The 53942-nt window shown below is 72.4% G+C and carries 55 protein-coding genes and 3 pseudogenes (1 of these 58 running past the window's edge); 29 read left to right on the forward strand and 29 right to left on the reverse strand.

The window, feature by feature from the left end; translation table 11 throughout:
- Positions 1-143: 143 nt before the first annotated feature.
- From ACFO6V_RS00005 to ACFO6V_RS00020, 4 genes are all read right to left on the reverse strand, one after another.
- The gene (locus ACFO6V_RS00005) at positions 144-1307 is read right to left on the reverse strand and encodes a Cmx/CmrA family chloramphenicol efflux MFS transporter (RefSeq protein WP_377130847.1); all 1164 of its coding nucleotides are present in this window, start codon (positions 1305-1307) and stop codon (positions 144-146) included.
- Between the two features lie 171 nt (positions 1308-1478).
- A complete protein-coding gene (locus ACFO6V_RS00010; protein ID WP_377130849.1) occupies positions 1479-1964 on the reverse strand; it encodes a GNAT family N-acetyltransferase in 486 nt (161 codons plus the stop codon).
- 9 nt (positions 1965-1973) lie between these two features.
- Positions 1974-2924, reverse strand: a complete 951-nt coding sequence (locus tag ACFO6V_RS00015; RefSeq protein WP_377130851.1) for a hypothetical protein — start codon at positions 2922-2924, stop codon at positions 1974-1976.
- A gap of 1 nt (position 2925) precedes the next feature.
- Positions 2926-3486: an RNA polymerase sigma factor gene (locus tag ACFO6V_RS00020; protein ID WP_377130854.1), complete on the reverse strand. Its 561-nt coding sequence runs from the start codon at positions 3484-3486 to the stop codon at positions 2926-2928.
- A 75-nt stretch (positions 3487-3561) separates the two neighbouring features.
- Between ACFO6V_RS00020 and ACFO6V_RS00025 the strand changes: the two genes are divergently transcribed.
- Together ACFO6V_RS00025 and ACFO6V_RS00030 are read left to right on the forward strand one after the other, a co-directional pair.
- The gene (locus tag ACFO6V_RS00025) at positions 3562-4539 is read left to right on the forward strand and encodes a M15 family metallopeptidase (protein ID WP_377130857.1); all 978 of its coding nucleotides are present in this window, start codon (positions 3562-3564) and stop codon (positions 4537-4539) included.
- Between the two features lie 111 nt (positions 4540-4650).
- Positions 4651-5412: a MerR family transcriptional regulator gene (locus ACFO6V_RS00030; RefSeq protein WP_377130859.1), complete on the forward strand. Its 762-nt coding sequence runs from the start codon at positions 4651-4653 to the stop codon at positions 5410-5412.
- A gap of 16 nt (positions 5413-5428) precedes the next feature.
- Here ACFO6V_RS00030 and ACFO6V_RS00035 read toward each other — a convergent pair whose 3' ends face one another.
- Positions 5429-5884 (reverse strand): DoxX family membrane protein, encoded by a 456-nt coding sequence (locus tag ACFO6V_RS00035; protein WP_377130861.1) that lies wholly within the window; start codon positions 5882-5884, stop codon positions 5429-5431.
- 96 nt (positions 5885-5980) lie between these two features.
- Between ACFO6V_RS00035 and ACFO6V_RS00040 the strand changes: the two genes are divergently transcribed.
- The 4 genes from ACFO6V_RS00040 (at position 5981) to ACFO6V_RS00055 (ending at position 9371) form a co-directional block, all read left to right on the forward strand.
- Positions 5981-6511 carry a TetR/AcrR family transcriptional regulator gene (locus ACFO6V_RS00040; protein ID WP_377130863.1) on the forward strand — a complete coding sequence of 177 codons (531 nt, stop codon included), beginning with the start codon at positions 5981-5983 and terminating at the stop codon, positions 6509-6511.
- A gap of 10 nt (positions 6512-6521) precedes the next feature.
- Positions 6522-7112 carry a putative glycolipid-binding domain-containing protein gene (locus ACFO6V_RS00045; protein ID WP_377130865.1) on the forward strand — a complete coding sequence of 197 codons (591 nt, stop codon included), beginning with the start codon at positions 6522-6524 and terminating at the stop codon, positions 7110-7112.
- Positions 7113-7254: 142 nt separating this feature from the next.
- Positions 7255-8088 carry an HAD family hydrolase gene (locus ACFO6V_RS00050; protein ID WP_377130867.1) on the forward strand — a complete coding sequence of 278 codons (834 nt, stop codon included), beginning with the start codon at positions 7255-7257 and terminating at the stop codon, positions 8086-8088.
- A gap of 56 nt (positions 8089-8144) precedes the next feature.
- Positions 8145-9371, forward strand: a complete 1227-nt coding sequence (locus ACFO6V_RS00055) for a YibE/F family protein (protein ID WP_377130869.1) — start codon at positions 8145-8147, stop codon at positions 9369-9371.
- A gap of 157 nt (positions 9372-9528) precedes the next feature.
- Here ACFO6V_RS00055 and ACFO6V_RS00060 read toward each other — a convergent pair.
- Positions 9529-9843: pseudogene (locus ACFO6V_RS00060) on the reverse strand (MarR family transcriptional regulator); the annotation flags it as partial.
- Between the two features lie 138 nt (positions 9844-9981).
- On the opposite strand from ACFO6V_RS00060, the gene ACFO6V_RS00065 reads away from it, so the two are divergent.
- On the forward strand, positions 9982-10878 hold the full coding sequence (locus tag ACFO6V_RS00065; RefSeq protein ID WP_377130871.1) for an NADP-dependent oxidoreductase: 897 nt from the start codon (positions 9982-9984) through the stop codon (positions 10876-10878).
- 52 nt (positions 10879-10930) lie between these two features.
- Here ACFO6V_RS00065 and ACFO6V_RS00070 read toward each other — a convergent pair whose 3' ends face one another.
- Both ACFO6V_RS00070 and ACFO6V_RS00075 read right to left on the reverse strand, forming a co-directional pair.
- Positions 10931-12178: an MFS transporter gene (locus tag ACFO6V_RS00070; protein ID WP_377130873.1), complete on the reverse strand. Its 1248-nt coding sequence runs from the start codon at positions 12176-12178 to the stop codon at positions 10931-10933.
- Positions 12175-12864 carry an ArsR/SmtB family transcription factor gene (locus tag ACFO6V_RS00075; protein WP_377130875.1) on the reverse strand — a complete coding sequence of 230 codons (690 nt, stop codon included), beginning with the start codon at positions 12862-12864 and terminating at the stop codon, positions 12175-12177. The genes ACFO6V_RS00070 and ACFO6V_RS00075 overlap by 4 nt, the downstream gene beginning before the upstream one ends.
- 35 nt (positions 12865-12899) lie before the next feature.
- Between ACFO6V_RS00075 and ACFO6V_RS00080 the strand changes: the two are divergent.
- Positions 12900-13217: pseudogene (locus tag ACFO6V_RS00080) on the forward strand (aminoglycoside phosphotransferase family protein); the annotation flags it as partial.
- A gap of 66 nt (positions 13218-13283) precedes the next feature.
- Here ACFO6V_RS00080 and ACFO6V_RS00085 read toward each other — a convergent pair.
- Positions 13284-14009, reverse strand: coding sequence for a TetR/AcrR family transcriptional regulator (locus ACFO6V_RS00085; RefSeq protein WP_377130877.1), 726 nt, complete (start codon positions 14007-14009; stop codon positions 13284-13286).
- A 61-nt stretch (positions 14010-14070) separates the two neighbouring features.
- On the opposite strand from ACFO6V_RS00085, the gene ACFO6V_RS00090 reads away from it, so the two are divergent.
- A complete protein-coding gene (locus ACFO6V_RS00090; RefSeq protein WP_377130879.1) occupies positions 14071-15264 on the forward strand; it encodes a DUF418 domain-containing protein in 1194 nt (397 codons plus the stop codon).
- Positions 15261-16064, forward strand: a complete 804-nt coding sequence (locus tag ACFO6V_RS00095) for an SDR family NAD(P)-dependent oxidoreductase (RefSeq protein WP_377130881.1) — start codon at positions 15261-15263, stop codon at positions 16062-16064. The genes ACFO6V_RS00090 and ACFO6V_RS00095 overlap by 4 nt, the downstream gene beginning before the upstream one ends.
- A gap of 30 nt (positions 16065-16094) precedes the next feature.
- Here the strand turns inward: ACFO6V_RS00095 and ACFO6V_RS00100 are convergent, their stop codons facing one another.
- Entirely contained in the window at positions 16095-16526 is a 432-nt protein-coding gene (locus ACFO6V_RS00100) for a hypothetical protein (RefSeq protein WP_377130883.1), read from the reverse strand.
- A gap of 28 nt (positions 16527-16554) precedes the next feature.
- Positions 16555-17583 carry an MBL fold metallo-hydrolase gene (locus ACFO6V_RS00105; RefSeq protein ID WP_377130885.1) on the reverse strand — a complete coding sequence of 343 codons (1029 nt, stop codon included), beginning with the start codon at positions 17581-17583 and terminating at the stop codon, positions 16555-16557.
- 97 nt (positions 17584-17680) lie between these two features.
- Between ACFO6V_RS00105 and ACFO6V_RS00110 the strand changes: the two genes are divergently transcribed.
- From ACFO6V_RS00110 to ACFO6V_RS00120, 3 genes are all read left to right on the forward strand, one after another.
- Entirely contained in the window at positions 17681-18667 is a 987-nt protein-coding gene (locus ACFO6V_RS00110) for a LysR family transcriptional regulator (protein WP_377130887.1), read from the forward strand.
- On the forward strand, positions 18664-19569 hold the full coding sequence (locus ACFO6V_RS00115) for a serine hydrolase (RefSeq protein WP_377130889.1): 906 nt from the start codon (positions 18664-18666) through the stop codon (positions 19567-19569). Before ACFO6V_RS00110 ends, ACFO6V_RS00115 begins: the two co-directional genes overlap by 4 nt.
- 83 nt (positions 19570-19652) lie before the next feature.
- Positions 19653-20108: a hypothetical protein gene (locus tag ACFO6V_RS00120; RefSeq protein ID WP_377130891.1), complete on the forward strand. Its 456-nt coding sequence runs from the start codon at positions 19653-19655 to the stop codon at positions 20106-20108.
- A 37-nt stretch (positions 20109-20145) separates the two neighbouring features.
- Here the strand turns inward: ACFO6V_RS00120 and ACFO6V_RS00125 are convergent, their stop codons facing one another.
- The 3 genes from ACFO6V_RS00125 to ACFO6V_RS00135 all read right to left on the reverse strand — a co-directional run bounded on the left by ACFO6V_RS00125 (position 20146) and on the right by ACFO6V_RS00135 (position 22266).
- Positions 20146-20874, reverse strand: coding sequence for an alpha/beta fold hydrolase (locus tag ACFO6V_RS00125; RefSeq protein ID WP_377130893.1), 729 nt, complete (start codon positions 20872-20874; stop codon positions 20146-20148).
- Between the two features lie 100 nt (positions 20875-20974).
- Positions 20975-21763 carry a DUF899 family protein gene (locus ACFO6V_RS00130; RefSeq protein ID WP_377130895.1) on the reverse strand — a complete coding sequence of 263 codons (789 nt, stop codon included), beginning with the start codon at positions 21761-21763 and terminating at the stop codon, positions 20975-20977.
- Between the two features lie 152 nt (positions 21764-21915).
- A complete protein-coding gene (locus tag ACFO6V_RS00135; protein WP_377130897.1) occupies positions 21916-22266 on the reverse strand; it encodes a GntR family transcriptional regulator in 351 nt (116 codons plus the stop codon).
- 61 nt (positions 22267-22327) lie between these two features.
- Between ACFO6V_RS00135 and ACFO6V_RS00140 the strand changes: the two genes are divergently transcribed.
- Positions 22328-23242 carry a hypothetical protein gene (locus ACFO6V_RS00140; protein ID WP_377130899.1) on the forward strand — a complete coding sequence of 305 codons (915 nt, stop codon included), beginning with the start codon at positions 22328-22330 and terminating at the stop codon, positions 23240-23242.
- 85 nt (positions 23243-23327) lie between these two features.
- Here the strand turns inward: ACFO6V_RS00140 and ACFO6V_RS00145 are convergent, their stop codons facing one another.
- Both ACFO6V_RS00145 and ACFO6V_RS00150 read right to left on the reverse strand, forming a co-directional pair.
- Positions 23328-23975, reverse strand: a complete 648-nt coding sequence (locus tag ACFO6V_RS00145) for a C39 family peptidase (RefSeq protein WP_377130901.1) — start codon at positions 23973-23975, stop codon at positions 23328-23330.
- Positions 23976-24049: 74 nt separating this feature from the next.
- Positions 24050-25072 carry a hypothetical protein gene (locus ACFO6V_RS00150; protein WP_377130903.1) on the reverse strand — a complete coding sequence of 341 codons (1023 nt, stop codon included), beginning with the start codon at positions 25070-25072 and terminating at the stop codon, positions 24050-24052.
- A gap of 212 nt (positions 25073-25284) precedes the next feature.
- Here ACFO6V_RS00150 and ACFO6V_RS00155 point away from each other — a divergent pair, with 212 nt between their 5' ends.
- A complete protein-coding gene (locus tag ACFO6V_RS00155) occupies positions 25285-26526 on the forward strand; it encodes a cytochrome P450 family protein (RefSeq protein WP_377130905.1) in 1242 nt (413 codons plus the stop codon).
- Here ACFO6V_RS00155 and ACFO6V_RS00160 read toward each other — a convergent pair.
- Positions 26523-27632: a pectinesterase family protein gene (locus tag ACFO6V_RS00160; protein WP_377130907.1), complete on the reverse strand. Its 1110-nt coding sequence runs from the start codon at positions 27630-27632 to the stop codon at positions 26523-26525. The two genes, ACFO6V_RS00155 and ACFO6V_RS00160, sit on opposite strands and share 4 nt — an antisense overlap.
- Before the next feature lie 172 nt (positions 27633-27804).
- Here ACFO6V_RS00160 and ACFO6V_RS00165 point away from each other — a divergent pair, with 172 nt between their 5' ends.
- Together ACFO6V_RS00165 and ACFO6V_RS00170 are read left to right on the forward strand one after the other, a co-directional pair.
- Complete coding sequence (locus tag ACFO6V_RS00165; RefSeq protein WP_377130909.1) at positions 27805-29052, forward strand: cytochrome P450 family protein; 1248 nt, start codon at positions 27805-27807, stop codon at positions 29050-29052.
- 67 nt (positions 29053-29119) lie between these two features.
- Positions 29120-29671: a DUF1990 family protein gene (locus ACFO6V_RS00170; RefSeq protein ID WP_377130911.1), complete on the forward strand. Its 552-nt coding sequence runs from the start codon at positions 29120-29122 to the stop codon at positions 29669-29671.
- On the opposite strand, the gene ACFO6V_RS00175 is transcribed toward ACFO6V_RS00170, so the two are convergent.
- Positions 29640-30395, reverse strand: a complete 756-nt coding sequence (locus tag ACFO6V_RS00175; protein ID WP_377130913.1) for an alpha/beta fold hydrolase — start codon at positions 30393-30395, stop codon at positions 29640-29642. The two genes, ACFO6V_RS00170 and ACFO6V_RS00175, sit on opposite strands and share 32 nt — an antisense overlap.
- Positions 30396-30477: 82 nt before the next feature.
- Between ACFO6V_RS00175 and ACFO6V_RS00180 the strand changes: the two genes are divergently transcribed.
- Complete coding sequence (locus ACFO6V_RS00180; RefSeq protein ID WP_377130915.1) at positions 30478-30720, forward strand: hypothetical protein; 243 nt, start codon at positions 30478-30480, stop codon at positions 30718-30720.
- A 1-nt stretch (position 30721) separates the two neighbouring features.
- Here ACFO6V_RS00180 and ACFO6V_RS00185 read toward each other — a convergent pair whose 3' ends face one another.
- Positions 30722-31525, reverse strand: a complete 804-nt coding sequence (locus ACFO6V_RS00185; protein WP_377130917.1) for a hypothetical protein — start codon at positions 31523-31525, stop codon at positions 30722-30724.
- Positions 31526-32026: 501 nt separating this feature from the next.
- On the opposite strand from ACFO6V_RS00185, the gene ACFO6V_RS00190 reads away from it, so the two are divergent.
- Positions 32027-32461, forward strand: coding sequence for a hypothetical protein (locus ACFO6V_RS00190; protein ID WP_377130919.1), 435 nt, complete (start codon positions 32027-32029; stop codon positions 32459-32461).
- 87 nt (positions 32462-32548) lie between these two features.
- Here the strand turns inward: ACFO6V_RS00190 and ACFO6V_RS00195 are convergent, their stop codons facing one another.
- A complete protein-coding gene (locus tag ACFO6V_RS00195; protein WP_377130921.1) occupies positions 32549-35425 on the reverse strand; it encodes a glycosyl hydrolase in 2877 nt (958 codons plus the stop codon).
- Positions 35426-35744: 319 nt separating this feature from the next.
- The gene (locus tag ACFO6V_RS00200) at positions 35745-36515 is read right to left on the reverse strand and encodes an SDR family NAD(P)-dependent oxidoreductase (RefSeq protein ID WP_377130924.1); all 771 of its coding nucleotides are present in this window, start codon (positions 36513-36515) and stop codon (positions 35745-35747) included.
- Positions 36516-36657: 142 nt separating this feature from the next.
- On the opposite strand from ACFO6V_RS00200, the gene ACFO6V_RS00205 reads away from it, so the two are divergent.
- The 3 genes from ACFO6V_RS00205 to ACFO6V_RS00215 all read left to right on the forward strand — a co-directional run bounded on the left by ACFO6V_RS00205 (position 36658) and on the right by ACFO6V_RS00215 (position 39020).
- Complete coding sequence (locus ACFO6V_RS00205) at positions 36658-37521, forward strand: helix-turn-helix domain-containing protein (RefSeq protein ID WP_377130926.1); 864 nt, start codon at positions 36658-36660, stop codon at positions 37519-37521.
- Positions 37522-37673: 152 nt separating this feature from the next.
- The gene (locus ACFO6V_RS00210; RefSeq protein WP_377130929.1) at positions 37674-38291 is read left to right on the forward strand and encodes a hypothetical protein; all 618 of its coding nucleotides are present in this window, start codon (positions 37674-37676) and stop codon (positions 38289-38291) included.
- 78 nt (positions 38292-38369) lie between these two features.
- The gene (locus tag ACFO6V_RS00215; RefSeq protein WP_377130931.1) at positions 38370-39020 is read left to right on the forward strand and encodes a hypothetical protein; all 651 of its coding nucleotides are present in this window, start codon (positions 38370-38372) and stop codon (positions 39018-39020) included.
- Positions 39021-39042: 22 nt separating this feature from the next.
- Here the strand turns inward: ACFO6V_RS00215 and ACFO6V_RS00220 are convergent, their stop codons facing one another.
- The 3 genes from ACFO6V_RS00220 to ACFO6V_RS00230 all read right to left on the reverse strand — a co-directional run bounded on the left by ACFO6V_RS00220 (position 39043) and on the right by ACFO6V_RS00230 (position 41959).
- Complete coding sequence (locus tag ACFO6V_RS00220) at positions 39043-39771, reverse strand: SDR family NAD(P)-dependent oxidoreductase (protein ID WP_377130933.1); 729 nt, start codon at positions 39769-39771, stop codon at positions 39043-39045.
- A gap of 81 nt (positions 39772-39852) precedes the next feature.
- The gene (locus ACFO6V_RS00225; RefSeq protein ID WP_377130935.1) at positions 39853-41055 is read right to left on the reverse strand and encodes an NAD(P)/FAD-dependent oxidoreductase; all 1203 of its coding nucleotides are present in this window, start codon (positions 41053-41055) and stop codon (positions 39853-39855) included.
- 52 nt (positions 41056-41107) lie between these two features.
- Positions 41108-41959 carry an SDR family NAD(P)-dependent oxidoreductase gene (locus ACFO6V_RS00230; RefSeq protein WP_377130937.1) on the reverse strand — a complete coding sequence of 284 codons (852 nt, stop codon included), beginning with the start codon at positions 41957-41959 and terminating at the stop codon, positions 41108-41110.
- 196 nt (positions 41960-42155) lie between these two features.
- Here ACFO6V_RS00230 and ACFO6V_RS00235 point away from each other — a divergent pair, with 196 nt between their 5' ends.
- On the forward strand, positions 42156-43091 hold the full coding sequence (locus ACFO6V_RS00235) for an RNA polymerase sigma-70 factor (RefSeq protein ID WP_377130939.1): 936 nt from the start codon (positions 42156-42158) through the stop codon (positions 43089-43091).
- Positions 43092-43162: 71 nt separating this feature from the next.
- Entirely contained in the window at positions 43163-43519 is a 357-nt protein-coding gene (locus tag ACFO6V_RS00240; protein WP_377130941.1) for a VOC family protein, read from the forward strand.
- A gap of 201 nt (positions 43520-43720) precedes the next feature.
- On the opposite strand, the gene ACFO6V_RS00245 is transcribed toward ACFO6V_RS00240, so the two are convergent.
- Together ACFO6V_RS00245 and ACFO6V_RS00250 are read right to left on the reverse strand one after the other, a co-directional pair.
- Positions 43721-45112: a hypothetical protein gene (locus ACFO6V_RS00245; protein WP_377130943.1), complete on the reverse strand. Its 1392-nt coding sequence runs from the start codon at positions 45110-45112 to the stop codon at positions 43721-43723.
- A 130-nt stretch (positions 45113-45242) separates the two neighbouring features.
- The gene (locus ACFO6V_RS00250) at positions 45243-46283 is read right to left on the reverse strand and encodes a LacI family DNA-binding transcriptional regulator (protein WP_377130945.1); all 1041 of its coding nucleotides are present in this window, start codon (positions 46281-46283) and stop codon (positions 45243-45245) included.
- Between the two features lie 196 nt (positions 46284-46479).
- Here ACFO6V_RS00250 and ACFO6V_RS00255 point away from each other — a divergent pair, with 196 nt between their 5' ends.
- The 4 genes and pseudogenes from ACFO6V_RS00255 (at position 46480) to ACFO6V_RS00270 (ending at position 50791) form a co-directional block, all read left to right on the forward strand.
- Positions 46480-47751, forward strand: a complete 1272-nt coding sequence (locus tag ACFO6V_RS00255; RefSeq protein WP_377130947.1) for an ABC transporter substrate-binding protein — start codon at positions 46480-46482, stop codon at positions 47749-47751.
- Positions 47748-48686, forward strand: coding sequence for a carbohydrate ABC transporter permease (locus ACFO6V_RS00260; RefSeq protein WP_377130949.1), 939 nt, complete (start codon positions 47748-47750; stop codon positions 48684-48686). Before ACFO6V_RS00255 ends, ACFO6V_RS00260 begins: the two co-directional genes overlap by 4 nt.
- Positions 48679-49548 carry a carbohydrate ABC transporter permease gene (locus ACFO6V_RS00265; RefSeq protein ID WP_377130952.1) on the forward strand — a complete coding sequence of 290 codons (870 nt, stop codon included), beginning with the start codon at positions 48679-48681 and terminating at the stop codon, positions 49546-49548. The genes ACFO6V_RS00260 and ACFO6V_RS00265 overlap by 8 nt, the downstream gene beginning before the upstream one ends.
- A 98-nt stretch (positions 49549-49646) precedes the next feature.
- A pseudogene (locus ACFO6V_RS00270) lies at positions 49647-50791 on the forward strand (alpha-L-fucosidase).
- On the opposite strand, the gene ACFO6V_RS00275 reads toward ACFO6V_RS00270, so the two are convergent.
- From ACFO6V_RS00275 to ACFO6V_RS00285, 3 genes are all read right to left on the reverse strand, one after another.
- Positions 50694-51332 carry a TetR/AcrR family transcriptional regulator C-terminal domain-containing protein gene (locus ACFO6V_RS00275; protein ID WP_377130954.1) on the reverse strand — a complete coding sequence of 213 codons (639 nt, stop codon included), beginning with the start codon at positions 51330-51332 and terminating at the stop codon, positions 50694-50696. The pseudogene ACFO6V_RS00270 and the gene ACFO6V_RS00275 sit on opposite strands and share 98 nt — an antisense overlap.
- A gap of 59 nt (positions 51333-51391) precedes the next feature.
- Positions 51392-52309: an FAD-dependent monooxygenase gene (locus ACFO6V_RS00280; RefSeq protein ID WP_377130957.1), complete on the reverse strand. Its 918-nt coding sequence runs from the start codon at positions 52307-52309 to the stop codon at positions 51392-51394.
- Positions 52310-52544: 235 nt separating this feature from the next.
- Positions 52545-53498 (reverse strand): zinc-binding dehydrogenase, encoded by a 954-nt coding sequence (locus ACFO6V_RS00285; protein WP_377130960.1) that lies wholly within the window; start codon positions 53496-53498, stop codon positions 52545-52547.
- A 153-nt stretch (positions 53499-53651) separates the two neighbouring features.
- Here ACFO6V_RS00285 and ACFO6V_RS00290 point away from each other — a divergent pair, with 153 nt between their 5' ends.
- Positions 53652-53942: the 5' end (the start) of a response regulator gene (locus ACFO6V_RS00290; protein WP_377130962.1), read on the forward strand. Its footprint extends 375 nt past the window's final position; the window shows 291 of its 666 coding nt (coding positions 1-291); it begins with the start codon at positions 53652-53654; the stop codon falls past the right edge of the window.

Consider the following 53942-nt stretch of genomic DNA (forward strand, 5'->3'; position numbering starts at 1 on the left):
GCCCAACGCCTCAAGCAACTCTTCGAACAAGCCGCATAACTTGCACTGACCGCTTGACAACGCCGCGCGATCCTGGCAGCAAGTGCATGGTCAGAAAAGTGTGCCAAGCGCTGTCGCCTCCGGTCAGGCCGGGGAGCGCCAGGTCAGCTCGGGGGAGCGGTGGCCCGACGTCGGCTCGTCGCGAACCAGAGCACTACGGCGGCTGCCGCGAGCGTCGCGCTGACCACGAGCGGGCCCACGAGCCCGAGCGGGCCGATCGCCAGGCCGCCGAACACAGGACCCACCAGGGCGCCCAGGTTCAGCGCGACCGTCGAGTACGCCCCGCCCATGGTCGGTGCGCCGTGGGCGGCCGCCATGCTGCGGGCGATCAGCGTGCCGCCGACGGCGAACGAGAGCGCGCCCAGCACCGGGGCGAGCACCCACACCGCCGACGGGCGCTCGGCGAGCAGGGCCCACAGGATCCAGCCCGCGAGGAGCGCCGGCGCGGCGACCCGGAGCACGAGGCGCCCGTGCGCGTCGGCGAGCCGGCCCGCCGTCGTGACACCGGCGAACGCACCGAGCCCGAACAGGGCGAGGATCACGGGCACCAGCGACGAGCCGAGCCCGGCGCCGTCCGTCACGAGCGGCGCCAGGTAGGTGAACGCGCAGAACGTCGCGCCGTTCACCAGCACCCCGAGCATGAGGTAGCGCAACAGCTCGGGGGACCGGAGCGTGCCGAGCTCGGCGCGCAGGTCCGTCCGCACGCCGGGCTCGCGCGGTTCGAGCCTGGCCGGCGTCAGGATCGCGACGGTGGCCAGCGCGAGCGCCGAGACCCCGGCGATCGCCCACAGGGCCGACCGCCAGCCCCAGATCTCGCCGAGGAAGGCTCCGGCGGGGACCCCGGCGATGAGGGCGAGCGTCGTACCGCTGAGGATCGCGGCGAGCGCCCGGGCCTGCTTGCCGGCCGGGACGACCGCCGTCACCGTCGAGAGCGCGACGGCGAGGAACCCCGCGTTGGCCAGCGCGGCCACGAACCGGCTCACCAGCAGCACGGCGAACTGGTCGGTGAGCGCGCCCGCCGCGTGGGCCGCGACGAAGACCAGCAGGCAGCCGGTCAGGGTCCACCGTGGTGGCAGACGGCGGCCGAGCGCCGCCGTCAGCGGTGCGCCGACCACCATCCCGACCGCGAAGCCGGAGGTCAGGTAGCCGGCCTGGGCGATGGTGATGCCGAGGTCGGCGGAGATGCCGGGCACGAGCCCGGCGAGGACGAATTCCGACGTGCCTTGCGCGAAGACCGCGACGGCGAGCACGTAGAGCAGGACAGGCATGGATGCCTCCGAAGGAAGGGGGAACGGGTAGGCCTGGGCGGCACTACGGGCCCTTCGGATGCGCGGGAAAGCGGCCGGGCGACGGCTCGGCGGTCTCTACAGGGGCATCTCGGGCTACCGGAGTACCGGCAGCCCGAACCTGGATGCTTCTGGAGACCTCATGTACCGAGCCTATCCGGCCGCGAGCGGTGCGCCGGAATCGGCGCGCGCGGGCAGCGGCCGGTGCCAGGCGACCTCGCGGTCCAGCTGCCCGGTCGAGCGGAACAGGCGCACCTGGTGGGCGTCGGGGAGCGCGGCGGCGAGGTCGTCGGTGGTCGTGGCCGTGAAGCCGAGCTTCTGCCAGAAGCCGCCGGAGCGGCGGGAGAACAGCCAGGCCTGGCGCGCCCCGGCGTCGGCGGCCCTGTCCAGGGCGAAGCGCGCCAGTCGCAGCCCGTCCCCGGCGCCCCGCAGGTCCGGCCGGACGGCGACGCTGCGCACCAGGGCGTGCTCGCCGCTCGACCCGAGCTCGAAGCCGGTGGTCGCGCACACGGCGCCGGCGTCGTCCCGGTCGAGCCACAGCCGCACCGCCGGTTCCGCGAGGGCGGCGACCGTCAGGTCGGCCGAGCGCAGGAAGGCGGCCAGGTCGTCGAGGTCGTCGGGGGCCGCGGGGCTGAGCACGCCGGAATGCTACCGGGAGCGGCTCCCCGTGTCGGCGGGCGCCAGGTCGTCGTCGGTGGCCGCAGGGCTCGGGCTGCTGCTGGGGGCGGCGCACGACGTCCAGCTGAACTCGCTGTGCACCTGGTAGCCCTTGCCGTCGTCGGACCTCGCCCAGGTCTCCGCGGTGTACGGGAGCCACGTGGCCGTGTCGATGACGACGTCGAGCCGCGTCAGCTCGCCGCCGAGCACGAGCTCGCCAGGGGGATCGAATTGGATCCGGACCAGGGTCCGGCCGTCCTTCTCCTCCAGCAGGTACTCGTCGTTCAGGCGGTGGTCCCTGCCCTCGAGGCCGGACAGGTCGAGGGCCGCGGTGACGGTCGCCACCTGCAGCACGTCCAGCGGCTGCGTGCTCAGCGGGATCGGCTTCGGCGTCCCGGTGTCCGTCGCGAGGGAGCCGTCGACGCGGGTCGCCGACTCCGCGCCGAGCGTGGAGTGGGTCTTGACCTTGCATCCCGCGTCGGCCACCGCGGGCGCGGCGCGGTCGACCACCTCGGACGGCGTCAGCGCGAGGGTCGGCGACGGTCGCGGCTCAGGATCGTCCGTCGGCGAGAGGCTGGTGCCGGCCGACGTGCCGGGCGACGAGCCGGGCTGCACGCCGGGCGCCGGCAGGTTCACCACGGTCACCACGACGGCGGCCGCTGCCGCCGCCGCGACGCCCCACACCAGTGCCCGCCCGCGGTGCGCGCTGGACCGGCCGCGCCGAGGCTTCGCGTCGAGGTCGTGCAGGAGGACCACTACGCGCTCGTCCGTCGCCCAGTGCTCGGGTTCATGCTGCTGCGCGTACCGGTGCTCGTCGCCGTCCAGATGCTCGTCGACGCCGTGCGCGCGTGCCCGCGACTCGGCGTACACGCGCGCCAGGTCGAGCTCCGGGTCGACCCCCCGCAGGGCGCGCCGGGCGCGGGCCAGCTCTTCGTCTTCCACGTCAGGAACCTTCCTCGGTGAGCTGTTCATAGGCCGCACGCAGACGGCGCCGTGCGCGGTGCACCCGGGTGGCCGCCGTCGCCGTCGTACAGCCGAGGACCTGGGCGACCTCCGGGGTGGACAGCTCCGCGGCCGCGAGCAGGGCAATCACCTCGCGGTCCGCGGGGCGCAGCAGGGCAAGTGCCCGGCGGAGCGCGTCCAGCTCGCCGACCAGCCGCGCGCCGTCCTGGCCCGCCGGGACCGGGTGTGCGCGGACCCGCTCGACCAGCGCGATGCGCCGCTGCTGGGCGCGCACCTGGTTCGCCATGACGCGGCGGGCCACGCCGAGGAGCCAGGCGCGCGGGTTGTCCGGCAGCTCGCCCTTGCGCCACGCGACGGCGAACACCTCGGCCACCACGTCCTCCGCCTCGGCGGCGGGGAGCCGCGAGCGCGCGTACCGGTACACGGCACTCGCGTGCGCCACGAACAGCGCCTCCGTGTGGGCAGGCGTGAGGTGGGCAGGCGTGTGCCTGCCCGGTTCGAGACGCTGTGGCTCGGTGTTCGTGGCCAGGGTGTACTCCACAGACGAAGAGACAGACGAAGAGACGTGCTTCCGACTCAGTGTGTCCGGCAGGAGCGTCCCCATGACACCTCGCGGATGTTGTCCACGTCACAGCCCGCCGCTGACATCGCGGTCCGGGCCGTGCACACCAACGCTGATGTGACCCTCTCCTTCGTCCGTACCCGTGCCCGGTTCCGCCCGGCGGGCCCCGCCTCCGTCGTCGTCGCCGTGAGCCTGCTCCTCGCGGGCTGTGCTGCCGCGGACCTGGGCACCGAGGGGGGCGGCGAGACCGGGGCGGAGCCGCAGGTCACCGCCTCCGCCCCGGCAGAGAAGAACCCGGCAAAGAAGAACCCGGCAGAGGAGCCGGCAGAGAAGCCGGTAGAGAGCTCGGACGAGTCCCAGGCACCCCAGACGGAGCCGAGCCCGGTCGCGGCCCCCGCGGAGGGCCCCGTCGATGCCCCGGGCGCGCCACCCGCTACCGGCCTCGACCTGACGGAGCACTCGGCCACCGATCCCGGGAGTCCCTGGGTGGTCGTCAACAAGCGCAGGCCGCTCGACCCGATCGACTACGAGCCCGACCTCACCGTCGTGCGCGGGTACCTCGTCCGGACGGATGCCGCCCGCGACGTCGCCGCGCTGCTCGACGCCGCCGCCGCCGACGGCGTGCGCCTCACCCTGCGCAGCGCCTACCGGGGCTACCCCAAGCAGGCGGCGGTCTACGAGGGCTGGGTGGCGCAGCTCGGCGCCGAGCAGGCGGACGAGGTGTCGGCTCGTCCGGGGCACAGCGAGCACCAGACGGGTCTCGGGGTGGACGTCGGCGGCACCACCCGGCCGGAGTGCGACTTCGAGGCCTGCTTCGGCGAGACCGTGGAGGGCCGCTGGGTCGCCGAGCACGCCGCCGAGTTCGGCATGCTGGTGCGGTACACGCGCCAGAACAGCGCGGTCACCGGCTATGCGCCCGAACCCTGGCACCTGCGCTGGGTCGGCCGGGAGCTGGCGGCGCACATGCGGGCCACCGGCGTCACGACCCTGGAGGAGGTCCTCGACGTGCCGGGCGGGGACTACGCGGACTGAGCCGGTTCGGCGAAGTAGAGCGCTTGTCCGAGTCTCCCCGGCGCACGTAAGGGAGACTCGGACAGGCGCTCTACTTCGCCGAAGCGCACGCAGCAGGAGGAGACTGGCCACATGCTGACGATCAGCCAGCTCGCGTCGTACGCCGGGGTGACCACGCGCGCCGTCCGGCACTACCACGCCAGGGGCCTGCTGCCGGAGCCTGGGCGCGACCACTCGGGCTACCGGCGGTACGACGCCCAGGCCGCCGTGGACCTGATCCGGATCAGGGTCCTGGCGGAAGCCGGTGTTCCGCTCGCGCGGGTCAGGGAGCTGCTGCGCGCCGACGCGGCGGAGCTCGCGGCGGCCGTCGCCGAGATCGACGCGCGGCTCCGTGCGGAGATCGACGAGCGGGAGCGGCACCGGGAGCGGATCGCCAGGCTCGCCGCGGGTGACAGCCTGGCGCTGCCCCCCGAGGGCGCGGCCTACCTGGACCGGTGGCGCGAGCTCGGCCTCCCCGAGCGCGTGGTCGAGATCGAGCGCGACAGCTGGATCCTCACCCTCGCGGTGCTCTCCCCGGAGCAGGTCGCCGAGGCGATGGCGCTGAAGGGTGCGCTGCTGGACGACGAGCAGTTCGTCGAGACCCTGCGGCGGCTCAGCGCGGCGGTCGACTGGGCGCCCGGCGACCCACGGCTGCCCGCCCTGGCAGACCAGGTGGCCGCGATGCTCGACGAGCACGCCGGCTGGTCCGCCGGCTCGGCGAGCGAGATGGAGGCGGGGCTCGTCGACCTCTTCGACTCGCTCGCCCTCGACTCCTTCCCCGCCGGCCGCCGCCTGGAGTCGCTGCTGGAGGAGCGCGGCTGGTCGGGCTGGACCCGCCAGGAACGCACGGGTTGAAGCGCGTCCGCGGCGTTCAGAAGGGCAGCCAGACGACGGCCGCGAGGGCGGCCAGGTAGAGGGCCTGCTCCGCCAGGCGGCGGCCGACCGGGGTGGCCGGCCTGCCGCCGAACAGGAGGCCCCGCCGGGCCGCGGAGATGTTGGCCGGCGTCATGGCGATCGTGAGGAGCCCGAGGCAGATCGCGGCCGCGGGCGCCGTCGCGGGGACGAGCAGGCCCACCGCTCCGGCCAGCTCGAGGGCCCCCGTGCCGGCGACGAGCAGGTCGGGGCGGGGGAGCCCGGGCGGCACCATACGTTCGAGGTCCTGGCGTACCCGGGGGATCAGCCTGCCGGACGCCGCCAGGAGGTAGATCGCCGCGGCGCCGACGCGGGCGGCGTCGTGCCAGGAGTCGAGGGCGGGTACCGCGACGAGGCCGAGCAGGCGCGCCAGGGCGGCGACGCCGAGCAGGAGGACGGGGAGCGGGACCGGCATGAGAGTCCAATCTTGACGGCGACAAGTTCGAGCGTCACTCCACCACCCGCGGTGCTATCTTGTCAATGGATAGATTGGTCGAGGATCGGGAGCGGGATGAGCTACCACCACGGAGACCTGCGGCGGACGATGACCGCCGCGGCCGCGACGGCCGTTGCCGAACGGGGACCGGCCGCGCTCAGCCTGCGCGAGCTGGCCAGGATCGCCGGCGTCTCCCACGCCGCGCCGGCCCACCACTTCGGCGACAAGGCCGGCGTGCTCACCGCGGTGGCCACCGAGGGGTACACCCTGCTCGCGGCCGCCCTGAAGGAGGCCGGCGACGACCTGCTCGCGGCAGGCATCGCCTACGTGCGGTTCGCCGTCGACCACCCTGGACACTTCGCCGTCATGTTCGACCGCAGCCTCCTGCACGCCGACGACGCCGGCCTGCGCGCGGCCGAGCAGGCGTCCGCGGCGGCGCTCGCGGGTCTGGCGCCCGACGCCGACGCCTCCCGTGCCGCCTGGTCCGTGGCGCACGGCTTCGCGAGCCTGTGGCTCTCGGGCGCGATCTCCGGGCCGGACGTCGTCGCGGCCGCCGAGCCCGTCCTCCGCCGCATGGCGCCCCCGCGCGGATCGAGTCGCGGATAGAGTTCGGACCGTGCGGCTGGATCCGTTGCCCGACGTGTCCGCCTGGACCCACAGCGGGGTCCGGGCAGGCTTCGAGGTGCTCTTCGCGGAGCCGACGGCGGACGGGTACCTGCTCCGCGGGCACACCACCGCCGTCGAGGGGCCGCAGGCGTGGTCCGTCGGGTACCGGATAGAGGTCGACCGGCAGTGGTGCACCCGCCGGGCTGAGGTGCGGGCGGTGTCGGCCGTCGGGACCGTCCGGACGACCCTCGACCGGACCGGGCAGGGTGACGACGCCCGGTGGCTCGTCGACGGCGTCCCGCGCCGCGACCTCGACGGCTGCCTCGACGTGGACCTCGAGTCGTCGGCGGTGACGAACACGCTGCCGGTCCACCGGCTGGATCCCGCCCCTGGGGAGCCGCACGAGGTGCCCGCGGTCTTCGTCCGAGCGGGTGACCTGGGGGTCGAGCGGCTCGAGCAGGAGTACCGCCTCCGGAGCCGGACGCCGACGGCGATCAGGTTCGACTACGCGTCGTCGACCTTCGACTTCGAGTGCGTGCTCACCTATGACGCCTCGGGGCTCGTCCTGAAGTACCCGGGGATCGCCGTCCGGGAGCGGTGAACCCGAGGCTCGACCGGGCCTCAACCGAGCGCCGACCAGCGGTCTGACCTGCGCGAGCGGGTCTCCAGCCGCTGAGATGCGAGTTCCAAAATGTCCCAGTATGAGTCATGATGTTCCCACCACCTATCACCAGGGGAATATCGTGACCGCGATCACCTCCGGGGCCGCAGCACTCTCGGACGTGCCCACGTCCACACCCGCTCTCGTCGCCTGCGACGTCGAGGGCACGCTCGTGCGCGCCGGACGGCGGCCGACCGGCGCGGTGCTCGATGCGATAGCGGCGGTCCGCGCCGCCGGACACCACCTCGTCGTCGCCACGGGCAGGTCGCTCTCGGGCGCCGTGCAGGCGGCCCGCCAGCTCGGGATCAGCGACGGCTGGGTGGTCGCGGCGAACGGCGCGGTGACCGCGCGGCTGCGGCCGGACGGGTATTCCGTCGTCGACGTGACCGCCCTGGACGCGGGGCCCGTGTGCCGGCTCGTCGCCAGGACGCGGCCCGACCTGCGGATCGCCGCCGAGGTGGTCGGCACCGGGTACCGCGTGACCAGGCGGTTCCCCGACCGTCTGCTCAACGGGCACCAGGAGGTGCTGGGCACGCTGGAGGAGATCTGGGCACGCCCGACGCCGCGAGTGGTGGTGTACGGGCAGTGGGCGCTGCGGCTCGCGCCGGCGCTGCGCGACTCGGGCGTCACCGCGGTCGCGGCCCGTGTCGACTGGGTGGACGTCACCGCACCCGAGGTCACCAAGGCGACGGCGCTCGAGCGCATCCGTGTCGAGCTGGGGGTCGCATCCTCCCGGACGGTCGCCCTCGGCGACGGCGAAAACGATCTCGAAATGCTTCGGTGGGCGGCCCTGTCGATCGCGATGGGGCATGCGCCGGCGACGGTCCGCGCGGTCGCCGGCCGGATCACGGGCACGGTGGACGAGGACGGCGCCGCGGCCGCGCTCGTCGACGCGCTCCGGCTGCCGACCGCCTGATCCCGGACCGCCCCGCTCGCCGCGCCCACGGCGCGGCCCTGGGTGAGGATGTGCGCATGGCGCACGCTCACTCGCACGACGCGGCCGGCCCAGCCGCGCCACGCACGACGTTCCTGCTGGTCGTGACCCTGGTGTCCGCCCTTCTGGTGACCCTCGCCGGGCTCTGGCTGCTGTGGCCGAACGCCGGGGACGTGCCCGACCGGGTGCCCGCACGGGCCGAGGGCACCTCGTTCGTCGACGTCACCGTCACCGGGCCCGCCGACCCCACCACCGGGAGCATCCCGGTGGAGCTCCCCGGCGGGGAGCCGTCCCGGATGCAGTCGCCCGGTCCGTCGATCCCGCTCGCCGACGGGGACCGGATCATCGCCGTCGACATCTCCGCGGTCGCGCAGCCCGGCGTCGACCCGCTGGTGTTCATGGACTTCCAGCGCGAGCTGCCGATCGCGCTGCTGGCGATCGTCTACGCCCTCGTCGTGCTGCTGGTCGCGCGCTGGCGCGGGCTGGCCGCCATGGCAGGGCTGGGGCTCGCGTTCGTGGTGCTCCTCGGCTTCACCATGCCCGCGCTGCTGGCGGGGGAGTCCGCCATCGGCGTCGCGCTCGTGACGTCGTCCCTGGTGATGTTCGTGACGCTGTACCTGGCGCACGGCCTGTCGGCCCGCACGTCGACGGCGCTGCTCGGCACGCTGGTCGGCCTCGCGCTGACGGCGGGGCTCGCCGCCTGGGCGTCGGGGGCCGCGCAGATCACCGGGACGAACGACGAGATGTCGGCGTTCCTGCCGTCCAGCGCGCCGGGCGCCGACCTGCGGGGGATCGCGCTGTGCGGCATCGTCCTGGCCGGGATGGGCGTGCTGAACGACGTGACGATCACCCAGGCGTCCGCGGTCTGGGAGCTGCGGGCCGTCGCGCCCGCGGCGTCGCGTGCCGAGCTGTTCACCAGCGCGATGCGGATCGGCCGCGACCACATCGCGTCGACCGTCTACACCATCGCGTTCGCCTACGTCGGGGCCGCGCTGCCGCTGCTGATGATGGTCTGGCTCGTCGACCAGTCGCCGACCACCGCGCTGACCTCCGGCGAGATCGCCGAAGAGGTCGTGCGGACGCTCGTCGGCTCGATCGGGCTGGTGCTCGCCATCCCGATCACCACGGCGATCGCGACGCTCACCGTCCCCGGGCCGGCGGCGGAGGGTTCGACGATGCCCGAGCCGGCCTCCGACCCGGAGCTGATGGCGCCCGTGTCCGAGGCGTGGGCCGCGGGGCCAGGTCCCGGGACGACGGCGACCTGACGGTCACGGCGGTGCTGCCCACGTTCTGCTCCAGCGCGCGCAGGAGCGACGCCGCCTCGTCGCGGCGCGCCGGGTCGAGGTCGCCCGCCGTCGCCCGCTCCAGCCGGTCCCAGATCTCGGCGACGCGCGGCCTCAGCGCCAGGCTCGCCGGCGTCGGCTCCACCAGGGTGACGCGCCGGTCGTCGGGCCCGGGGCGACGGCGCACGAACCCCGCACGCTCCAGCCGCTGGACCGTCCGCGTCATCGACGCCGAGTCCGTCGCGACGTGCTCGGCGAGGTCCGTCTGCCGCTGGGGCCCGTGCTCCCACAGGAACATGAGCAGCAGCTCCTGGCCGGGATGGAGACCGAGCGGGCGCAGCAGGTCCGCGGCGAGGGCCCGGTGCGCCCGCGCGAGCGAGAAGATCGCGAGGCTGAGCGGTCCGGCGGCTGAAGCGTTCGACTCACTGTCCGGGGCAGGTGCCATGCGCTCCATCGTAGGACTCGGTGCGCGGACGGTCGCGGGAGCGAGGTCCGGCGGAATAGTGGAGACGGTTCCCGCGGTTACCTGTCCGGAACAGCGAAGTCGGCGGGCGTCCGGTTCGGATGCCCGCCGAAGACGAAGGAGAACGTGATGCGCGCAGTGGTCTATGACGAGTTCGGCGGCCCCGAGGTCCTGCACCTGGGGGAGGTGCCGGAACCGGAGGCGGGTCCCGGCCAGGTCCGGGTCCGGGTGGAGGCCGTCGGCGTCAACACGTTCGACGGGAAGGTCAGGTCAGGCGCCATGGAGGCGGCGTTCCGCACGCGGCTCCCGGCGGTCCCCGGCCTCGAGGTGGCGGGCATCGTCGACCAGGTGGGGGCCGACGTCGCCGGGGTCGCCGTCGGGGACCGGGTCGCCGGCCCGGCCGGCCGGGGCGCCGCCGAGCTCGCGGTCCTGCGCGTCTGGGCGCCGGTGTCCGACGGGCTGGACGCCACCCAGGCGGCAGCGCTCCCCGTGGTCGCCGAGACCTCCCGGCGCGCGCTGCGGATCCTCGACGTGAGGCCAGGGGAGACGCTGCTGGTGCACGGCGCGAGCGGCGGTGTCGGCGGGCTGGCGACGCAGCTCGCGGTCGCGGCGGGCGTGCGCGTGATCGGCACGGCGTCGGAGGCCGGCCAGGAGCGCGTCGCGATGTACGGCGCCACGCCCATCGTCTACGGCGAGAGCATCGTCGACTGGGTCCGGGCGCTCGCGCCCACCGTCGACGCGGTGCTCGACGCCGCGGGCAAGGGCGTCCTGCCGGACAGCATCGAGCTGCGAGGCGGCACCGACAGGGTGCTGACCCTTGCCGACCCGGCGGCCCACGAGCTGGGCGTCGAGTTCTCGGAGCGGTCCGAGCACTCGACGGAGGTCCTCGCGGAGGTCATGGGGCTGGTCGCCCGCGGCGAGCTCTCCGTGCCGGTCGCGAAGGTGCTGCCCTTCGCGGAGGCGGCGCGGGCGCAGAGCCTGGTCGACGGCGGTCACGCGGGTGGCAAGGTCGTCCTCGTGCCGTGACGGATCCCGGTCCACTGAGGTTGGCGCGGGCCGGAGGCCATGTCTTCGTGGTTCAACGGCGATTCATCTGGCGGAACGCCGGGACCACGAACGGCGCGAGCGTGAGCAGGAGCATGGTCGCCCCCACGCAGACGAGCGCCGGGCGAACGCCGGCCTGGTCGGTGACCAGGCCGGTGAGCACCGGGCCGAGCGGGAGCCCGACCCAGGCCGACGCCTTCACGGCGCCGAGCACCCGCGGCAGCATGGGGCGGGGGATCTGCTCGTACTGCACCGCGCCCACCACCGGGTTGACGCACCCCATGGCCAGACCGCAGCCCGCGGCCAGGACGGTCGCGGGCACGACCGTGTCCAGCATCGCGAGGCCGAGGTAGAGCGGCGCCCCGCCGACGAGAAACGCGACCGAGTACAGCAGCCATCGGTTGGCCCGTGGCGCGAACCAGGCCCCGGCCAGGCTCCCCGCCAGCGCGCCGACGCCGAACCCGGCGGCCACGGTACCGACGGCGGCCACGGGGAGTCGTTCGGCCAGCGCCCACGAGGGAAGCAGCACGCTCACGAGGCTGGAGCCGACGAGGTTGGTCAGGGCGATCATCACGACGAGTGCGCGCAGCACGGGATTGCGCGCGAGGAACACGAGCCCGGCGGCGAGCCGGCGCAGGTACGGCTCGGGGCGCTTCTGGTCCCGCTGCGGCGTGCCGACGTCGTCCGGGACCAGGAGGCCGACCAGCGCGGCCGCGAGGAGGAAGCCGCCGCTGCCCACCGCCACCACGAGGGGCGCCGGGCTGAACGTGAGCAGCACCGCTGCGACGGGCGCACCCAGGAGATGTCCCGCCTGCGTGGCCGACGCGTGCAGGCCGGCGGCCCGCTCCAGCGGTGTCCCAGCCAGCTCGGCGGCGCCGGGGACGAGCGGTGCGCTGCCGCAGTCGGCGACACCGCGCAGCAGCCCGACGACCGCCACCACCGCGATGAGCGGGCCGTGCGCGAGGTATCCGGCGAGATGGAGTCCCGGGACCGCGAGCAGGGCGACGCCGGCCAGCAGGTTGGCGGCCCAGCTCGCCCTGCGCGGGCCGAACCGCTCGACCCACGGCCCGGCTGTCGCCTGCATGGCCACATAGGGCGCCAGCTCGGCGAACACGACGATCCCCGTCATGGCGGCGCTCCCGGTGGTGCTCAGCACCAACCACGGGATGGCGACGGCGGAGACCGCGGTGCATGCCACCGATGCCAGGTAGGCGACCAGCACCGCCGCGAGCGGGGCGCGGCGGCGCACCGCCGTTTCCGTGCGCTGGTCGACGGCGGTCACCGCTCGTCCGCCTGTGCGGGGTCGGACGGCGCGCGCCCCGTCGGCGCGGGGCCGTGCGGGTCCGGCATGAGCTGGAACTGGAACACCGCGCGCTCCCGCCCGTCGCCGTGCTCGTCCGGCCCGCCGGCGCCGCGGGCCTCGCCGACCAGGTCGCGGCGGTACTTCGAGACGAGGTCCTGGACCTGACCGGCCAGCTCTCTGGCCTCGTCGTGGGTCAGGCTCACCGCCTGCTCGCCCAGCTGCCACGGAAGGTCCGGGAGCTCGTCGCGGCGGTCCGGCAGGGAGTCGACGTAGGACAGGACCCGCTCGTACGCCACCTGCATGACCATGCGGACGTAGCGCTGCGCCGCCTCGAGCTGCTCGTGGTCACCCGCCTGGTCCGGGACGCGGAACGAGAACACCGTGCCCTCCCGTACGGCCTTCCACCACCGGTCGCGCCGGTTGCCGCGCTCCGTGTCCTCGACGACGAGGCCGGCCTCGGCCAGGGTGCGCAGGTGATAGCTGGTCACCCCGCTGGAGTGGCCGACCCGGACGGCGAGCCCGCTGGCGGTGGCCGGGCCGTCCTCCCGGAGCAGGCGCAGCAGCGACATCCGGATCGGGTGCGCCAGCGCGGAGACGTTGACCGGCGTGAGCAGGTCGTAGCGCTCCGGATCGAACCACGGCGGCGGCCAGGAGGAGTTCGGCATGACCCGACCCTACGACTGCAAAAGCAGTTTGCAAAGGCGTTTTGCTCGCGGGCGAGCGCGAACCGTGGCTCGCGATCGACCCGGAGCCCCTCGCCGGAGACCTCGGCTTCGACCTGTGGCCTGCCCTGGACAGCCGGTGGGCCGACGTCGTCGTCGCGAGCGGCGACCCCCGACGCGTGGTGCGGCGACGCTTCGACCTGCTCACCGAGGTCCTCGGGCTCGACCGGTTCCGGGCGACGGGCTGGACGCTGGGGCGGCTGCTGCAGAACTCGCTGTGGGACGTCGAGGACGGCGCGACCGCCCTGGCGCCCGGCGCCGTCGTCATGGCGGACGCCCTGCTCGACCGCGACTGATCCCGCGGCATGGCGGCGGTGCGGCGGTGCGGTGGACCGATGCGTGCGGCTTCCGCCGGACCAGGGTCAGGCGCGCGCCGCCTCGCGGACCAGGCCCTCCAGCTCGGCGGCCAGCAGGCGCTCGCCGTCGAGCCCCATGGTGCCGAACGCGCCGACGATCTCCAGGGACACGAGCCCGTGCACGCGGTACCAGGTGGACAGGGCCAGCCGGAGCGCGGCCGGAGCCGCCTCCGCCGGCGTGCCGAGGGTCCTGCCCCAGCGGGCCAGGTCCTGGTCGAGCACTGATCCCTCGGCGGTGCTGCCCGCCTCGGCGGCGTCGCCCGCGTCCGTGTCGGCTGCGACCTCCTGGATGGTCGTGACCAGGGCGAGCATGCTCTGGCCGATCGCGCCGACGCTCTCCAAGGGGTCCACCGCCTCGCGCCGGCTGCCCGTGAAGAGCATCGAGTACCGGCGCGGATGGTCCAGGGCCCAGCGGCGCCACGCGCCGGTGATGGCGGCCAGCCGGTCCGCAGGGGACCGGTCCTGCGCCTGCCGGACGGCGGTCTCGACGGCGGTGCCCAAGTCGGCGTACCCGGCCAGGACCAGGGCGTCGAGCAGCGCCTCGCGGGACGCGAAGTAGTGGTAGAGCGCGGGCGGCGTCATGCCTACCGCCTTGCCGACCGAGGCGAGCGACAGGCCGTGCGCGCCGCCGTCGTCGACGAGCCCCAGTGCCGCCTCGACGATCTCGTCGACGGTCTGCCGCCGGAGCCGTTCGCGCCGTGTCAGGGGCCGGGTGTCGTCGTCCTCGGGCATGTCGCGAGCGTAACGCCAAAGGCGGGTGCCGACGCGGCGCCCACCTGGCACGATGTCGCCCATGACGGCTGAAAGTGCGCGTATGGACGCGGCACCCACCGGGCTCTCCGAACGCGCGCTCGGCCCCGACCTCGCGCGCGGCGTGATGCTGCTGTTCATCGCCCTGGCGAACTCGCACTACTTCCTGGTCGGCCAGCGGTACGTGGGCGGGTTCCCGGTCGACGGCTCCCGCGTGGACGACGCCGTGGCGTGGCTCGTCTCGACCTTCGTGGACGGCCGGGCCTTCCCGATGTTCGGGCTGCTGTTCGGCTACGGAGTCGCGCACATCGTGCGGCGTAACAGCGAGCTCGGGCCTCGTGCGGTCAACCGGATCCTGCGCCGGCGGTCCCTCGTGCTGATCGTCATCGGCGTGCTCGACGCGCTCCTGTTCTACGCGGGCGACATCCTCGCGATGTACGGCGTGCTGCTCTTCGTCGGCATCCTCCTCGTGCGGCGGTCGGACGCCTGGGTCCTCGCCGTGGCCGCCGTGTTCTTCGTGCTCAACGCCCTGCCCGGCGTCGACTCCATGTCGATCAGCACCGCGGGGCCGGACCTCGCGGCGCTGCCGCCGGACCTTGCGACGATGTTCACCGCACGGGCACCGGTCGCCGCGATCGTCGCGCTCGGCGGGCCGATCGGGTTCGCCTGCCCGTTCGCCATCGGTCTGTGGGCGGGGCGTCGGCGGATCCTGGAGCGGCCCGCGGAGTACCGCACCCTGCTGCGCGTCGTCGCCGCCGTCGGGATCTCGGCGGCGGTGCTCGGCGCCCAGCCGGCGGCGCTCCTGGTCGCGGGGGTCTACGGCCGGCCCGGCGACGGGCTGCTGCAGTGGTTCGGCCCGCTGCACGACGCGACGGGCGTGCTCGGCGGCTTTGGGTACGCGGCGCTGATCTGCCTGGTCTCCGTACGCCTGCGCAACGGCGGTCTCGTCGCCGCGGTCGCCGCCGTCGGGCAGCGGTCCATGACGTGCTACCTGCTGCAGTCGCTCGTGTGGTTCGTGGTCTTCACGCCGTTCCTGCTCGGCCTCGCCGGCACGCTGACGGTCGCCGGCACCGCGCTGCTTGCGTTCGGCGTCTGGGCGGCGTCCGTCGCCCTGGCCGAGTGGATGCGCCGGACCGGGCGGCGCGGCCCGTTCGAGACGCTCACCCGCCGGGTCACGTACTCGGCGATCGGCGGGCGTGGCGCCGGCGCGGTCGCCCCTGCGGGCGGTGCCCGGTGAGCCGGGCCTGGTTCGTGACGGGCGCGAGCCGCGGGCTCGGCCGGGCCATCGCCACGGCGGCGCTGGAGCGCGGCGACCGGGTGGCGGCGACGGCGCGCGACGTCGCAGCGCTGGACGACCTGGTGACCGCGCACGGCGACGCCGTCGTGCCGCTGCGGCTGGACGTGACCGACCCCGCCCAGGCGACTGCCGCGGTGCGGGCGGCCGCCGAACGGCTCGGCCGCATCGACGTGGTCGTGAACAACGCGGGCCACGGGTTGTTCGGGTACGTCGAGGAGATCACGCCCGAGCAGCTGCGCGAGCAGCTGGAGGTCAACCTCTTCGGCGTGCTGCACGTGACCCAGGCGGCGCTCCCGCTGCTGCGCGCGCAGGGGTCGGGGCACGTGGTGCAGGTGTCCAGCTCCAGCGGCGTCGCCGCCTGGCCGGGGCTCGGGGGCTACAGCGCGTCGAAGTGGGCGCTCGAAGGGCTGTCCGAGGCGCTCGCCCAGGAGGTGGCCGGGTTCGGGATCCGGGTCACGCTCGTCGAGCCCGGACCCGTGGACACCGCCTGGCGTGGGGAGTCGGCGGTGCGGGCCGAGCCGCGGCCCGCGTACGACGCGCTGCGGGCATCCGCGTGGCACCCGCCCGGCTCGTCGTCCCCTGCGGACGTCGCCCGGGTGGTCCTCGCGGTGGTCGACGCGGACGAGCCGCCGCTGCGGATACTGGTGGGCGACCTGGCGGCGGACGCCGTCCTGCCCCTGACCGAGGAGCGGCTGGCGGGCTGGCGACGCTGGGAGGACCTGGGCCGCTCCGCCGGCTGACGGCCGACCGGATCCTGGATCCTGACCGGATCAGCCGGCTGAGAGAGCCCGCCAGCCCGGCAGGAGGCGTTCCAGGGCGTCGGCCAGCGAGATGGAGTCGCCGTCCTTGCCTCCCGCGCCGAGCAGCAGCGGCGGACGGCGCGGCTCCGGCCGCACCCCGCGCACCCGGTCGAGCAGCCCGATGGGCGCGGTGAGCACGTAGAAGTCGCCGTCGGCGCTGATGCCGGACGTACGGTCCACACGCAGGTACCAGCCCCGCAGCGGGGTGCGGGCGGTGCCGCGGCCGCCGTACCCCTGCACCTGCAGGGGCTCGTCCGGGAGCCCGGCGTCCCGGGCAGCGGCCACGAACTCGCGCAGCAGGGCCTCGGCGCGGGTGTGCTCGGCGTCCTGCCGCGCCTGCAGGCGTTCGGCCTGCAGGCGGACCGCTTCCGCTCGCTGCTGGGACCACTCGTCGTCGCGCATGGCAGGAGTGTGTCAGAGCAGGAAGGCGTCAGAGCAGCTGCAGCGGCGTGCGGTACTCCGGGACGACCACCTCCGTGCCCGGCGACAGCCGCCGGATCTGCTCCGTGAGGCGGGTCATCCGGTCGCGCGTGCCCGCGCTCGCCAGGGGCGGGTTGATCAGCGGCGACTCGAAGTCGTCCCAGTGCACGAGGACCACCCGGCCGGGGCCGTCCAGCGCGACTAGGAGACGGCCCGCGTAGTCGGCGGTGACGTCGGTGCTCGGCACCGGCAGCGCCACCGTGTCGACGCGCAGCCCGCGCAGCGCCTGGTCGTCGTAGTCGCTGCCCCCGAGCAGCAGCACCGACCGGCCCTGCGGTGAGCGCAGCAGGTAGGACAGGGTGTCGCCCTCCGGCAGGTCCGCGATCGTCCGGGGCCTCGTAGGCACCGTCGTGCGCATGCCGGGAAAGAGGAGAGCGCCGGACGCGGTGCGGCTGTGCAGGGCCGGCACCACGCGCATGACCAGGTCCCCGAGGTGCATCTCCTCACCGCCGCGCACCACCGCGAGCTGCTTCTGCGGCACGCCCATGGCGAGCGCGAGGTGGTACCCGGTGAGGGTGGTGAACACGGTGGCCCCGCGGGTGCGGGCCAGGTGCGGCACGTCGGCGAAGTGGTCCCAGTGCGTGTGCGTCACCAGTATCGAGTCGACGGCGCCCTCCTGCGTCCCGGGCGAACCGAGAGCCGCGTCCAGCGCTGCCGGGTCGACGCGCAGGCGCGTGGTCGCACTGAACTTTCCGGCGGCGAGCCCGGTGCCGAACCGTGTCACGTACGGGTCGAGCAGGACGGTCGTGGTGGGTGTGCGGATCCGCCAGCCCGAGGTGCCGAGCCAGGCGAACGAGGCGAAGCCGGCCGGGGCGGTCGAGGGCTGCGTGGGTGTCGCGGCTGCGGCCGGGCCGGCTGTCTGACCGGTACCGAGGGCCCTGGCGCCGGTCACACCGCCGAGCGCGCCGAGGGCCGCTCCGGCGCCGGTCAGCAGGGTGCGGCGGCTGAGCGCGCGCTTCGAGGTCGTGGGATTCGTCATGCGGCACACCCTCGCGGGAGCCCGCGACGAGAGTCAAAGAGTCTTGTGGACGTGACCCGAGACGTTTTTGATATGGGTCGCGGCTAGGCTCCCGGGCGTGGACCTCCTGAAGCACCTCGGCTTCTTCAAGGCTGTCGCCGACGTCCGGCACTTCGGCAACGCGGCCGCCGACCTGGGCATGACGCAGCCCCCGCTGTCGCAGGGCATCCGCCGGCTGGAACGTCACCTCGGGGTGCGGCTCTTCGACCGGGACGCGCGCAGCGTGCGGATCACCGCGGCCGGGCGCCGGCTCCTGCCCGCCGCGCGCGACCTGCTCGATGCCGCCGACGACCTCGTGTCCACCGCCCGTGACCTCGCGCTGCCCGAGCAGGTTCGCCTCGGCATCGCCGCCGACCTGGAGGACGGCGTCCCGCACCTGCTCCGCGCGCTCACGGCGCCACCGCCACCGTTGGTCGAGCCTGTCGAGACCGCGCCACCGTTGGTCGAGCCTGTCGAGACCTCCCGCACCGCCGGGACCTCGATCGCGCCCACCGTCGCGGGCAGCGTCGAGCTGGTCGACCTCCTGCGTGACGGCCTGCTCGACGTCGGCCTAGTGCGGCATCCGGGTGTTCTCGACGGGTTGACGGCAGGCCCCGTGCTCGTGGTGCCGACCCGGCTGGTCCAGGCGCCGTCGGTGCAGACCCAGGACGACAGCCCGGATCGCGGCGCCCGCAGGCTGACGCCTGGCGACGTGCGCCTGCCCGTCGCCGTCTCGCCCCGGCACCATCAGCCGCCCGCACACGACCAGCTCGTCGATGCGTTGCGGCGTGCGGGGCACAGCGGCGAGGTGGTCGAGGCGCGAGACGCGGCCCAGCGTCGGGCACTGGTCGCGGCCGGCCTGGCGGCGGGCATCGTGCCGGTGCTCCAGGACGGAGCGACGGCAGTAGGCCCCGTGGGACCGCCGCTCCGGCTGCGGGTGGCCCTGCCGCCGGCGGCGCAGCGGCGGCCGGAGATCGGCCACGAGGCGGTTGCCGAGGTGGTCCGCGCGGCGCTGAGCCCGACGCCCGGCCCGGCACCTCGCACACCGCACGGCGTCGCCGGATGAGCACCCCCGACGTGGCAGTGACCGCCGCGCTCCGGGCGGTGGCGCGCGACGCCGGCGTCACGGCCCGCGTCCACGCGACGCGCCTGGCGGGCCCGCCCGGAACCGTCGCGCTCGACGACGCCGAGCCGGTCGCGATCGCCTCGCTCTACAAGCTGCCGCTCGCTCTCGTCTGGGCGGACCTCGTGACAGCCCGGCGCCTCGCCGCGGACGCGCCGGTGCGACTGCCGGCGTCGTCCCGCATGCCCGGGCCGACGGGTGTGGCGATGCTGCTCGACGACGTGGTGCTGACCGCGCGCGACGTCGTGCGCCTCATGCTCGCCGTGTCCGACAACGCCTGCGGCGACGCGCTGCTGTCGCTCGTGGGGCGCGAGCGCGCGCACGAGCGGCTGGCGGAGCTGGGCCTGCCGACGACCCTGGTGCGGCAGGGGTCCGCCGGTGAGACGCGCGCGCTCCTGCGGGACACCGGCACCGCTACGTGGGCCGGCGCGCAGCGGGCCCTCGCCGACCCGGACCACGCGGCCGAGACGAGTCAGTACGACCCGGCGCTCGCGAGCGCCGCCACCGCCGCCGAGCTCGGGGAGGCGCTGCGCCTCCTGTGGTCGCGGCGCGGCCCGGCGTACGACCTGGTGCGGGACGCGCTCGCGCACCAGGCGTGGCGGCACCGGATCGGCAGCGGGTTCCCGCACGACGACGTGGCGCTGCACGGCAAGACCGGGACCCTCGGCAGGCTGCGGCACGAGGCGGCGGTGATCGGGTTCCCGCACGAGTACCCGGTGGGCGTCGTCGTGCTGACCTGGGCGGCCCGGCCGGAACGGTACCTGCCGGGCGTCGACGCGGCGATCGGAGAGCTGGCCCGCCTCGCGACGGGACCGCTGCGGATGCCCGACGACGAGACAGGCTGACGAGACAGGGTCGGGACAACCCACCACCCAGGACGTGAGCCAGCCGGATTCTCCCAGAGCCGCGTCCTGACCAGCATGGACGTATGACCGAAACCAAGCTTCGCACACTGTCAGCGGCCGCCTTCGCGCTCGCCGTCCTCGCCGGGATCGCCGAGGGCGCCGTCTCCGTCGCGGCCATCCACGCCCAGGAGGGCATCGACGGCGGTCTCGTCATCCAGATGGCCTTTCGTGGCCTGATCTTCGCCGCGGCGCTCGCGTGCGCCTGGTACCTGGCGGCCGGACGCCGCTGGGCCTGGTGGGCGCTCCTGGCCGGCCTCGGCGTGCTCGGCCTGGCCTCGATGGTGGTGCCCATGGCCGCCGATCTCGCCGGCGGCGCGAGCTGGTACTACACGCTCGGGGGCGACGTGTCGCCGGCGATGCCGGCGATTCGCGTACTGCACATCGGCTTCGTGGTGGCCGGCGTCGTGACGATGCTGCAGCCGCGGGTGCGGCTGAGCCTGGACGGGGCCGGGCGCCCGGACCGCACCGTTGCGGCCTGAGCGCTCGATCCCCTGATCACCAGGGAGCCCGGCGGGCTCAGGGCCGGCGGAGGAACTCGCTCACCGCGGCGAGGAACTCGGCCGGCGCCTCGTCGTGCACCATGTGGCCCACGCGGATCTCGACGAGCCGTCCGTCGGCGACGCCTGCGGCGAAGTCCACGAGGTCCGCCTGGTCGACGTTGCTCGCGGGGCCGCCCGCCACGACCAGGACAGGGACGTCGATCCGTAGCCCGGCGGCCCACCACTCGGGGTCGGGCTCGCTGCGCTCGGCGCGCAGCGCGTTGACCAGCGGCCAGTCGAACGGCACCGGGTGGTCCGGCTTCTCGAACGGCTCGAACGCGGGCCCGCCCGGGCGGACCGGGGTGGCGTCCTCCAGGACGAGGCGCGTCACGCGCCCGGGGTCGCCGTCGGTCAGGAGGGTGGTCACCAGGGCGGCGGTCGCGGCCCCCATCGAGTGCCCGACGACGGTGATCGCGGCCGGCGCCGGTGCCAGCGCGTCGCAGAACGCGACGGCGTCGGCGGCCAGCAGCTCGTAGCCGTACGTGCCCGGCCGGTCGCTGTCGCCGTGGCCCCGCGCGTCGGGCGCGAGGACGTGGTAGCCGAGGGTTGCGAGGTCGTCCATGAGGGGTTCCCAGGAGAGCGAGCTCTCGCCGAGCGCGTGCAGCAGGAGCAGCGGGGGCGCCGCGGGGTCGCCCGCCTCGCGGTACGCGAGGCGCAGGTCACCGACGTCGACATAGTGGACCGGGTGAAAAGGTGCGATTGTCATCCGGGCAAGTATGCCGACCTGGCGCGGGTCCCTGCGACGATCCGCACGGACCCGCGCCGGTGCCGGTGCGGCCCTCCCAGAGACGCCCGGCCAGAGACGGTCAGTGGTGGTGGTGCTCGCCCGCCGTCACCGGCGTCGCGCCCGGACGGGTCCACTGGATCGCGGGCCGCCCGCCGTTCCAGCTGTTCCCGACGCCGTCCTCGTCGGCACGCCAGAACCAGCCCGGCACCTTGCCCTCGGGCCAGCCCTCGGGGTAGTCCTGCCAGGCCTCCTTGCGGCCCCGTGCCGTCATGTCGAGCAGGGCGAGCGCCGGCATGGTCGCCTCGGCCCCGCGCCCCGTGACGCTGGTGGTGAGGAACACGCGGTCGCCTGCGCGCAGGAAGCACAGCCAGGTGCCGAACTCGCCGCCGCCCACCGTCTCGTCGTCGGAGTCGAACACCGAGTACCAGTCCTGCGGGTACCCCATGAACTCGATGAACGGCGCCAGCTCGGCGTACGGCGCCTTCGCGAACACCGCGAACGACACGCCTCGCGCCTTCAAGTAAGCCGGGTCCTGTACCGCCCAGTAGGTGAGGGTGCAGCCCTCGCACTGGTTCTCGAACGGTTCGCCCAGGTGCCACATGTGCTTGTAGACGATGAGCTCCTCGCGGCCCTCGAACAGGTCGAGCAGGGTGGTCGGCCCCTCCGGGCCGACGACGACCGCCGCACCGTCGACCTCGGTCATCGGCAGCCGGCGCCGGGCCGCCGCGATCGCGTCGCCCTCGCGGGTGTGCGCCTTCTCGCGCACCAGCAGCTCGTCGCGCGCCGCCTGCCAGGCCTCCCGGTCGACGACGGGCGGGACGGCGGCTGTACCGGCCTGGTCGGTGTGGCTCTCGTGCGTTGCGGTCATGACGTCTCCTTGTTGGCCGTGATGTCGGGTCCCTCTCCCGGGACTACTGACGACCGGCCGGACAAAAGATCATCGGTCGGGCGCCCACCACTTCGACGAACGACGACGGCGCAGATCGACACGGCGCCCACCGGCCGCTGACCGACCCGCCGCTACCGCAGCGCCGCCGCGACGATCTCCAGCGCCTCGGTCCGGCCGATGCCGAGCGCGCGGACCGTCTCCGCGTACGTGGACGCCGCAGTCTGGGCGAGCGAGAGGCGCTGGTCGCCGGCCGCGCTCACGAAGGTCCCCGCCCTGCCGCGGGTCTCGACCAGGCCCGCCGCCTCCAGCTCGCGGTACGCGCGTGCCACCGTGTTGACGGCGATCCCGAGCTCCGCCGCGAGCGCCCGCACCGTCGGCAGCCGTGTGCCGACGGGCAGGGTCCGGTCCGCCATCTGCTGCGCGAGCGTGGTGCGCACCTGCTCGAACGGCGGGACGGGGGAGTCGGCATCGATGCTGATCACGCCACCCACAGTACAAGTGCCGGGCCTTCACCACGGTGCGTTCGCCGTTAGTCTCACGTCCATGAGCGACGCCTACCAGCGACCCCACCCCACCGAGCAGCGCACCCCCGAGGCGATCCCGCTCGGCACCGCGCCCCGGCCCGCCGACGCCGCAGATCTCGTCGCCCGCGTCCGCGTGGCGCTCGCGGGAGCGCTGGGCGGCCGGGCGGTCGGTCTCGAGCGGGCGACCATCCGCGCCGTCCTCGACGGTGCCGACATCGCGTCGGCGGACATCGATCTGACGGGCGTCGTCGTCCGGGCCGACGGCGCCCCGGGACAGGCGGGAGCGTCCGGCGCCGCCGACGCCGCGAAGCAGTGGCGCCCAGAGGTGGTGCGGCGCGAGCCGGGCACGCTGCGCCGGCTACGGGTGGACGCGCACCGGCTCGTCGCGGTGGACCTGCCCGTCGACGTCACCGCCGAGGTGGAGGGGCTGCGGTTCGACTGGGTGGAGGGTTCCGACGGCCGCGTCGGCATCCAGCCGGTGGAGCCCAGCGAGGCGCACCCGGTGGCGGGTCACGCGCGCGTCGCCGTCGACAAGGCGGGCCTGGTCGCGACGGCCCGCGGGCTGCTCACGGTGGTGCTGCAGCAGCAGGGCGTCACGCTGACCGGGCTGGACGTCGACCTGGTGTCGCGCGGCCCGCGGGCGGCGGCGCTCCGGGTCGACGCCGCGATCAAGAAGGGCATGTTCCTCTCCGCCCGGGTGCAGGCCACCGCGTCGGTCAGCGTCGACGAGAACATGGTGCTCGCGGTCCGCGACGTCCAGCTCGCGAGCGGCAACCCGATAGTGGCCGCGCTGCTGGGCACCATCAGGGGCCGGGTGGAGGCCGCAACGCGCCGGGACATCGACCTCGCCCAGCAGCTGCCCGACGGCGTCCGGCTGGCCGACGTGCGCCTCGACGTCGGCCAGGAGCTCGTGGTGAGCGCCAGGCTGGCCTGACGGTGCCGGTCTGAGCCTCAACCTGAGCTTGAGGGTTGGTCAACTCTCAACCTCGACTCGAACCTCAGCGCACGCTCGCGGGCATTCAGGCCTGCGGCGCTCGGGGCCGGCCGAGGACGATGCCGCGGCCGGCGTAGAAGCGGTCCAGATCGGACCAGCGGACGCTGGCGTACTCCGACCGTCCGGGGAACCCGGACGGGTCGTGGATCACGACGTGCTGCTCGTCCGCGCCGACGGCGAGCACCAGGTGCCCGCCTTTGCGGGGTGGCGCCGGGTCGAGCACGCGGATCGTCCTGTGGACCGACAGCATCACCAGGTTCCCGGCGGCGACGTGCTTGGTGATCTGGTCGGCCGGAAGGTCCGGGTAGACGTCGGCGACGAGGTTCCACCGAGACCGGACGTAGGCGGCGAAGGGGGCGTAGATGAGACCGTCGAGGCCACCGTCCTCGCGGTGGACGTAAGCGCCGACCTCCACGCAGTCGGCGGCGAGCCGCATCGGGTCCGGGACGTCCAGGTTCCAGGCCCCCAGGGCCATGCGCAGGCACGCGACGCCGCACAGCTGGACGGCCCACCACTCGTACTCCTCGGGGGTGCTCGCCCCGTACTCGGCCCATCGTGGATCGTCGGCGGCACGCATGGTGCCGCCGACGATCGCGGGCACGAGCTCGGGGGAGGCCCACTGCGAGTAGTACGGAACCTGCTGCAGGACGGCGGAGGAGGTGGAGTAGGTCACGGTAGCCATTCTCGCGTGTCAGACGCTCAGGTCACCCGGGTGACCTGAGCGTCTGACACGAGCCGGCCGCGGGATCAGTACGGGTTGTTCACGTAGGCGCGGTCCAACGGCTCCGGGATGCGGAAGTAGTTCGCCGCGAGCCCCGCCGGGTCGGTCGCCAGTGCGCCACGGCCCGGGCCGTCGTTGCCGTCGTCCCAGCCCCACGGCGCGTTCGCCGAGTTCTGCGAGCAGGAGATCCCGCCGTCCCCGCAGCTGCCGCCGCCGTCGCCCGCGAAGGTGCCGTGGCTCGCGAACAGCGACGTGCTGGTGCGCTGCGACCAGAGCCCGCCCGGCGCCTGCACGTCCACCAGACGGTAGGACACGTCGCGGTCGTCCGGGTGCTCGGGCACCTCGGCCCGGCCGGCCGGGTAGTAGATGACGCCGTCGCCCCGGATGTCGTAGCCCGGGCGGGCCTTGAGGCCGTGCCCCTTGGCCTCCTGGGCGGTGACGGGATGGGCCAGCCCGTCGTGCGGGCTGGTCGCCGTCTGCAGGGTGCCGTCGATGTTCTCGGCGCCGGCGCCCCACGTGCTGCCCGCCGGCGTGTACGAGAAGAAGTCGGTGTGCGCGACGGTGACGGCGCCGCGCAGGACGCCGTACGCCGAGCCGTCCTTCTGGACGGCGACCATGACGCCCTCGGCGTCGTTCTCGTGCTCCGTGTCGAAGATCGAGTCCGACCAGTCCCGCGGGTGGAAGAACATGTAGGTGACGAACCAGTGGGTGCCCGTCTCGAGCACCGAGTAGTAGGCGGTCGCGGCCAGGGAGTGGTTGCCGGTGTTCTCCCAGTTGTTGCGGGCGTCGAGGTCGCCGTCGAAGTCGTAGGCCGCGAGGTAGTCCGACCGGCCGCCCAGCGCGTTGGTGCCGGTCTGGTCGACGTCCTGGTAGTGGATCGGCGCCCAGCGCTGCGCCAGGTCGGCGCTGCTCGCCGCGGAGAGCTGTGCGGGCACCGGCGTGGTCGCTGTCGTACCCGCCGCCGCGGATCCCGCGGCCGTGACACCCAGGGCGACCACGGCCGCCGTCGTACCTATCGCGAGCTTCAGTGTTCGTGCAGGTCCAGGCATGTTTTCCCTCGTCCCGATCAGGAGGTGGCGCTCTTCCCGCCGAAGGCTTCACCCGCGGCATGGCCGACGAGCAACGAGCGCATGGCAAACGGATGACGAGTTGTCGGGCTCAAGGGGCCGCCGGACTTTTCGTTACAGCAAGTCGGACATGCGATACGTTTCGATCGACGACGACGTACCGTGCGCCTCTGGCGCGTCGAGAACCGAGAACCATGACAGTCACGACGACGACTCTGGCCGAGCGCCTGACCGACCTGGCCGACCTGACGCCGCTGACCGAGACCACCAGGAGCCCTGACCCGGCCGCGGTGTACGAGCGGCTGCGCGCCAGGTGGGGCAACGTTGCCCCGGTGCTCCTGGAGGGCGACGTGCGGGCCTGGCTCGTGCTGGGCCACCGGGAGCTGGCCACGCTGCTGCGCAACGAGACCCTGTACTCGCGCGACTCGCGCAACTGGAGCCTGGTCGCGGCCGGCGGCCTGGACCCGGGCAGCGGCGTCGGCGCGGTCCTCGCCCCGCGGGACAGCGTCTACTACGTCGACGGGGCGCGGCACCGGCACCTGCGCCGTCTCGTCGACGACGCGTTCGAGGGGTTCGACGAGCGCCGCCTCGCCGTGACCGTGCGGCAGTGGTGCGAGAGCACGCTGGACCGGGTGGCGGCCAAGGGCGAGGCCGACCTGGTCAGCGAGTACGCGTGGGCCGTGCCCCTGCTGGCGATGTCCACGATGTTCGGGCTCGACCCGGAGGAGGCGCGGGCGATGCTGGGCCACGCGCGCCGGATCTTCCGGGCCAGGGGTGCGGAGGGCGCCGAGGCGCTCGTCGCGCAGAAGAGCCTGATCGTCGACCTGGTCGTAAGGCGTCGTGTGCGGCCCGCTGACGACATGACCTCGGCGATCCTGAACCACCCGAGCCTGCCCTCCGACGAGGACGTGCAGAGCGCGGTCTCCACGATGCTCGTCCTGGGCAGCGAGTTCGAGGTCGCGTGGATCACGCAGGCGCTCCGGCTGCGGCTGACGGACCCGCGGTTCGACGGGCGGTCGGGCGGCATGCTGTCGGCGTCGGACACGCTGGAGGCCGTGCTCGGCTCCATCCCGCCCGCGAGCAACACCGGGCCGCGCTACGCGATGGCGGACACGGTGCTGGGCGGTCGCAGGATCGCGGCGGGAGACGCCCTCGTGCCGGGCATCCTCGGCGCGAGCGCGGAGTCACGAGGGGCGTCGGGGGACGACCTCTGGCTCGAGCCCGGCAACCTCGCCTACCTCACCTGGGGCGCGGGCCCGCACGCCTGCCCCGTGCGGCGCCCGGCCAGGGTGATCGCTCAGGTGGCGGTCGAGGTGGCGCTCCGCCGGCTCGGCGGGGTGACGCTCACGGTCCCCCTGGACTCGCTGCCCGTCACGGGAACCCTGTGGTCGTCCATGCCGTGGCAGCTCCCGGTGCGGTTCGAGGTGCCGCGCTAGCGCTTGGCCGGCTTGGACTGCTTGGCCGGCTTGGCCTGGGGCGCCCACCCGTCGGCGCCGGCCAGGTAGTCGTCGATCTCGTGGTCGGCGGCCTCGGCGTCGGACAGCTGCGGCCGGTGTTCGTTCACCACGGCGCCCGGCCCGCGGTTGTCGTGCTCGGCGTTGCTGCCGGCGGTCCAGTCGAAGCCCGACATGGTCGTCCACGGGTCGGTCTTGAGATAGGTGCCGAGCTGCGTGTCGCGGACGACGGCGCGCGGGTTGTTGTCCGGGGCGCTGGACGGGTGCCAGGGCCGGCCGAGGTAGTAGGAGCCGTCGCGCGCGTCGGACACTATTGCGCTGTCGATGACGAGGAACCCGCGGGCGAACCCGGCCGAGGTGCTCGGCGCGAGGACGTAGCCGCTGGGGTCCGAGGCGCGGGGCAGGGCGTTGATCGTGGTGTCGTCCAGGACGGCGGTGGCGCGCCCGAAGATGAAGTCGACGTCGCCCTCCACGTAGCTGTCGTGCACGTACACGCGTCCCGGCGTGGTCGCCGAGGGGGAGTCCAGGTAGAGCGTGTCCTGGTTGCCGAGGAACCGGACGTTCTCGAACGCCACCCGGTCGGCGGCGGTCTTCACGGCGACGGCCTGGTGGCCGGTGAGCTCCGGGTGCGCGGCCTCGTCGAACGCGTTCTCGAAGGTCACGGCCTCGGCGCGGAAGTCGGCGCCCTGGATCGTCACCGACGCGCTGCCGCTCGTGCCCCACGTGCCGCCGCCGGGTCTCGGGGTGCCCGCCGCGCGGTCGTCGGTGATGACGACGTCCGCCGGATCGCCCGTCGAACCCAGGAACGAGAGCCGCTGGTGCGCCGGGTCGACCACCACGCGTCCCGCGTACCGGCCCGGCTCGAAGACGATCTCGACCCGTCCGGCGAAGTCCGTGGGCGCCAGGTCCACGGCCTCCTGGGCTCCGGTGGCGTCGCCGCTGCCGTCCGCCGCCACGACGATGCGGACGACGTCGTCGGCGGGTGACGGCTCGCACGCCGACGACCCGGCGCCGCCCACCAGCGGCGCCAGCGCGAGCGTGGGGGAGAGGACCAGGGCGAGCGCGGGCAGGGCGAGAGGTGCGGGCATCGTTGCCTCCAGGGCTTTGCGGCCAACCGGGAAACCGGTTTCTCGGTACAGGAAAGCACAGTGCGAGTTCCGGGACAAGGCCGCGAGTTCATGTCGGTGCATGGGACATGAGGTACATTCCGCCTAAAAGCCGTGATGCGCGATCTGTCGCGCCCAGAACCCCCGGGGAGCCATGACAGTCACGACGACCACCCAGTCGGAGCGCCTGATCGACCTGGACGACCTGACGCCGCTCATCGAGACCACCACCAGCGCCGACCCGGCGCAGGTCTACGAGCGGCTGCGCGCACGATGGGGCAACGTGGCCCCCGTGCTGCTGGAGCCCGGCGTGCCGGCCTGGCTGGTGCTCGGGCACCACGAGCTGGTCACCGTGCTGCGCAACGAGAGCCTCTTCGCGCGGGACTCGCGCAACTGGAGCCTGCTCGTCGACGGCACCGTCCGCCCGGACCGCGGCGTCGGCGGCGTCCTCGCCCCGCGCGACGGGATCTACTACGTGGACGGCGTGCGGCACCGCCACCTGCGCCGCCTCGTCGACGACGCGTTCGAGAGCGTCGACGAGCACCGGCTCGCGACGATCGTCGAGCAGTGGTGCGGGATCGCGCTGGACCGGCTGCTGGCCAAGGGTGAGGCCGACCTCGTGGGCGACTACGCGCGCGCCGTCCCGATCCTGGTGATGTCCACCATGTTCGGCCTCGACGCCCAGCAGTCCCGCGCCATGCTCGGCCACGCCCAGCGGGTCTTCCAGGCAACGGGCGTGGCGGGCCGCGAGTCGCTCAACGCGCAGCGGGCCCTGATCGCCGACCTCATCGCGAGCCGCCGCGCGGCACCCTCGGACGACCTGACCTCGGCGATCCTGAACCACCCCAGCGCACCCACCGACCTGGACGCGCAGAGCGCCGTCTCGGCGACCCTGATCCTCGGCAGCGAGTTCGAGGTCGCGTGGATCACCCAGGCCCTGCGCATGCGGCTCACCGACCCCCGGTTCGACGGGCGGGCCGGAGGGCTGCTGTCCGCGCCCGACACTCTGACCGTGGTGCTCGGCGCGGCGCCACCCGCGGCCAACGCCGCACCCCGCTTCGCGCTCGCGGACACGACCCTCGGCGGCCGGAAGATCCTGGCCGGCGACGCGGTGGTGCCCGGCATCTTCGGCGCGAGCGCGGAGTCGCGCGCCACCGGCGACGACATCTGGATGGAGTCGGGCAACCTCTCCTACCTCACGTGGGGCGCCGGCCCGCACGCCTGCCCCGCCCGCCGGCCCGCCACGGTGATCGCCCAGGTGGCGGTGGGGGCCGCGCTGCGCCGCCTCGGCGGCGTCACGCTGACGATCCTGCCCGAGGAGCTGGGCGCCACCGGGACGCTGTGGTCGTCGGTGCCCCGGGAGCTCCCGGTCCGCTTCGAGGAGCAGCGTCCGGCGCGCTGACGTCCCCAAGCCGAAGGCTTCCCGGGTAGGGCCGAAGGCTTCCCGGGTAGGGCCGTAGGCTGCCTGGGTGCAGCTGACCAGGCCTGACCTCGCGCGGATCCTCGACCGTTCGGCTGCCGAGCGGCCGACCGCCGAGCTCGGCTGGCTCGACGCACCACCCGCGCGCGCCCGCGTGCTGCGCGAACGGGTGGTGCTCGGCCCCGACGCGACGGTGGATGATGTCGCCGACGCGCTCTTCGGCTGGCGGATCCACCGCGGCGCGGGGCTCGTCATCGTCCCGAGCGGCCCGGCCGATGTCGGCGTGACCGTGGTGCAGGCCGTGCGGGCGGGGTCGCTCTGGTTCGCCGCGCCGTGCCGGGTGATCGACGTCGTCCGGACGCCCGACGAGACCGGCTTCACCTACGCGACGCTGCCCCACCATCCGGAGACGGGTGTCGAGTCGTTCCGCGTGCTGCGCGACGGCGACCGGCTCGTCTTCGAGATCCACGCGGTGACCCGGCACGACTTCTGGGGCTCCCGGATCCTGCCGCGCGTCGCCCACCGTGTCCAGGACCGGGTGACGCGCGGCTACCTGGATGCTGCCGGGCTCAGCCCCGGAACTCGGCCAGGAAGTCCGTGACCAGCGCCGTTACATCGGAGGGACGTTCGAGGTTCGGCAGGTGGCCGGCCCAGCCGAGCTGAGTGTGCTTCGCGCCAGGGATGTGGCCGGCGAGGTGGTTCGCGATGGCGCGGAAGTGGTCGAGGTCCTGGCCGCCCGAGACGACGAGGGTGTGGGCGGTGATCGACTCCAGGTCGATCTCGGGCCCGGCCTCCTGGTTGATGTCGTCCCCGGCGGCGAGCTGGACGTCGAACGCGCGCCGCTGCATGGTGCGCACCAGCTCGCGGGCGTCGTCGTCGGCGTCGGGCCCGAGCCAGGTGGCGACGTTCAGCTCGGTGGCGCCGTCGACGTCGCCCGCCTCGAGCAGCGCGTCCTCGCGCCGCGCGAACCGCTGCACGGAGCGGGTGGGGGGCAGCGCGAAGGCCGAGTTCAGGAGGATCAGGTGGGACACGAGGTCCGGCCACTCGGAGGCGAGCTGGAGTGCCACCTTCCCGCCCGCCGACGCCGCGACGATCGCCACCGGGCGCTCGCCGAGCGAGCTGAGCAGCGCTCGCACGTCGCCGGCGTTGTCGAACGGCTCGCTGGTCAGTGGCGTGGCGCCGTAGCCGCGCAGGTCGCACCGGATCACGCGGTGGTGCTCGGCGAGATGCGACCGCTGCGGGTCCCACATCCGGGAGTCGGCGACACCTGCGTGCAGGAGCAGGACGGCGGGGCCGGAGCCCGTGACGTCGTGGCTGAGGATCATCCGCTGACCGTAACGGTGGCGGCGCGGAACGTGCCAACGCATTCGGTAGACGCCGGTGCGGGCGACCGGTAGGATCGAACACATGTACGAATCAGCGGAAGGTCAGGTGTCCGGCCGGCCAGGCGTGCGGGCGGTGGGCTCGCCGGTCGACGCGGCGTTCGCCGCGCTGCTCGACGAGCTGTTCACAGGCCCCCGGGTCACGTACCCGCCGGTGCGGGAGTCGCCCGCGTACTACGGGGGTCATGCTCACGGTCATGCTCACGAGGGCCGCCGGCACCGGCGCTTCGTGCTGCGCGCCGGTGCCGATCTCGACGATCCGCGCTGAGCTACAGCACCACCGCGAGCACCGCGGCCACCAGGGCCAGGGCGATGCCCACCCAGGCGAAGGTGGTAGCGGTAGCGGCCTTCTTGGTGGCGGCGTCGGCAGCCTCACGGGCGGCGTGTGCCGACGTCGTCGCGGCGTCGGCAGCAGCCTGAGCCGCTGAGGCGACGGCGCGCGCCGAGTCGAGGTCGGTGCGCAGCGCGCCGGTCGTCGAGGTGAGCTCGTCGATCCGCTCCCGCAACCGCGCGGCCTCCTCGCGGGCAGCGCCGGCGGACTGCTCGATCGCGGTGGCGAGCTCGCCCGCCGCGGTCTCGCGCGCCTGCTCGATCGCCTGGGTGAGCGCCTGCTCCTGCGCCTTCGCCTGTGCGACGCTCTCCTTGGCGATGAGCTCGCGCAGGTCCGTGGCCTGTTCCTTGAGGTTGACGGTCAGCTCGGCGCGGACCTCCTCCGGGGTCAGGGGCTTGTCCGGCTTGGCGAGGTAGGCGTCCGCCCAGGTGCGGCGTGACCTGCTCGGCCGGCCGGACTGCGCGCCGTCGTCGGCGGCGGGCTCCTTCTCCTCGTCGCTGAGGCGATCGAGCGCCTCGGCAGCGGCCTTGACCGCCGGCGGGGTCTCGACCGGTGCCTTGGCGCCCTTGGCAGCCTTGGGCGCCGCGGCGGCTGCCACGGGTGCGGAGTAGTCCGCGTCCTCGCTGTCGTTCGACGCGGACTCGGGAATCTTGATGGGCTTGGTCAACAGTGCCCGGAGGCGGTCCATCCGCTCGGCCTTCTCGCCGCCCTCGCTCGGAGGCGCGTCGCTGTCGCTGCTCATGCGCAAAAGGTACTGCTCTGCCCGTTCTAGGTCGACCATCTCGGTGGGCGCGGCGTTTACCTGTGCCGATGCTTCACCCTGTTTGGACGGCGGTGGACAGGAATGGCCTTCGGGGGCCATCTGAAACCCCACTGGTGCTCCTCGCGGCGCAGGCCCGGTACCCGTCGTCGCCGCCCGAAGGACTGGATGCCGACGTCCTCGGGCAGCAGGCGCGCTCTGCGTGTGCGCAGGAACTCGTTCAGCTCGGACCGAGGGGCTGCGGGCTCGTGCCCACCGCCCTCCTGAGTCGTCATCTTCCCAGTATGGCGGGCGTCGTACCTCCGTTGCTCGGGCTGCGGAGGCAGTGTCCCCGAAGCGGGCCGTGCCGCTGGGCAACCGCTGACCTGAACTTACGAGGTAAACGCCTCGTACACCGATGACTCAGTCCACCGGCCGCCTTGCGCTATGGTTCCGTCAGCAACGGCCCTGGTCCGAGCCAAGCGCCCGATCAAAGGAGACCTCGTGCGACTGACCCGCCCCGTCGCTGCCGTCATGGCCGCGATCTGCACCACCGTCCTGTTCGCCGCACCGGCCAGCGCGGCGGAGGGCATCTCGCCCAGCTGCTCGGGGGCGATCGTTGCCCAGGCCCCTGTCAAGCTGCCCAACGGGACCCAGGTCGGCCGGGTGGAACTGTGGTACTCGTCCGCCAACGGCGGCACGAACTGCGTCATTACCCGTAGCTCCCTCGGCAGCAGCACCGGTGGCATCGGCGCGTACCTGTGGCTGCAGGACGGCCGGTCGATCTACGACGCGTCAGCCTCGTACAACAGCTACGCAGGTGGGGCCTGGATCAGCAACGCAGCCGGCATCTGCGTCAAGTACAAGGGAGAGGTCGTGAACGCCTCCGGCGCCGTCGGGACCGGCGGGCGCACGGGCTCCTGGGGCAACTGCGGCTGACGGGGCGTCGTGCAGCAACTCGCTCCGGAAGGCCGGCCAGCCACGGGGCGGGTGGTGTGGACGCTCGACGGGCTCAGTGCACGGGGCTCAGTGCACGCTGATCGCGTCCAGCTGGTGGGTTCCCCCGTTCAGGAACACGTTGACGCCCTGGACCGTGCCGACGAGCGCCTGGCACTCCTCCGTCAGCGTGGTCAGGTCGACGACGACCTCACCGGGCTCCTGCACCCAGCCGGCCTGGCCCGTCTCGCACCACGTCCAGTCGGGTCCGAGCTGGAGCGCCACCTTGGTGTCGAAGCCACTGGTCCCTGCCACGTCGAGCCGGAGCTCGGTGCGGCCGGTGAGGTCGATGCCGCCGGGCCCGGACAACCAGGCGCCGTCGGTCCCGGCCTCGACGGTCAGGATGCCGCCGGACGCGGTCGCCGTCCCGTCCGACCAGCTGGGCACGGCCCAGCCCTGGTCTCCTGCCTCGAAGTCGGCGATCACGACCGGCTGAAGCGGCGACGGCTGCGCGTCGAACCGGAACAGCATCGCGGTGAGCGCGGACCGCCTCACGGTGTGCCCTGCCCCGAACGACATCGACGACGGCTCCGGTACCACCCCGGTCTCCACCGCCCACGCGACGGCCTCGGCGGAGGCGGCCGGGACGTCGCTGTACACCGTGGTGACGTCCGTGGCGGGCGAGCCGTAGAGGCGCCAGAACGCCTCGGCGACGGCCAGCTTGGTGGCCCCGGCGCGGGGCGCGGCCGGGACGGCGACGTCGCCCTCCGGGTCGTACGCCCGCAGGAGGGCGGCGAGCTCGCCCGCCTTGACGGTGCGCGTCGGGTAGAAGCGGCCGCCGCTGTCGCCCCAGCGCACGGCCTCGGCGAGACCCTCTTCGGCGAGCCACTCGATCGCCTCGTATTCGGCCATCGTGCGCGGCGTGTCCCGGAAGACGGGGGGCGGCGGCGTGCCGAGCACGGCCTTCAGGTCGTCGACGACGATCGCGCCGGAGGACGTACCGCCGTCGGCGGCGTTGACGTACACGTTGAACTGGCTGACGTTCTCGAGGTCCTCCTGCGTGATCCGGCGGTCGGCGTTGCCGGTGTCCCAGGGCGCCGGGCGCCAGTCCGCGAACGGGATGGTCGCCACGTACGGGGCGTCGCCCGCGAGCGAGGGGTACGCCTCGTACGAGACGCCGCCCGCGACGAGCTGGAGCACGAGCTTGTTGCCCGACGCGTCCGGGTCCACCCAGAGCGAGAAGTCCCAGTTGCCCGACCAGTCGGCGCCGACCTGGCGACCCACGCCGGTGTACGACTGGTTCGCGAAGTCGTAGGCGAGGCGCATCGCGTTGTCGCCCGACCCGACGGAGCCGCCCGCGGCCGCGCGTTCGAGCGTGACGGTGTTGGCGTTGTACCGCACGTACCCGGCACGCAGCGCGGTGTCGTCGCCGTAGCCCTCGAAGTCGTCCATCACGCCGGGCGGGAAGACGGGCTCGGGGCCGAGCACCACCGCCGACGCCACCGTGACCTCGCCCTCCGCTGTGACGACGCGGAGGGTGAGGTCACGGGTCGAGTTGCCGAGCTCGTCGGCGGGGATCGCCCACTCGCCGGTCCACCACAGCTCGCCCGCGGCGGGCGGGGTGAGCACTACCTCGCCCACGGCGCCGCCCACGGTCACGGAGGCGCGCTCGACGTCGACGCCGGAGATCGTGGCGCGGAGCGTCGTCGGCCCGGACGCGACGCGCGAGCCGTCCGACGGCGACGCGAGGTGCGCCACCGTAGCCGCGGCCACGGGTTCGGTGACGGCGTCGAAGGCACCCTCCACCTCGTCCGCGAAGTACGTGTACGGGTCGGCGTGGAACGCCTGGAAGTCGGGCAGCATCTCGCCCTCGGTGGGCGTCCACGGCGCGTTCGACCCCCCGAAGTTGGCCCACGTGAGCATCCACGCGCTCCGGGAGGCGCGCGGGTCGGCCTCGATCGCCGCCAGCAGGTCGGTGAACCAGGAGGTGTTGAGGTTCTCGCCGTCGGGCTTCATGCCACCGGTCGGGCCGGTCTCGGTGAAGGTGCTGATCTTGCCGCGCTCGTCGGCGAGGTCGGCGATCATGCCGAGGTCCGCCACGACGGTGGCGAGGCGGGCCGGCGACGCGCCCGAGTCGTCGTAGTAGTCGTAGCCGAGCACGTCGACGAAGTCGTCGCCCGGGTAGGTGCGCAGGTACGTCTCGGCGTCGCCGCCGAAGGTGCCGTTGGGCGACCAGGAGTAGAGCAGGTTGTCGACGCCCTTGACGTCGCGCAGGTACTCCACGGTGAACCGGAAGAGCTCCTTGAACTCGCCGGGCGTGCCGAAGGCGGCGCCCCACCAGAACCACGAGCCGGTGTTCTCGTGCCAGGGCCGGAACACGATCGGGATGCGGTTCCCGTCGGCGTCGCGCGCGTTGTCAGCCGCCAGCGCCACGAGGTCGAGGTACGCGCGCAGCTCGGCGTTGTGGGTGCCGCCGGGGAGGACCGCGCGCAGCGTGTCGCCCGAGGTGTCGTAGAAGTCGCCGCCCGTGACCACGTTCTCCATGTGCATCGACAGGGTGCTGATGCCGCCGAGGTCGTGCGCCTCCCGGATGCCCTGTGCCAGGAGCAGGGCGTTCTCCTCGCGCGGCCCGCCGTAGACGCCGGGCGGGATGTTCCCCTCGATGACGAGAGTGTCGAAGCCGAAGACGGCCGGATGGTCACCGGTCGCGGCCAGCACGTCGGACGAGACGCCGTCACGCGAGGTGAAGGTCTCGCCGACGTCGGTCGTGTGCTGGTGGCCGAACAGGAGGCCCTGGCCGCGCACGTCGCGCAGGTAGGCGAAGAGGCTTCGGGTCTCGGCGGTCGCATCGGCGTCGACCAGGTCGACGACCGGGTCGGTGATCGGCACGGGCTCGGCCGCGGCGGTTGTCGCGAGCGGCACGCCGAGGCTGGTCACGGTGAGGGCGGTCGCAGCGAGGGCGGCCACCCCCGCGAGCAGCCTGCGTGCGGCCGACGGGGTGGCACGGGTCGGCCTGTGCTGTGCGGTCGGGTCCGGCGCGGGCCGGCGAGGATCACGTGCTCGGGCAGAAGGGCTCAACGCTGAACCTCCGGTCACCTCGCGGACAGGCGTCGGTGCTGGCCGCAGCTGGGTGGGACCGGCCCAACGTAGCGCCGCGGGCTCACCCAGGTCAGTGGCCGGCGCAGGTCCGAATCGTTTAACCGATCGAAGCGCCCAGCTGCCCGAGCGGATGCGCCTCGCACGCGGTCCGCGGGCTCGGCGACGCCGCGGTCCGGCGGGCCCGCGCTCAGTAGCGGGACGCGAGCCGGGTGCTCTGGCCCCCGAACGCGGCGAGGTCCGCCCTGAACACCGCGTCGAGCAGGCCGGCGTCCTCCACGCCCGGCGCGGTGACGACCTCACCGAGCTCCAGGCCACGCAGGCTCGCGGTGACGACGTCCTGTGCCGACATCCGCGGCACGGAGCTGAGGTCCAGACCCTGACGACTGTGGAACTCGGTGGCGACCACGCCGGGCAGCAGCGCCTGGACCCGTACCCCCGTGCCCTCCAGCTCGGCGCTCAGCGTCTGGGAGAAGGCGAGCAGGTCGGCCAGCGCACCGGCGTACACGGCCCGGCGCGGCATGACCGACGACGGTGCCGGACCGCTGAACGCGATCATCCCAGCGACGTTGACGATCACACCGGCGGCGCGCTCCAGCATGCCGCCGAGCACCGCGCGGGCGAGCAGCGTCGGCGCCAGCACCTTGACGTGGACGAGCTCGGAGGCCTTGTCGGCCGGGAGGTCCGCCAGCGGCATGTAGTGCGCCACGCCCGCGTTGTTGACGAGGAGGTCGACGGGTTCGGCCGCGGCGACGGCCGCCACCGAGTCGATACCTCGTGCGGTCGACAGGTCGGCGACCACGGCGCGGATCGTGACCTCGGGGTGGTCGGCGACCAGGGCGTCGAGCCGCGCGGAGTTCCGGCCGACCGCGACGATGTCGTATCCCTGCGCCGCGAGGCGGTCCGCGAACGCGCGGCCGATCCCCGACGTGGCGCCGGTGACGAGTGCCAGCTTGGTCATCTCTTCTTCCTTCCTGTCGGCCCGGCAGTCCCGGGCCCTCGTGCTCAGGCTGCGCCGGGGGCTCGGGCAGAGAAAGGGCCCCACACATCCTGGGGATGACAGGACCAGGCAGCGGCGGCGGTGCCGCCTTACCGTGGAGGGGATGGCTGACGAGCGGAACCTGTTGGGGGAGTACCTCCGTGCCCGGCGCGAACGCGTCGGCCCGGAGCAAGTAGGCCTACCCCGCAGCGGCGTGCGACGGGTGCCCGGCCTGCGCCGCGAGGAGGTCGCGCTCCTGGCCGGCATCAGCGCCGACTACTACCTGCGGCTCGAGCAAGGGCGCGACCGCAACCCGTCGGTCCAGGTCCTGGAGTCGGTCGCCCGGGTGCTGCAGCTGGACGACGCCGGTACCGCCTATCTGCTGGGCCTGGCCGGTGACCGCCCGCGACGGCGCAGGCGGCCGGCCCGCCGCGAGACGGTCCCCGCCGGGACCCGCAAGCTGCTCGGCGCGATCGGGCTGCCCGCGTTCGTCGAAGGCCGGTACCTCGACGTGCTCGCGGCCAACTCACTGGCCACGGCCGTGTCACCACGGCTCGTGGTCGGCCGCAACCGGCTGCGCGACGTCTTCCTGGACCCCGCCGAGCAGGCACTCTATGCGGGCTACGACCCGGCGCTGATCGCCGCGGAGATGGTTGCGGGCTTCCGGCAGGTGGTGGGCGCCGAGACCGACGACCCCCGGCTGGTCGAGCTGGTGGGGGAGCTGTCGCTGGCCAGCCCGGCCTTTCGCGAAGCCTGGGCCCGGCACGACGTCATGGTGCGGGAGGGCGCGGCCGTCACACTGGATCACCCGGAGGTCGGCCCGCTCGCCCTCAACCGCGAGAAGCTCGCCGTCGGCGGCGCGCCGGGCCTGACGCTCGTCGTCTATCACGCGGACGTGGGCACCGCCGCTGCTGACAAGCTCCAGATGCTGGCCTCGTACTCCGCGCCGGCCCGCCCACCGGCCCGCCCGGAGGGCCTCGTCAGCTGATCGCGTGACACATGTCATGGGTCGGACGACGAACCTCCCGGGTGCCGGTGACGGCTCGCCACTGGGCTACGTGCCGGGCTCCGCGAAGACTTTCACCTGATCTCGACCGTGAAAGTCCGGCGGTCCCGCCCATCACCTCATGGAGCACGAACATGCGACTCCTCCGACGCGCCCTCGAAATAGTCCAGGCGAGTCGCCGCGCGTATCTCGCCCTGAACGCGATCCTGTACGGCTCGGTCCTCGCCGGTTTCGGGGCGGGCCTGCTCTTCCCCGGCCTGACCGCCGCGCAGATGGAGTCCTTCGAGGACGGTGGTCAGGCCGACCTGGTGCGGTCGCTGCTCGAGAACCCCTGGCTGTTCGCCCTAGCGATCCTGGCCAACAACGCCTTGCGAGCCGGACTGCTCAACCTCGTCCTGCCCTCGATGATCGTGCCGTTCGCGGGCATCGTCTGGTACGTCTACTCCCTGTTCACGGTCGGCCTGATGCTCGCACCGGTCGACCGGGACGGCTGGCTGGTGCTCGTCCCGCACTCGCTCACCGTGGTCATGGAGGTCCAGGCCTACGTGCTGCTCGCGCTCGGCGCCTACCTCCTGGGCAGGGCATGGACCTGGCCACGGACCGTCGGCGCCGAGAACCGTCGGCAGGCCTATGTGGCCGGGCTGCGTCAGCTCGGCGTGCTGAGCCTGCCGGCGCTCGCGCTGCTCGTGGTCTTCGCGCTCTACGAGTCGTTCTCGATCGTCTATCTGGTGCCCTTGCTCACGAAGGGCTGAGCGAGGAGCAGACGGTCCGCCTCGTGCCCCGAGGTGCGAACCGACGGAAATGCAGATGACTGAGGAAGGGTGACAGCTATGTCCAGCTGGAACGATCGGCGCCTCGCGCGACGAGTGAAGCCCGGCGACGGGCGCCCCCTGCGACCTTTTCGCTGGTGGCACCTGCTGACGCGTTCGGTGCTCTCCATCTCCCTGCCCTCCGCGGGGCGGGTGGTCGTCCACAGCGTCGAGGTCATGCACGGCGGTGATCTCAACACGGGCGAGGTGATGGCGCGGCTCTACCGTGACGGCCGGCTCGACGCGGAGTCGCGCGTGCCGGCGCGCTTTCCCGTCGAGGGCGGCGTCATCGAGGTCCGGACGAGCGAGGCCGGCATGCGCCGCTGCGCGTTCGTCGCCGATGACGGCAGCGAGCATCAGCTCGTACCCGATCCGGCATCGGCCGAGGGACGCCGGATACGCTTTGCGCGCGAGCATCCCGGGGCCAGCCGTCTGATCGGAGCCGTGTCGATCCTCGTGCTGCTCATCGGCGTCGGAGTGAACCTGCTGCAGGTCGCCGAACCGATCTCGCAGATCCCACCGATCGCGGACACGATCGGCACCTTCGAGTCGCCGGTGAACCTGCCGCTGTGGCTCAACATCTCGCTCGGCGTCGCGGCCGCGGTCGGTGCGACCGAGCGTGCCCTCAGGATGCGCTACCACTGGTTGCTCGACAGCGGAGCAGGGACCTGATGGCGGTCAACCAGTCGGAGTACTACCAGGCTATGGGGCCGAGGCGATCGCGGAAGGTCCCGGTCGGCCCGTCGGGGGCGAGCGTCGCGAGCTCGATGATCGGATCGCTGCCCTCGGTGACCGTCAGCTCGCCCATGTGTCTGCTCATGTCGGTCGCGGGGAACCTGCCGTTGGCGATCTCGCCGGGGATCGCGGCGTTGAACTTGAGGGCCGGCAGCGCCTGGGCGTAGCGGACGGTGATCATGTTCAGTGCCGCCTTCGACGAGGTGTAGGCGAGCTCGAACATCTTCGAGACGGGTTGCCCGGGGTCGGTCACGTACGCGATGGACCCACCAGGGCCGGTGACCATCACCACCCGCGGGTTGTCGGCCGCCTGCAACAGCGGTAGGAACGCGTGCGTGACCCGGACCGGCCCGTACACATTGGTGTCGTAGACGGCCTGGATGTCCTCGGCCGTCGCGTCGACCGGGTTGACGCCGCCGCCCGACGTGGCGGCGTTGTTGATCAGCACGTCCAGCTGGTCGGTGTCCTCCCGAACCAGCCGCACGGCCGAGGCCACCGATTCCTCCGAGGACACGTCCAAGGGGACCGCGACGACGTCGGCGCCGTCGACCGCCAGCTTCTGCGCGGCCACCCGTCCCCGGCCCTCGTCTCGTGAGCCGAGGAAGACCTTCCAGCCCAGCTCCCCGAACCTACGCGCGGTCTCGTGGCCCAGGCCTTTGTTCGCTCCGGTGATCAGTACTGAGGTCATGTTCTCTCCTGATGTCGTCGTACCTACGGCCGCTGCCGAGGGTGTGCGGGTCGTTCCCGGTGAAAGCTCCGGGCTGAGCGACTAGGCGAGCGTCTTCTCGAAGGAGGCATCCGGCGCGGTGGCGAGCCGACGCCTCCGCGTGGGCAGGCCGAAGGTCGGGTGCGGGATGCCCCACAGCGAGATCTTGAGGATGCCCGTCTTGATCCGCGCGGCCGTCCGGCCGCCCAGGTGCATCGGTCTTGCTTGCGCCATGTCGTCGACCGGCTGCAGGATCCCGTCCCGCCGTCCGAGGCTGATGTGGTTGCCCGGGTAGTCCAGCTTGCTCTTCGCGATCTTGCGGCCGGTCAGGCGTCCCACGATCGCGTCCGTGGCCTGCCGGCCGGTGGAGCCGGCCGATGCGCACGACATCGGCAGTGAGCGGCCGTTGTCGCCGATGACGTGGGCGCTGTCGCCGGCGGCGTAGACGTTCGGGTGTGAGACCGACCGCATGGTGTCGTCGACGACGATCCGACCGTCCTCGGTGACCTCCAGCCCGCTGGCGGCGGCGATGGGGCTGACCGTGAACCCGGCGGTCCACACGGTTGCGTCAGATGCCATGGCCGTGCCGTCGGTGCACAGCACCCTCGTCGCTTCGACGGCTTCGACGCTGGTGTGCTCCAGGACGGTGATGCCCAGCCGGTCGCAGGCCTGGCGCAGGTGCCTGCGCGCTCCGGCGGAGAGCCGGGCGCCCAGCTCTCCGCGGGCGATGAGCGCTACCGACAGGCCGGGCCGGGACTCGGCGAGCTCGGTGGCGGTCTCGATGCCGGTCAGCCCGTCACCGACGACCAGCACGCTCGCGCCTTCGCCCCGCCAGTCCAAGCTGTCCAGGCGCTCGCGCAGACGCAGGGCCGCGGGCCGGGTCGTGACGTGGAAGGCATGCTCGGCCACGCCAGGGACGCCGCAGTCGGCAACGTGGCTGCCGAGTGCGTAGACCAGCGTGTCGTAGCTGAGCTCGCCGTCGCCGTCGGCGTCGATGACGACGACCCGGCGCTCGAGGTCGACGGCGGTGACGCGGGCCAGGCGCAGCCGTATCCCTGTGCCCGCGAGGACGTCGGTGAGCTTGTACGCCTCGATCTGCTGGCCGGCCGCGAGCTGGTGCAGCCGCAGCCGCTCGACGAAGTCCGGCTCAGCGTTGACCACGGTGATCTCGGTGTCGGCCGGGGAGAGCCGGCGGGCCAGGTTCCCGGCCACGTAGGCCCCGGCGTAACCGGCGCCGAGGACGACGATGCGGTGCTTGTGTCTCATGGGTTACTCCTGTCGGTCGGGCTTGCTCGGGGTGAGTCGACTCGGCCCGGGATCACCGATCCTCTGGATCAGGGTTGCCGTGGGCCTCCGCCGAAAGGTCCTGCCAGTCGGCCCAGGTCTTGAGCCGGTCGGCGTAGACCTGCTGCAGCATCGGGTAGAAGCCCTGCCCGAAGAGCACCCGCAGGGGAGGGGTGTCGGAGTCGACGATCTTGAGGAGCGCCTGGGCCGCAGCGGCCGGGTCCCCGGCAGGTTGGTTGCCCGCGAAGGCGGCGACGCGCCGGCGAAGGCCGTCGTAGACCGGGTCGGGCTCGGACAGGTGGCCGTTGTTGAGCGGATCGGGGTTCTTGCCAGACCGGGTGGCGAAGCCGCCAGGCTCGACAACGGTCACCCTGATCCCGAAGTCGGCGATCTCGTGGGCGAGGGATTCGTTCAGGGCTTCCAGCGCCCACTTGGAGGCGCTGTAGGCGCCGCTGAGGGGCATCGCCATCAGCCCGGCCGCCGAGGACAGCTGGATGATGTGCCCCGAACGCTGCTCGCGCAGGTGGGGCAGCGCGGCCTGGATCACCCACAACGCGCCGAACAGGTTGGTCTCCAGCTGGTCACGCAGATCCTGCTCGGCGAGCTCCTCGACCGCGCCGACCTGGGCCCAGCCGGCGTTGTTCACGATGACGTCCAGGCGACCGAACTGCTTCTTGGCCCGCTTCACGCTCTTGAAGACGGCGCCCTTGTCGGTCACGTCCAGCTCCAGGGGAAACACCGCCTCGCCGTGGGCGGCGACCAACTCGTCGAGGCTTGCTGTGGTCCGGGCAGCCGCGGCTACCTGGTCACCGCGCGACAGAGCGGCCTCGACGAAGCTGCGGCCCAGGCCGCGGGACGAACCGGTGACGAACCAGACCTTGCTCATGGTGTCTCTTCCGTTTCTTCTGTGGTGGCATGTCGTTCGCACGACGTCCTGACGACCATGTGGCGTCGGAGCCCCGAGATCTGTGACAGTGCGGTCATGTGACGTGGCTCACCGATCACGGGTGTCACGCAGCGGGGACCGCCGGCGCCTTGTGCACGGAGCAGGAATGTTGCCGACGAACAGGCAGGAGCCAGGCATGAACGAGCGCAGGGACGTCACGACGGGCACCGAGCCGCCGGCCGGCGGCCAGATGGAACAGGCAACTGAAGCGTTCCTCGCCCACCGCAACCTGCTGTTCACCGTCGCCTACGAGATGCTCGGCTCCGCGGCCGACGCCGAGGACGCCCTGCAGGAGACCTGGCTGCGATGGGTCAAGGTCGATCTTGGCCAGGTACGCGACCACCGCGCCTACCTGGTCCGGATCGCCACCCGGCGTTCGCTGGACCGGCTGCGCACGATGAAGCGCCGCAAGGAGGCGTATGTCGGCCCCTGGCTGCCCGAGCCGCTGCTCACCGCGCCGGATGTGGCCGAGGACGTCGAGCTTGCCGAGAGCGTGTCGATGGCGCTCATGCTCGTCCTGGAGACGCTGTCGCCCACCGAGCGCGCCGTCTTCGTCCTGCGCGAGGTCTTCGACGTGGAATACGACGAGATCGCGGCCGCCGTCGGCAAGACCCCGGCGAATGTCCGCCAGATCGCGCACCGGGCTCGCACGCACGTCGACGCCCGCCGCCCGCGCCAGACGGTCTCCCCGACCCAGACCCGGGAGGCTCTGGAGTCGTTCCAGCGCGTGCTCGAGACCAGGGACCTGCAGGGCCTTCTCGATGTACTCGCCCCTGAGGTCGTTCTGATGAGCGACGGCGGCGGAGTCAAGCAGGCCGCGCCGCGGCCGATCACCGGCGCCGACAACGTAGCCCGCATGATCGTCAACGGCCTCGGCAAGGCCCAGGTCACGCTCAGCAGCGAGCTCACCATGGTCAACGGCAACCCGGCCCTCCTTCTCTACGTGGACGGCGAGATCGACGGCGTGATTGCGGTGCGTATCGAGGACGCCCGCATCACCGGCCTCTACTACGTCCGCAACCCGCAGAAGCTGACGCGCATCGCATCGGAGACTCCACTCACGCTGAATTGATCCGTCAGCAGCCGCCCTTGATCAAGGCACTGGACCGATGACTTCCGGGGGGCAGGGGCGTCTGAACCGGCATGAGTGAATTCCTCTCCGATGGTGTCGAACTGTTCGCGGCGAGCTGCGTGGCCGACTACGCGGCCGCGTATCCGTGGTGGGAGTCCTTTCTCGGGATGCCGCCGTCGTTCAAGGCGACGCCGACCGAGGCGGTGTGGGAGGTCGCACCGCACCGCTGGATCGTGCTCGAGGAGCGACCGGAGCGTGCGGGCAATGCGACGCACACCCTGTTCGTGGGCGACCTCGACGCCCGGGTCGCGGCGATCTCCGCCCGCGGCATCGAGCCGAGTGACCTCGAGACCTATGACGGGGTCCGCAAGGTGATCTACCGCGACCCCGAGGGCAACGAGATCGGGCTGGGCGGCAACCCGTCCTGACCGGGGGTGCTCAAGAGTCCTCTTCGGCCCAGTGATCTGGCCCAGAAGTCGCTGAATTCTTGGGCCAGATCGCTGGGCTGGAGGGGGCGCCGGCGTCCGTGCCGCGTCGTGTAGGACGCCACCCGGGACGACACAGCGGGTGAGGGAAGCCCCTGGTCCGGACGTCCGGACCAGACCCCTCCCTCACCCGCGGCGCTCTGATCAGGGCGTGAAGTCGAGGACCTCCTCGGCGACCGCAAGGACCGGCCAGACGTTGCCGTCGGCGTCGCGGAGCTCGTAGGCCGGGAGCAGCAGCACCGCGCCGTCCGGCATGTACTGCTGCGCCACACCGAGCCGGCCCGACGTGATCGTCACGTCGGTCACCGGCCAGGCGATCTGGGCGCCCGGGGTCGGAGTCGGGGGCACCGTCGGGTTCGGGGCGGGCATCATGTCGCTGCTGGCCGTGTCACCCTCCTGTGCGGCGCGGGCGTCCGCCGCCTGCGCGATCATGCCGCCCGAGGTGCCGAACCGCGGGTCACCCAGGCGCTCCACGGCCTCGGCCTCGCTCACCACCGGGTACTGGCCGAGCGAGATCGTCTCCGCGAGGAATCCGTACAGGTTCGCGATGCCGGACGCCGACACCGACGCGCTCCACGACAGCCCCGTGCGCTGCCCCTCGACCACCTGCGACGCCGTGACGTAGCGCCACGGGTCGTCCTCGTGCGACTCGCTCGCCTCCAGCTCGAAGCCCGCGGGGTCGACGCCGAGGCGGTCCATCACCTCCCGCAGTGCCGCGACGGCCTCGCCCGTGGCCGGGGCCGCGTCGGGCGTGACGGTCGGGCAGTCCGGGGCCGGGAGGATCTCCGAGCTGTCGGCGCCTCCCTCGTCCGTCGTGCCTTCCTCGTCCTTCGTACCTCCCTCGTCCGTCGTGCCCGGCTCGCCCTTGTCCGGGAGCGGGCAGGACCACGGGTCCTGCGCCGGGTCGTAGAAGTCGAAGCTCCCCGAGCCGTCCACGTAGACGTGGACCGTCGGGCCGCTGCCGTCGGCCGGGCCGACCACCCAGGAACCACCCTCCTGGCGCGGCTTCCCGGAGGCACCGAGCGCGTCGCCCACACGGCGCGCCGTCTCGGCCGACAGGACCCCGGCGGGGTCGAGGCCGAACGCCTCGGCCTCCGAGCCCGACGTCGACAGGCCCGTACCCGCGTGGAAAACCGTGCGGCCCGAGAAGCCGTACGGGTACGACGACATCTTGTCGGCACTCTCGGCCGCCATAACCCTGTCCGTCGCCGCCGTCGGTCCGGGCACCGGCCCGGCCGCCGAATCGGTGCCGAGCAGCGTTTCCGCCGCACCGGCCGGGGCTTCCAGCGTGATCGGCGCCTCGGCCGTGCTCTCGCCCACGCCGTCGGGGCCGCTGGCTCCCACGGCGCCCGCCAGGTACCCGCCGCTCCCGACGGCGACGAGGGCCACCGCGGCGGTCGCGGCGATCCATCCGGTCCGACGCCGGGCACGCCGCGCGGCGAGCTCGTCGGTGGGCACCGGCGTCCCGGCGTCGGTGCGGCTGGCTGCGCTCAGGCCGGCCTGCGCGCCGGGGTCGCCGTTCTCGTTCGTGCTCATCGTGGTCCTCCGTGCTGAACGTGAGGGCCGGGGCGGTCCCTCCACCTGTCATGTGTGCCGTGCGGGCCTGCTCTTGCGGTTCGACCCCGCGCGGTCCTGCTGTACAGCACCGTCCCGGCGAGCGGCTCGATCAGCGCCGGGCTGTGCTCGTGCTGTCGCGGACGGTCAGCGAGGTGGCCAGCTCGACATGGCGTGACGTCGGCGGCTTGCCGGTCGACATCGCGATGATGGCCTGGACCGCCATCCGTCCCATGCCGTCGAGGTCCTGGTGGATGGTGGTCAAGGGCGGTGTCGTCCAGGACGCCTGGGGCGTGTCGTCGAAGCCGGTGACGCTCAGGTCGTCGGGCACCCGGATCCCGAGCTCGTGCGCGGCTGCCAGCACACCGACGGCGAGCTCGTCGTCGGCTGCCATGATCGCGGTCGGTGGGTCCTGTGCCGACAGGAGGTCGTGCGCGTGCCTGGCGCCTGTGGCGACGTCGAACTCGTCGGCGCGGACCAGCTCGGGGTCGACCTCGATTCCTGCGGCGTCCAGCGCCGCGGTGAAGCCGTAGAAGCGGTCGCGTGCGGCCTCGGAGAGCTCTGGTCCACCGATCCAGCCGATGCGTCGGTGGCCGAGCGCGATGAGGTGGGCCGCGGCGGTGCGTGCACCGGTCCAGTTGGACGAGCTGACGCTGACCATGCCTCGGTGGTTGGTGTCGACAGGGTCGACCATGACGAACGGGATGCCGGCATCGGCCGCCGCCTCGATCAGCGCCCCCGGTCTGGCCAGCGTGAGCCCGACGATCCCCGTGACGCCGGCGGCGTGCTGCTCGGCGACCCACGCGCGGGCCACCGTCCGCTGTGTCCGTGCCGCGCGATCGGGGGCGAGCCGGGTGAGCAGGTCCAGCTGCCCGTCCGACGTCTCCGTCAGTACCCCTTGCAGGACGCCGAGGATGTAGGGAGACGCGGGGATGTCGTACACGACGGCGATGGCACGTCGGGTTGCCGTCGGTACGTGCGAGGTCGTCGGCCGGTAGTTGAGCGCGGCGACGGCGTCGAGCACGCGCTCGCGGGTCGCGCCTCCGACGTCGTCACGCCCGTTGAGCACCTTGGAGACGGTGGCCGTCGATACCCCGGTGGCAGCCGCGACATCCGCCAGGGTTGTCCGCCGGGTCGTTGAGCGATCAGCCATGTGCGCCTCTTCCGGTTCGAAATAATTTCGTGGCTATGCCCGCACGATACCTGACTATTCCCGACCGAGACCGGACCCTTGCACGGCCAGTGGGCCTCCTATAGTCTCAACGCGCAGCACAAGTTGCGAAACTATTTCGGCAGAGTGGCCGTTGTGTGTAGCTGTACACGTTTCGCCCGACTCGAGGAGGAGTTCGATGAAGTCACGGTTGAAGAGCATGAGGAGCCGTGGACGCGTCGGCGTCTCGGTCGCGCTCGTGGGGGTGCTCGCCCTCGGTCTCGCCGCATGCTCAGCGGACGGCGGTGGAACCTCGGGCCTCGACGGCGAGACGCTCGAGATGTACACGTGGATCGGCGGCGAGGCCGATGAGCAGCAGTGGAGCGACTACATCGCCGGGGGAGTGCACGCCGACCCGGAGATGAAGGTGAGCTTCTCCGGGCCGCCGATCGGCGACTACTACACCAAGTTGCCCACGGTGATGAGGAGCAGCAACGCGCCCTGCCTGGTCACGTTCCAGAACGGCCGGGTGAACCAGTACGTGGAGGGGCTGGAGCCGCTGGACGACCTGGCGAAGGAGAACAACCTCGACCTGTCGGCGTACAGCTCGGCGATGCTCGAGCAGCTCAGCGTCGACGGCAAGCTCTACTCCCTCCCGTTCAACGCCGGGCCCACCGTGATCCTCTACAACAAGAAGATGTTCAAGGACGCCGGTGTGGCCGAACCCACCAACAACTGGACGACCGACGACTTCATCGCGGCGGCGAAGGCGACCACGAAGGACGGCGTGTACGGCTTCGCGATTCCACAGGCGTCGAATCCCATCGCCACCCTCATGGCGGCCGATGGCCACCCCTGGGCGGACGAGAACGGTCCGCTGATCGACGACCCGAACTTCCACGACGCGCTGCAGCTGCTCGTCGACCTGTCCAACAAGTACGAGGTCGCGAAGCCGCTCGAGGCGGCCGCGGGCGGGACCTTCCCCGACATCGACGCATTCAACACCGGCCAGGCGGCGATGGAGATGCAGGGGCTGTGGGATCTGCAGCACGCGCAGGAGTCTCTCGGCAAGGACAACGTCGGCATCGCGGTCATTCCGAGCAAGAGCGGCGCCTCCAAGGGTTTCATCGGCGGATCGGGCTTCGCCATCACGAAGACCTGCGGCGACAAGCAGAAGGCATTCGAGGCCATCGAGGCAATGACGAGCAAGAGCGGACTCGAGTTCGTCACCACGTCGCAGGCCTCCGTGCCGGCGCGGCTCGACGCGCTGGACGCCTGGTCCGCCAATGCCGGATCGCCGGAGTTCGCCTCGGTCATCGAGCAGATGACCGGCGATGCGACGCCCTCGCCCGTGCCGCCCAACCAGGCCGAGCTCGACACGCTCCTGACGCAGTACGAGGTCGACGCCTTCTCCGGTAAGAGCACGGTCGACGAGGTGCTGCAGCAGGTGAAGGCTGGCCTCGCGCAATGACGTTCGTGCGTCTGGACCGTGCGAAGGAAGAGGTCGCCGCCGGGTCGGTCGGCCGGCTCCGCCGCCGGTCCCTCCAGGGTCCCCGCTGGGTGGGATGGGCCTTCGTCCTCCCCGGCCTCATCGGGCTCGTGGTGTTCATCGTCCTACCGCAGGTCGCCTCACTGATCCTCGGATTCTCGGACTCGACCCTCCTGGGAGGCACCCAGTTCACGGGCGCGCAGAACTACGTCCGGCTGCTGCGCGACCCGCAGTTCCTCAACAGCGTCATGGTGACGGCGGTCTTCGTGCTCGTGTACGTCCCGGCGAACATCGCGCTCTCGATGGCGATGGCGATGTGGCTGAAGACCCGTATCGCAGGCCGCAACTGGCTCCGTGTGATCTTCCTGATCCCGGCCTTGTCACCCTTGGTGGCGAACGCCGCGGTCTTCCGGTTGCTCTTCCAGCAGGACGGCGTCGTCAACCAGGCTCTGGCGGCGATCGGGCTGGGGCCGATCCCCTGGTTCAGCGACGGCAACTGGGCGCTGGCCGTCGTGATAGGCGTGTCGGTCTGGCAGTCGTTCGGCTACAACATGATCGTGCTCGGCGCGGGCCTCGACTCGATCAGTCCCGACGTCATCGCGGCATCACGGATCGACGGCGCCGGCCGGTACCGCCGTCTGGTCTCGATCACGCTGCCGCTGGTCAGCCCCGCCCTGTTCTTCACCACCGTGCTGACCGTGATAGGCGCCTGGCAGACCTTCGCCCAGGTCTACGTGATCACGGGCGGGGGCCCGGGCAACAGCACGATGACGATCATGCTGTACCTCTATCAGACCGCCTTCACGAACAACCAGCTCGGCTATGCGTCAGCCATCGCCACCGTGCTCTTCGTGATCATCGCAATCTTCACGCTGTTCCAGCTGTGGGGACAGAGGAGGTGGGTCCACTATGACTGAGCAAAGTCTGCGGAAGCCGGGACCGAGCTGGCGTCACCGGTGGCGCACCGTCGGGTTCGCCGCCAACACGACGGTCGCGTGGCTGTTCGCACTCGTGTTCTCGTTCCCGCTGATCTGGACCTTCTTCACCGCGCTGAAGCCGGCGAACGAGGTGTTCGCGGCGCAGATCAGCTTCATCGGCTCGAAAGTCCTCTGGTCCAACTTCTCGGATGCGTGGACCGAGGTCGACTTCGGGCGCCTGCTCCTGAACAGCCTGGTCGTAGCCGCGATCTCGACCGTGCTCACCCTGGTCGTCGCGACCCTCACGGCGTTCGCGTTCGCGCGACTGCGCTTCCCCGGCCGGAGCGCGATCTTCGTGCTGTTCGTCATCACATTGACGCTGCCGAGCGAGGTCGCCGTCGTGCCCCTGTTCCTCGGTTTCGACCAGGCCAGGCTCGTTGACACCTGGTTCGCGCTGATCATCCCTGGCCTCTTCGGGGCTTTCGGGGCGTTTCTGCTCCGGCAGTTCATGCTCCAGATCCCGGCGGAGCTGGAGGAGGCAGCCCGGCTCGACGGGGCGTCCACCTGGCGCATCCTCGTCAGCGTCATCGTTCCGCTGGTGCGACCGGCCCTGTCGGTGACGGCGATCTTCACCTTCCTGGGCAGCTGGAACAGCTTCCTGTGGCCGCTGATCATCCTCAACAGCTCCGAGAAGTGGACGATCCCCATCGGGATCGCCGGGTTCACGACCCAGACCGGAACGCAGTGGGAGCTGCTGATGGCGGCGTGCGTGATGACGATCGCTCCCGTCGTGATCGTGGTCGCCGTCGCCCAGAGACAGCTGGTGGCCGCGATCGGCGCGGGCGCCTTCGGCGGCCGTTGAGCCCTGAGAGACGGAGAGACGTGAACCTCGAACCCCTCGATCCATCGACCCTGTCGGCACCCGTCGATGTGTCGGACAACCGCCCCGCGCTCGCGACGGTGGATGCCGTCATCGCGGCCGGGCCGTACGACGCCACCTGGGAATCGCTGTCCCGCTATCGCGCTCCGCAGTGGTATCGCGACGCCAAGTTCGGCATCTTCCTGCACTGGGGAGCCTTCTCGGTGCCGGCGTTCGGCAACGAGTGGTACCCCCGCACGATGTACCGGCGCGGCACGCCCGCGTTCGAGCACCACGTGGCGACGTACGGACGGCACGACCGCTTCGGCTACAAGGACTTCCTCCCGCACTTCCGTATGGAGCGCTTCGACCCGCAGGAGTGGGTCGCGCTGTTCAAGCGCGCGGGCGCGCAGTTCGTGGTGCCGGTCGCGAGGTGGGACCGGAGCGCGACGTGCTGGGAGACCTCCTGGCGGCGGTCGACCAGGCCTGGCTGGTTGCCGGCGCGTCGACCCACCGGGCGGAGCACTGGTTCTTCATGAACGGGGGAGCGGAGCTCGACTCCGACGTCCGCGATCCCGCCTACGCCGACCTGTACGGTCCCGCGCTGCGCAAGGAGATGAACCCCACGGAGCGGTTCCTGGAGGACTGGCTGCTGCGCACTGTCGAGATCATCGACTCCTACCGGCCGCAGATCCTCTACTTCGACACCGGGATCGAGGAGCCGTCGTTCGAGCCCTACATCCGCAGACTCGCCGCGTACTACTACAACCGGGCGGCGGAGTGGGGGCGTGGAGTCGTCATCAACTACAAGTGGGACTCGTTCCGGCCGGGTTCCGCGGTGCTGGACATCGAGCGCGGCACGATGGGCGGCATCCGGCCTGACGTCTGGCAGAACGACACGTCGGTGTCGCGGACGTCGTGGAGCTGGGTGGAGGGGCACGACTACAAGGACGCCTCCGAGCTCGTCCAGGAGCTCGTCGACGTGGTCGCGAAGAACGGGAACCTGCTGCTGAACGTCGGTCCACGCCCCGACGGGACCATCCCCGAGGAGGAGGCCGCGTTGCTGGAGGCGGTCGGCGACTGGCTGGCCGTGCACGGCGAGGCGATCTACGGTTCCAGCCCGTGGTGCGCAGGGGCCGGTAGGCCGCTCAGCCGCCGAGTCGGGCGGCGAGCCCTGCCAGGACGATGTCGAGGTGTCGTTCGAACCGCTGGTCGCCGTCATCCTGGAGGTGCCCGGCCTCCTTGACCAGTGACGCGCCCTCGCCCAGCCAGGCGTCGCGCTGAGCGGCGGAGTAGCGCGTCGGATCGGTCTCGGCGGCCTGGCGTCGTTCCTGCTCCTCGATGACGAAGCCGACGACGAAGGCAGTGACCACGTCGACGGCGTCGTCGGCATCGGCTGGCTTCCAGCCCGATGCGGTCCAGCGTTCGAACAGCGGCTCCTTCATGCGGACCACGTCCGGCTCCGTGATCCGGGTGCCGCTGAAGACGCGGGCCCCGTCGCGATGGCGCAGGTACTCCGCACGCAGGACGCGGGCGTAGGCGGTGAGGTCGTCGTGCCAGCCGGCGCCGGGCTGGACCGCGGCGAAGGCGGCGGTCACGCGACGCATGACCTCGGTGGCCATCTCGTCGAGCAGCTCCTGCTTGTTGCGCACGTGCCAGTAGAGGGCAGGAGCGCGGACGTCCAGCCGGGAGGCGAGTGCTCGGACGGTGAGGCCGTCGATGCCCTGGTCGTCGAGGAGCTCCAGCGCTGCCGTCACGATCAGTTCCCGGGTGATGCCCTTGGTCATGGTGTCCACCTTAACGGTGTTCAGAGATGCATGTGCGGAGCCCTGTGCCGGCGTCGCTGTCACCGTGCCGGCAGGGACGGGACTGGGTCCGCAGAGGCGGCGAACCGGGCTGTCATGCGGCGGTGGACGATCTTGCGGATCGCTTCCAGGACGACCGAACGCAGCACGTCGACCGCACGGTTGGACGGGACGAACCGCTGTTGCTTTATCCGTGCGGACCGCTGCTGCCTGGTGATGTAGGGACGCAGTCCCTTCTCCCAGGAGCTCAGTGCGGCGGCGAGGTCGTCAGGGTTCTCCCGCAGCGCCACGCCCAGTGCGGCGCCGCCGCGCAGGGAGGACGAGGAGCCCATGGCCGAGTAGGTGTTCATGCACCAGGCGGCGTCCCCCATCAGCACGACGCGCCCGGCGCTCCAGCGGGGCATCTTCACCTGGTGTATCGAGTCGAACACGTGCTCAGGGGCCTGTTCCAGGGAGTCCAGGACGTGGCGCACCACGGGCTCGTCCTCCATCCCGGCGAAGACCGCGCGCACCTGCTCGATCGACGGCCCGGCGAACCGGTCCGGGATGTCCTCGGTGCGGTAGGTCAGCCAGGCGCAGGGCGCGTGGTCGTCGAGGCCGAACACCCACATCGCACGCCGGGGGCGCGCGACGATGATGCTGTCGCTCTCCTGGTACGACGGCACCTGCTCCTTGAGCTGGAAGGCGCAGATCATCGACTTCCAGTTCACCATGTAGTCCTCGTCCGGGCCGAACATCATCCGGCGCATGGTCGAGCGCATCCCGTCCGCGCCGACCACGAGGTCGAAGTCCTCGCGGTACTGCTTCCTGGTGCCGGCGTCCTCGAGCAGGACCCGCACCTCATCGGCGCCCTCGGTGATCTCGACCGGGGTGGTCGCGAACCGAACCTCGACGGAGTCCTCGATCTCGTCGCCGCTGATGCTCTGCCACAGCGCGGCCTCGATGTCGCTGCGCAGCACCGCTCCCGCTGGGTGCGTCCAGCAGTCCCAGAGCGGGCTTCCGCCGGCCCCGACGGTCCACGGACCACGAGTTCCCGCCCGGCCGCCCGACGATCACCGGCGTCCATCCCGCACGTCGCAGCCCGATCGCCGCGGACATCCCCGCGATCCCGAGCCCCACCACAAGCGCTCTCTTCCGCATGGCTCTCTCCTGTCCGGTCACGCTCAGCTGGAACATGTCTGTCGGAGCGACGGCTCAGTCCGGGACGACGACGGCGCGGCTCCGGCCGTTGTGCGCCCACGCCTCGCCGACCCGGCTCAGCGGGAAGGCGGTGTAGGGCAGCTGCAGGGAACCGTCCGCGAAGCGGGCCATGACCTCGGGCGCCTCGGCGAGCATCTCCTCGGCGGACCGCGAACCGACGCCGCTCCCGGTGATCCGGATCCTCCGGCTGCGCAGCAGGTCCGCGGGCAGTGACGCCTCCAGGCCGGCGAGCGACCCGATCTGCACGTATGCCGTGTCTGCCTCGGTGCCCTCGCCGCTGCGTCCCAGCACGGCGAACGTGGCCTCGGCGACGGGCCCCCAGACGTAGTCCAGCACGAGGTCGGGTGACGTCCCGGACATGGCATCGGCCAGGGCCTTCGTCAGGTCGTCGGAGTGGGCCAGCGAGACGGTGGTCGCTCCTACGGCGCGCAGCCGCTCCAGCGCCTCCGGGTCGCGTCCGGCGGCGATGACCCGCTCCGCCCCGAGTGCCAGTGCCCCCTGGGTGGCGAGGCTGCCCGAGCTTCCCGTGGCGCCCAGCACCAGCACGGTGCCCAGCGCCCCCACCTCCTTGCGCCGCGCGGTGAGGACCATCCAGCCCGACAGGCCGGGGTTCATGCCCGCGGCGATCGCGAGCGGATCTGCCCCCTCCGGGACCTCCACCTGGAACGGAGCGACCAGCCGCTCGGCCATGGTTCCGAAGGGCGGCCGCGCGTAGCCGGTGTAGACCAGGCGCCCGTCGCTGGTGCGCGCGACCGCGTCGATGCCGGGCACCAGCGGATAGGTCATCTGCCCGCGGCCGTAGTGCTGTCCGGTGGTCAGGCCGCGAACGATGTTGTGCAGGCCGGCTCCGACAAGGTGCAGCGGCTCCTGGCCGGGCGGGGCGAGCGGCTCGGGGAGCTCACCGCAGGTGGGTGACGCATCGGGGGCGGTGACGACTGCAGCGCGCATCGGGATCTCCTTAACTAAGTTCATTGATGCGGCCCAGTCTTCTCGAACGTTGTTAAGTTGTCAACCCTGGCCGGGTCGTGGAGTCATCGGCCCGCCCCTCGGGTCAGCGCCGTCCTCACGGTCGTCTCAGGTTCGCTCGGTAAGAAGTGAGGCATGATCTCTGTGCTCGTGGCGGACGCCCAGCCGCTGCAGCGCTTCGGCTTCCGGGCGCTGCTGGAGAGCAGCCCCGACACCAAGCTCGTCGGCGAGGCCGAGAACGGCGCCGAGGCCGTCCGGTGGACCACCGAGCTGCATCCCGACGTGGTGCTGATGGACGTCCGCATACCGGGCGTCGACGGGATCGAGGCCACCCGGCGCATCGTCGCAGCGGGTGGGCGCTCGCGGATCCTGGTGCTGACGACGTTCGACGTGGACCGGTACGCGCTCGCCGCGCTGCGGGCCGGG

It is taken from the genome of Promicromonospora alba (assembly GCF_042654905.1).
Taxonomy (GTDB): Bacteria; Actinomycetota; Actinomycetes; order Actinomycetales; family Cellulomonadaceae; genus Promicromonospora; species Promicromonospora alba.

Excerpts from the sequence above, each read along its gene's own strand:
- ACFO6V_RS00005 (WP_377130847.1), bottom strand. The coding sequence starts at position 1,307 with ATGCCTGTCCTGCTCTACGTGCTCGCCGTCGCGGTCTTCGCGCAAGGC.
- ACFO6V_RS00025 (WP_377130857.1), top strand. The coding sequence starts at position 3,562 with ATGTTGTCCACGTCACAGCCCGCCGCTGACATCGCGGTCCGGGCCGTG.
- ACFO6V_RS00030 (WP_377130859.1), top strand. The coding sequence starts at position 4,651 with ATGCTGACGATCAGCCAGCTCGCGTCGTACGCCGGGGTGACCACGCGC.
- ACFO6V_RS00035 (WP_377130861.1), bottom strand. The coding sequence starts at position 5,884 with ATGCCGGTCCCGCTCCCCGTCCTCCTGCTCGGCGTCGCCGCCCTGGCG.
- ACFO6V_RS00040 (WP_377130863.1), top strand. The coding sequence starts at position 5,981 with ATGAGCTACCACCACGGAGACCTGCGGCGGACGATGACCGCCGCGGCC.
- ACFO6V_RS00055 (WP_377130869.1), top strand. The coding sequence starts at position 8,145 with ATGGCGCACGCTCACTCGCACGACGCGGCCGGCCCAGCCGCGCCACGC.
- ACFO6V_RS00065 (WP_377130871.1), top strand. The coding sequence starts at position 9,982 with ATGCGCGCAGTGGTCTATGACGAGTTCGGCGGCCCCGAGGTCCTGCAC.
- ACFO6V_RS00075 (WP_377130875.1), bottom strand. The coding sequence starts at position 12,864 with ATGCCGAACTCCTCCTGGCCGCCGCCGTGGTTCGATCCGGAGCGCTAC.
- ACFO6V_RS00085 (WP_377130877.1), bottom strand. The coding sequence starts at position 14,009 with ATGCCCGAGGACGACGACACCCGGCCCCTGACACGGCGCGAACGGCTC.
- ACFO6V_RS00090 (WP_377130879.1), top strand. The coding sequence starts at position 14,071 with ATGACGGCTGAAAGTGCGCGTATGGACGCGGCACCCACCGGGCTCTCC.
- ACFO6V_RS00100 (WP_377130883.1), bottom strand. The coding sequence starts at position 16,526 with ATGCGCGACGACGAGTGGTCCCAGCAGCGAGCGGAAGCGGTCCGCCTG.
- ACFO6V_RS00105 (WP_377130885.1), bottom strand. The coding sequence starts at position 17,583 with ATGACGAATCCCACGACCTCGAAGCGCGCGCTCAGCCGCCGCACCCTG.
- ACFO6V_RS00115 (WP_377130889.1), top strand. The coding sequence starts at position 18,664 with ATGAGCACCCCCGACGTGGCAGTGACCGCCGCGCTCCGGGCGGTGGCG.
- ACFO6V_RS00120 (WP_377130891.1), top strand. The coding sequence starts at position 19,653 with ATGACCGAAACCAAGCTTCGCACACTGTCAGCGGCCGCCTTCGCGCTC.
- ACFO6V_RS00125 (WP_377130893.1), bottom strand. The coding sequence starts at position 20,874 with ATGACAATCGCACCTTTTCACCCGGTCCACTATGTCGACGTCGGTGAC.
- ACFO6V_RS00130 (WP_377130895.1), bottom strand. The coding sequence starts at position 21,763 with ATGACCGCAACGCACGAGAGCCACACCGACCAGGCCGGTACAGCCGCC.
- ACFO6V_RS00140 (WP_377130899.1), top strand. The coding sequence starts at position 22,328 with ATGAGCGACGCCTACCAGCGACCCCACCCCACCGAGCAGCGCACCCCC.
- ACFO6V_RS00150 (WP_377130903.1), bottom strand. The coding sequence starts at position 25,072 with ATGCCTGGACCTGCACGAACACTGAAGCTCGCGATAGGTACGACGGCG.
- ACFO6V_RS00155 (WP_377130905.1), top strand. The coding sequence starts at position 25,285 with ATGACAGTCACGACGACGACTCTGGCCGAGCGCCTGACCGACCTGGCC.
- ACFO6V_RS00160 (WP_377130907.1), bottom strand. The coding sequence starts at position 27,632 with ATGCCCGCACCTCTCGCCCTGCCCGCGCTCGCCCTGGTCCTCTCCCCC.
- ACFO6V_RS00165 (WP_377130909.1), top strand. The coding sequence starts at position 27,805 with ATGACAGTCACGACGACCACCCAGTCGGAGCGCCTGATCGACCTGGAC.
- ACFO6V_RS00175 (WP_377130913.1), bottom strand. The coding sequence starts at position 30,395 with ATGATCCTCAGCCACGACGTCACGGGCTCCGGCCCCGCCGTCCTGCTC.
- ACFO6V_RS00180 (WP_377130915.1), top strand. The coding sequence starts at position 30,478 with ATGTACGAATCAGCGGAAGGTCAGGTGTCCGGCCGGCCAGGCGTGCGG.
- ACFO6V_RS00185 (WP_377130917.1), bottom strand. The coding sequence starts at position 31,525 with ATGAGCAGCGACAGCGACGCGCCTCCGAGCGAGGGCGGCGAGAAGGCC.
- ACFO6V_RS00200 (WP_377130924.1), bottom strand. The coding sequence starts at position 36,515 with ATGACCAAGCTGGCACTCGTCACCGGCGCCACGTCGGGGATCGGCCGC.
- ACFO6V_RS00205 (WP_377130926.1), top strand. The coding sequence starts at position 36,658 with ATGGCTGACGAGCGGAACCTGTTGGGGGAGTACCTCCGTGCCCGGCGC.
- ACFO6V_RS00210 (WP_377130929.1), top strand. The coding sequence starts at position 37,674 with ATGCGACTCCTCCGACGCGCCCTCGAAATAGTCCAGGCGAGTCGCCGC.
- ACFO6V_RS00215 (WP_377130931.1), top strand. The coding sequence starts at position 38,370 with ATGTCCAGCTGGAACGATCGGCGCCTCGCGCGACGAGTGAAGCCCGGC.
- ACFO6V_RS00220 (WP_377130933.1), bottom strand. The coding sequence starts at position 39,771 with ATGACCTCAGTACTGATCACCGGAGCGAACAAAGGCCTGGGCCACGAG.
- ACFO6V_RS00225 (WP_377130935.1), bottom strand. The coding sequence starts at position 41,055 with ATGAGACACAAGCACCGCATCGTCGTCCTCGGCGCCGGTTACGCCGGG.
- ACFO6V_RS00230 (WP_377130937.1), bottom strand. The coding sequence starts at position 41,959 with ATGAGCAAGGTCTGGTTCGTCACCGGTTCGTCCCGCGGCCTGGGCCGC.
- ACFO6V_RS00235 (WP_377130939.1), top strand. The coding sequence starts at position 42,156 with ATGAACGAGCGCAGGGACGTCACGACGGGCACCGAGCCGCCGGCCGGC.
- ACFO6V_RS00240 (WP_377130941.1), top strand. The coding sequence starts at position 43,163 with ATGAGTGAATTCCTCTCCGATGGTGTCGAACTGTTCGCGGCGAGCTGC.
- ACFO6V_RS00245 (WP_377130943.1), bottom strand. The coding sequence starts at position 45,112 with ATGAGCACGAACGAGAACGGCGACCCCGGCGCGCAGGCCGGCCTGAGC.
- ACFO6V_RS00250 (WP_377130945.1), bottom strand. The coding sequence starts at position 46,283 with ATGGCTGATCGCTCAACGACCCGGCGGACAACCCTGGCGGATGTCGCG.
- ACFO6V_RS00255 (WP_377130947.1), top strand. The coding sequence starts at position 46,480 with ATGAAGTCACGGTTGAAGAGCATGAGGAGCCGTGGACGCGTCGGCGTC.
- ACFO6V_RS00260 (WP_377130949.1), top strand. The coding sequence starts at position 47,748 with ATGACGTTCGTGCGTCTGGACCGTGCGAAGGAAGAGGTCGCCGCCGGG.
- ACFO6V_RS00265 (WP_377130952.1), top strand. The coding sequence starts at position 48,679 with ATGACTGAGCAAAGTCTGCGGAAGCCGGGACCGAGCTGGCGTCACCGG.
- ACFO6V_RS00275 (WP_377130954.1), bottom strand. The coding sequence starts at position 51,332 with ATGACCAAGGGCATCACCCGGGAACTGATCGTGACGGCAGCGCTGGAG.
- ACFO6V_RS00285 (WP_377130960.1), bottom strand. The coding sequence starts at position 53,498 with ATGCGCGCTGCAGTCGTCACCGCCCCCGATGCGTCACCCACCTGCGGT.